Consider the following 54398-nt stretch of genomic DNA (forward strand, 5'->3'; position numbering starts at 1 on the left):
GTCGTGCTTAACGCCGATAAGGAAATCCTGCTTACCAGCGGCGGCGGTTACATCCGCTTGGTCGGTGGCAACATCGAGGTGCATTGCCCCGGGCAGGTAACTATCAAGGGTGCGAACCATGCGATGAGCGGGCCGGCGAGTATGTCGCCCAGCATGCCGCTGCTGCCGCAAAGCGAGTACCGCAATACGCACAGCTTGCGCTTTGCCTCTGCCCATTCGGATGAGCTGGCACAGGATATGGGGCTGGTCGGGAAACCCTACAAGATTGTCGATGAGACCGGCAAGGTCCATGCATCGGGTTTTGTGCCCAAAAATGGCCGTTTGCCGCGTGTAATGACGGAGGAGCCCCAGCATCTGTCGCTTGCTGTTGGCGAAGATAAGTGGAAGCAACAAGTGCTGCCGCATCCTGCGCAGGAGCCTACACCCACAGCCAGCGAGGCGGCGGAGGATGAGAGCGAGGAAGAGGATCTGAGCAATATGCCGTACGTGGCGGCTTTGCAAGAAGACGGCGCTCCCATCCTTTCGCATGAGATCTTGCAGAAGATCTTGCAGGGTTAACTTTCCGCAGAAGAGCAAAACATATGACGCAATGGACTCGCGCCGAGTACAACACCGATCTCAGAGCGGCAACGTATACCGACAATCAAGGTAATCTCATGGTCCGCTCCGGCGGTAGTTTGCCCTGGCGGGTTAATAACCCTGGCAATCTGCGGCCTCGGCTCAATACGCAAGGTCAGCCGGCGCCCAGAAAGGTAAAGACCCATATCGGCTTTGCCAAAGCAAGAAACGATAAGGGAGAGGAAAGCTATTTCCTGATTTTCCCGGACTACGACACCGGGGTGAATGAACTGCGCGCCAACCTGAAGCGCATCTACAGCAAGAAAACCATTAACGAAGCCATTCATGGTTACGCGCCAAGCAAGGAAAATGATACCTCTGGGTATGTTGATAAGGTGGAAGCGTTCTCCGGCCTTAGCCGAAACCGTATCGTGGGTGAGCTGAACGGTGACGAGTTTGAGCGGTTGGTGCAGGCCATCATTCGTGTCGAAGGCTATAACGATCAGTCGAAGGGCGCGCGCCAGGAAAAAATGCTCAAAGGCACGGATGTCACCTTATCGGATGGGGCATGGCCAGTTCCCAATAAAGAGGTGGTTCTGCGCCAGCAGGGTAAAGATCATGTGCTGAAAACCGATCAGTATGGCCGGTTGCCGACGTTGGTTCACCTGCCAGGGGTTGGCGCCGCCGAGCTGCTGGTGAAGAACTTGAAGGGAGCACTGGAAAGCGTCTGCAAGCTGGATATGTCCGGTGCGGGGAAGAATCTTCTCCTGGTCTGGGACTGTTTGCATGCGCACGCGCCGACCGCGCCGCATCAGCCGTCTAATGGTGCCAAGAAACAGGTTCGTGAAAGTTTTTCTTACGTGGTTCAGCCGGGCGACACCGTTGGCAAAATTGCCAAGAAATTCAAGTCCAGCGTCGATGCAATCAAGCAGGCGAACCAACTCAAGAACGTCAATCAGATTTTCCCGGGGCAGACGCTGGTTATTGTCCCCGAGGGCGCCAAAACACCCACCCACGCAAAGTCGAAACCGAGTCCGTCCTCGGCTCAGACTAGTGCGCCGGCGGCGTCTGCCCCAGCTGCGACGCCTGCACCACCCGGGCAGAAGAGCGCAGAGGCCGCGCGTAGTAAGGATGGAACTGGTTCGCCGCTTGCGTTGTTGAGCCCGGATAATAAGCGTGCGCCGTGGATGAAAATTGCGTTTGAAGAGGCCCATAAATGGGCGGGGAAAGATGAAAATGATATTACGAAAACAAGCAATTATCATGCACTTGATGGAATAAGGTCAGGGAGTTGGAAGGATCGCAAAGGTAATGCCCATGATTTTAAATCGCTGCGGAACGATACTGGCTCACCCTGGTGCGCTTCCTTTGTGAACTATTGCCTACGTCAAGCAAAATATGCCATGTCTGCGAACCCGGCAGGCTCAAATTCATTTGTACAAGATAAGAACTTTGTAAAGGTGGATGCACCTATTTATGGCGCATTGTCTGTTTGGAAAAAGGGCGGAGAAGGACATGTGGCGTTTTGCTATGGGATAGATACGGTTACTGGGGAGGTGATTTGTCTTGGTGGAAACCAAGATGATCGAATCACCTTTATGCTGGGTAAGTCAGGGACAACTAAGAAGCTTGTTGGGTATTTTGTGCCAAAAGCGTATGTGCCAATGGTGAAAAATTTCCAAAATTATTTAAGCAAATTTGATATTGTTGACCTGAATAAATCGATTAATTATAAAAAATACGCTAGGAAGAAAACTTCCCGTGATAGATAAAATATGCTTGTTTGTTATGTTTTCCTTGTTTTCTGCTTTGTCGCTGGCTGGTGAGCGTGGATACAATGCCGTGTATATAGATTATTCTGGAGATATATCTTATTTTAAGGTTTACCGTGAAAAATATTATGACACAGGCGTGAATAAGAATTGCTGGGCTACCTTGAGAGGGTCTGGTGTGGATTCATTCTATTATAAAAAAACACCCAATGGGCTTGATCGTAGTTTGATTGATGGGGTTTTGAAAGGGGATTCTGCTGCGATAAAGAAAGTTTCAATGTTTTTGAGGGGGTATAAGGACGATCAGTTGCTTTCTGGATTTGATGTGGCCTTTTTTGTTGACAAGAGTGGAGTGCAACTAATTTCGGTGGGCGCGTATGGATCCTACAACCGTGAGTCATACAATATCAACAGAAAATCCCCAAATTACATCAAGATAGATCGTGCAATCTGCCAGTCTTTAAAGAAAGTTGACGTTGAGTTTAACCCTTGAGGCGACTTTATTTTGCAGGTCAAAATTAGCATCTACAGCTGTAAAAATGTGTAACTATTTCAAAGTTGCACTTATGGGTGTGCTTTTAATGGTCGGGCGTGCTTGGGCAATGGCTGATGTGATAGAAACACGCTCTCCGGATCAATCCACTGTGATCGAACACGCCTGCAGCGAACAAGGCTGTTCTGCCTGGGTTGATGGCGCTAACGGCAAAACGCCTATCGTGGACAATGCCCACACCACGGATATCAGTGTGCAGTGGCTCAGCAACGATCTGGCCGACGTGCACTTCTCCTGTGGCAGCCCCTGCACGGCGCATTTCTTCTATGGCAAGCGCCAGGTAAGTGCCCGTAACCGACTCTGAGTGCAGGGTAGCGTGCGTTCGCGCAGCAACGCACGGCCTTCGGATTTGCACGCAACGCACATTGCCTACGGCGAATACCTGTTAACAGCGGCCCCAAGTGCCTTCGGTGTGAGGGAGAAGTTATACAACGACCCAAACAAAGCCCACATAGTCTGGGTTGCTGGCGTGAGTTTGTACCGTGTTGGCGACAGGGATATCGTCGCCATCTTCCACAAGTCCTTCCAGATGAAAGTCGATAGCTTCTTTGGCATTGTGCAGCGCTTCATCAAGGGTGTCGCCGGCAGAGAAGCAGCCGGGGATATCGGGAACAATTACCCCAAATGCGTGAGTATCGTCGCCAAGTTCAATTGCGATTGGAAATAGCATTTTTGTGCTCCTGCCTTGCCAAGCGGTAACCCACTATTTACTCCCTATGTAAAAACGCCAGTCAGCGTTAACTGACTGGCTTTGCCTTCCCCTTTTCCTTACCCCCGCAACGCCCCCTGTACATAGCCGAGCTTATAGCTGACGGCGGCGAGCAGGCTGCGCACGGCGTTGGGATCGAGTGCATGGCGATGCTGGGGTGCGAATTGGCGCACCAGATGGTCAACGGTGTGCTGAATGTCACGCAAATCGCGCTGGACGTTGGGCGGGGTGGATGAACGGTCGTGCTTCATGGGGTGCTCCTTGTCTTTTGAACATCAGTAGGAGCTGCCGTAAGGAGGCAGCAGGCAGAGCGAGCACAGCTTTTATGCCGTGCTCGGTGACTCAAGGCTGCCAAGCCTCGTGTTGCTTATTTTCATTCGCAACGGTGACGGAGGTTAGGGGTGAGGGCGGTGTGCGTCAAGGGAGCGCGGTTCGGCTGGCAGTACTGTGCCGCGGTGCTGACGGGTTGGAGTGAAAAAACGGCCAAGCCGGTCGACTGGCTTGGCCGTTTTTGTTTACGAGAGCGAGTACACGCACCGAGGCCGTGCGTTGCTGCGCGAACGCACGCTACTCATTTGGATTGCGAATACCCCCCCTTGCACTTACTCACCCGCCAGGCGAGATGACGCCGTCTCTCCGCTTGGGATCTATCCGTGAGGGTGATTGGTGCAGTGTTGCATTCTGGCTACGCACTCACACGCGGTTGCCCTTTGATGTGCGACAGGTTAACGCGGAAGGGTGTTTAGAATCTCAAACATCATATAGTGTTTTTAACTATATTGTTTGATTTTTTGTAGTGACAAACACTGGCTAAAATAAAAATCGCCACAATGAAATTGTGGCGATTTTCGCTTTACCTAGAGAATTTACAGCTTGATTAAAGTGCTCTTCAGTTCGGTGTATTTCTCCAGCGCGTGCAGCGACTTGTCGCGGCCGTTGCCGGATTGTTTGTAGCCGCCGAAGGGGAAGTTCATGTCGCCGCCTTCGTCGTAGCAGTTGACCCAGACCGTGCCGGCGCGCAAGCGGCGCGACACCTGGTGCGCGGTGGTCAGGTCGGCGGTCCAGACCGCGGCGGCCAGCCCGTATTCGGTGTCGTTGGCGATATGCACCGCTTGATCGATGGTGTCGACGGTGATCACCGACAGCACCGGGCCGAAGATTTCCTCGCGGCAGATGGTCAGATCCGGCCGTTCGCAGTCGAAGATGGTCGGCTCGATGAAGAGTCCCTGCGGGTGCGCGTTGGCGGCCTTGCCGCCGGTCAGCAGGCGCGCGCCTTCGCTTTGACCCTTGTCGATATAGGACAGCACCTTGTCGTATTGAAGGCGATCGACGATGGCGCCCATGTGTGTGGACGGGTCGAGCGGGTCGCCGGGCGCATAGCGTGCCGCGGCCTGTTTCAATTCGGCGAGGAAAACGTCGCGAATTTCGCGTTGTACCAAGACGCGCGAACCGGCGGTACACATTTCACCCATGTTGTAGAAAATGGCGCCGGCCGCAGCGCGCGCAGCGGCGCCGATGTCCTTGCAGTCGGCCAGCACGATGTTGGGGCTCTTGCCGCCGAGTTCGAGCCAGACACGCTTGAGGTTGCTTTGCGCGGCATAGCCGGCGATCAGCTTGCCCACGCCGGTCGAGCCGGTGAAGGCGACGCAGTCGACCTGTTGATGCAGCGCCAGCAATTTGCCGACGTCGCCGGCGCCGGGCAGCACCTGGAAGATGCCGTCGGGAATGCCGGCCTCTTTCGCCAGTTGCCCGAGGCGGATGGCGGTCAGCGGCGATTTCTCCGAGGGCTTGAGGATGACGGCGTTGCCGGCGGCGAGCGCGGGGCCGAATTTCCAGCTGGCCATCAGGATGGGGAAGTTCCACGGCACGATGGCGGCCACCACGCCGATCGGTTCGCGGCTGACCAGGCCGACCAGACTCGGGTCGACCGGGGCCAGCTCGCCGCCCGTCTTGTCGATGGCTTCGGCGAACCATTCGGTGCAGTAAGCCGCGCCTGGCACGTCGACGCTCAGGGTGTCGCCGATCGGCTTGCCGGCGTCCAGGGTTTCCAATAGCGCCAATTCGTCGAGGTGCTGGCGCATCAGCGCGGCGAAGCGCTTGAGAATGCGGCCGCGTTCCCGCGGCGCGAGCCCGGGCCAGTCGCCGTGATCGAATGCCGTGCGCGCGGCGGCTACGGCGCTGTCGACTTCTGCCGGGCCGCACCAGGCGATGTCGCCCAGGCTTTGGCCGGTGGCCGGGTTGATGCAGGGGAAGCGCTTGCCGTCGTGGGCGTCCTGATAGGCGCCATTAATGAAGGCGCGCCCCTCGACCCGGATAGACGCCGCGCGGGCTTGCCATTCGGCATGGGTGAGACTCATCGACATCTCCTTTGTGTGTGCTGCCTGTCGTGCGTTGTTATTCGATTGTGCCGGCTCAGAATGTCGGCGGCGAGCTGGCGCTGACCACCTCGCAGATTCCTTCGCCCATATTGCGGAAGCGGTGCGGCAGGCGGCTGTCGAAGTAGTAGGCGTCGCCCGGGCCGAGCACGCGGCTTTCGCCGTTGACCGTGACTTCGATTTGGCCGCTGATGACCACGCCGCCTTCCTGTCCCTCATGGATCAGCATGTCCGGGCCGGTATCGGCGCCTGGTTCGTAGTGCTCGCGCAAAATGGCGATGTCGCGATGATCGTGCGCGGTGCCCACGAGAAGGAAACGAATCTGATCGTTGCCCAGGTTGGGAAGTTCATCGGCCTGATAGAACACCTTGGGCGTCTGCGGTTCGGCGTCGAAGGTGAAGAAGTCGGCCAGCGTCATCGGCAAGCCTTCCAGCACCTTTTTCAGCGAGCTGATCGATGGGCTGACCCGGTTCTGTTCGATGAGTGAAATGGTGCCATTGGTGACGCCCGCGCGTTTTGCCAGCTCCCGCTGCGACAGTCCGTAGCGATCTCGTACCATTCTCAGGCGTGCGCCTACATCCATTGTCTTTCCTCGTGTTGTTCCGTCTTGCACCGGGGGCGTGCCGATGAAATTGAGATGTTAATAATTTTAGACGTTACCGCGATGTTTGGGCCGATGCAATCGACTTGAGTTGCTGCGATGCAAAATCGATAGTGCTTTGCAATACGCAGATTTTATAGTCAAAATCAGTATCAGACAGCAAGCGGTATGTAAATTTTATTAAACGGCTGTCTGAATCTCAATCCGGACCCAGACATCAATCACAGGAGAGAAGTATGTTAATCGGCGTTCCAAAGGAGATCAAAAATCACGAATACCGCGTGGGCCTGACGCCTTCCGGTGCGCGCGAAATGATCGCCCACGGTCACAAGGTCCTGGTGGAAACCCAGGCTGGCCTCGCCATCGGCTTTACCGATGAACAATACATTGCTTCCGGCGCCGCGATCGCGCCGAGCGCCAAGGCCGTGTTTGATCAGGCCGAAATGATTATCAAGGTCAAGGAGCCGCAACCGGTCGAGTGCCGCATGCTGCGCCCGGGCCAAATTCTGTTTACTTACCTGCACCTGGCTCCGGATCCTGAGCAAACCCGCCTGTTGATCGAGTCGGGCGCCATCGCCGTGGCATACGAAACCGTGACCGACGAACGCGGCGGCCTGCCGCTGTTGGCGCCGATGTCCGAAGTGGCTGGCCGCATGGCGATCCAAGCGGGTGCGCATGCGTTGGAAAAAGCGCAAGGCGGCCGCGGCGTGCTGTTGGGTGGCGTACCGGGCGTAGCGCCGGCCAAGGTGGTGGTCATCGGCGGCGGCGTGGTGGGCTTGAATGCCGCCCGCATGGCGATGGGGCTGGGCGCGGATGTGACCATCCTCGACAAGTCGCTCAACCGTCTGAAGGAAATCGACAACGTATTCGGCGGTCGCATCAAGACCCTGGTATCGAACACTTCGAATATCGAAGAGCAGTGCGAGGCGGCTGATCTGGTCGTCGGCGCCGTGCTGGTGCCGGGCGCATTGGCGCCGAAGCTGGTGACGCGGGCTATGCTGAAGAAGATGCAGGCCGGCGCGGTGCTGGTGGACGTGGCGATCGACCAAGGCGGCTGCTTCGAAACCAGCCATGCCACCACCCACCAAGAACCGACCTACGTCGTCGACGGCGTGGTGCACTACTGCGTGGCCAATATGCCGGGCGGTGTGGCGCGTACTTCGACGTTGGCGTTGTCCAATGCCACCTTGCCGTTCGCGCTGGAACTGGCGAACAAGGGCTGGGCGGGCGCGCTGCTCGACAATCCGCATCTGCGCAACGGCCTGAACGTGTGCCGTGGCAAGGTGACGTTTGAGGCGGTTGCCAAGGACCTCGGCTATCAGTACGTTGATCCGGTCGAGGCAATCAAAGCTTCTTCCTGAAAGAGGTAGGCATGCGGCAAGCGATTATCGGTATTCCATGTGATAACAAGATGATCGGCCTGCTGCCGTTCCACGCGGTCGGCGACAAATATGTCGCCGCCGCGGCGGGCGGCGCGGGGGGTGTTCCCATCCTGATCCCCTCCATGGGGGATGCTTCTCACCGGGAAGCCTTGCTGGATCTGGTCGATGGCGTGTTGCTTCCTGGGTCGCCATCCAATATCGAACCCCATCATTACCAAGGCGAACCGAGCCGTCCGGGCAATCCGGTCGATCCCGCGCGCGACGCCACCACGCTTCCCTTGATTCCCCAACTGATCGAACGCGGCATTCCTGTGCTCGGCATCTGCCGAGGCTTTCAGGAAATGAACGTCGCGCTCGGCGGCGAATTGTTCCAGTACGTGCATGAGGAGCCTGGCTATCGCGACCACCGCGAGCCGGAGGCCGAAGACATGGCGTTGAAGTATGCGCCGGCGCATCTGGTGCATTTCCCCGAAGGCGGGCAGTTCCGTCATTGGCTGGGTTTGGCTGAGTACAAAGTAAACTCGCTGCATGGCCAGGGCGTGCGCCGTTTGGGACCGTCCTTGCGTGCCGAGGCCTTGTCCGAGGATGGGCTGGTCGAGGCATTCAGCGTGCCCGGTTCGAAGTCGTTCGCTTTTGCCGTGCAGTGGCATCCGGAATGGCTTTTCGCCGAAAACCCGGTGTCGATGGCGCTTTTCAAAGCGTTTGGCGAGGCCTGTCTGGCCCGTCGCGCACAGCGCAGCCGCTAAAAATCGGCGCGTTTCTAGAGCCGTTTTAACGGCCGGAAATTGAAATAGAGAGGGATTTTTGCATGAACAACGAGATCATCGAGTGGATGCGAGAGCACCACATCACCGAAGTCGAGTGTATTTTGCCGGATATGACCGGCGTGGCGCGCGGCAAGATCGTTCCGCGCGACAAATTTCTCAGCGACCCTGAAATGCGTTTGCCCGAGGCGGTGCTGATTCAGACCGTCACCGGCGATTATCCGGACGACAGCTATCTGGATGTCACCGACCCGGACATGGTGCTGTTCCCCGATCCCGCAACGCTGCGCTTCGTGCCCTGGGCCGCGGACCCCACGGCACAGCTGATCTATGAGTGCACCCGTTCCGACGGCACGCCGGTGGACGTGTCGCCTCGCAATGTATTGAAACGCGTGCTGTCGTTGTTCGACCAGCACGACTGGGAGCCGGTGGTGGCGCCGGAGATGGAGTTCTATCTGCTTTCGCCCAACCCCGATCCCGATATCCCGCTGGCGCCGCCGATCGGTCGCACTGGTCGCGCCGAGTTCGGCCGCCGTTCGTACTCCATCGATGCGGTCAACGAATTCGACCCGCTGTTCGAGGACATCTACGATTACTGCCATGCGCAGAATTTGGAAGTCGACACGCTGATTCATGAAATCGGCACCGCGCAGATGGAGATCAACTTCCTGCACGGCAACGCGGTGGCGCTGGCCGATCAGGTGTTCTTGTTCAAGCGCACGGTGCGCGAGGCGGCGTTCCGCCACAATATGTACGCCACCTTCATGGCCAAGCCCATGGAGGGCGAGCCCGGCAGCGCGATGCATATCCATCAGAGCATCATTGACCGCGCGACCGGCAAGAACATCTTCACCAATGCGGATGGCACGCCGTCCGAGCATTTCTTCCATTTCATCGGCGGCTTGCAAACCTATCTGCCGCACGCGATGCCGCTGTTCGCGCCGTTCGTCAATTCCTTCCGTCGCCTGTCACGCTATACCGCCGCGCCGACCAATGTGCAGTGGGGCTACGACAACCGCACGGTGGCGTTCCGCGTGCCGCATTCGTCGCCGCAGGCGCGCCGGGTGGAAAACCGCGTGCCGGGCGTGGACGCCAACCCGTATCTCGCCATGGCCGCCACGCTGGCTTGCGGCTATCTCGGCATGATCAACAAAATTCCGGCTTCCGAGCCCTGCCAGAGCGATGCCTATGAACTGCCGTTCCAGTTCCCGCATGGGTCGGAAGAGGCGCTGGCCAAGTTGCGCGAATGCCCGGAGCTGGCCGAAGTGCTGGGTCCGCGCTTTGTGCGCATGTACGTGGCGCTGAAGGAAAAAGAATTTTCTGAGTATTTCCGCGTGATCAGCCCGTGGGAACGTAAGTTCCTGCTGTTGCACGTATAAGGCTGAAACGCGTCGACGCGAGCGCGGCCGGCCAGGAGAAGCTGGCCGCGGGGAATCAACAGGAGAAAACGCAATGAAGCAGCACAATACCGAAGTTCTTCGTCAGCAAGATGCCGCGCACCACCTGCATCCGTTTTCCGACATGCAGTCGCTCAACCGCCAGGGTTCACGCGTGATCACCCACGCAGACGGCATTTATCTGTGGGACTCGGAGGGGAATAAGATCATCGACGGCATGGCGGGCCTGTGGTGCGTCAATATCGGCTACGGCCGCAAGGATCTGCCGGAAGTGGCCAAGAAGCAGATGGAAGAATTGGCCTACTACAACACCTTCTTCAAGACCACCCATCCGGCGGTGGTCGAACTGTCGGCCTTGCTCAACGAAGTGTCGCCGGAAGGCTTCAGCCATGTGTTCTACACCAACTCAGGCTCAGAGTCGGTCGACACCATGATGCGCATGGTGCGCCGTTTTTGGGATGTTCAGGGCAAGCCGCAGAAAAAGACCTTGATCGGCCGTTGGAACGGCTATCACGGCTCGACCATCGGCGGCGCAAGCCTGGGCGGCATGACCTATATGCATGAGCAAGGCGATTTGCCGATTCCGGGTATCGCTCACGTCGAGCAGCCGTGGTGGTACAAGCATGGCAAGGATATGACCCCGGACGAGTTCGGTCTGCAGGCGGCGCGCTGGGTAGAAGAGAAGATTCTGGAAATCGGCGCCGACAAGGTGGCGGCATTCGTCGGCGAACCGATCCAGGGCGCCGGCGGCGTCATCATCCCGCCGGCCACCTACTGGCCGGAAGTCGAGCGCATCTGTCGCAAATACGACGTCCTGTTGGTGGCGGACGAGGTGATCTGTGGCTTCGGTCGCACCGGCGAATGGTTTGGCCATCAAACCTTGGGTTTTCGTCCGGATATCTTCACGACCGCCAAGGGGCTGTCGTCGGGCTATTTGCCGATCGGGGCGGTGTTCGTCGGCGATCGCGTGGCGGAAGGGCTGTTGGCCGGCGGCGACTTCAATCACGGCTTTACCTATTCCGGGCATCCGGTGGCGGCGGCGGTGGCGCAGGCCAATGTGCGCGCGCTGCGTGACGAGGGTATCGTCGAGCGCGTGAAGAACGAAACCGGGCCGTATATGCAAAGACGCTGGCACGAAACCTTTGGCCAGTTTGCTCATGTGGACGACATTCGCGGTGTGGGTCTGATCCAGGCGTTTACCTTGGTCAAGGACCGCGCCAAGCGCGAACTCTTCCCGAATTGGGGCGACATGGGCATGAAGTGCCGCGACATTTTCTTCCGCAACAATCTGATCATGCGCGCCTGCGGCGACCATATCGTTTCGGCGCCGCCGCTCATCATCAGCAAGGAAGAGATCGACAAAATGTTGGGTCTGGCGGCACGTTGCATTGAAACTTTTGAAAAAGAGGTCCTGTTTTAATCGTTTTATGTTCTCTGGTGTATAGTGGAACTATCCGATTTCTGCTTTGCGCTTCGAATAGCGGATTTGGTATAATCAAATCCGCTATTTTTGTTAAAAATAAAAATAGATAGTCATGAAAATGGCTTGTCCGTTTCCTAAAACTATGGGGCAGCGCGCATGTTTGTCGGTATAGGCTATGTGGTGATCCTTTTTTCCACGCTCGGCGGTTTCGTCATGGCCGGTGGCCATTTGGCGGCACTGCTTCAGCCCATCGAACTCATGATGATCGGCGGCGCCGCGGCCGGCGCCTTCGTCGTCGCCAACGGCGGCCCGGCGTTGAAAGCGACGCTCAAGGCCTTCCCGCAGATATTTAAAGGGTCGCCTTACACCAAGGCCTTCTATATGGAGCTCTTCGCGATGCTCTATGAGATCCTGGCCAAAGTCCGCAAAGAAGGGCTGATGTCGATCGAAAACGACGTCGATAACCCCGAATCCAGCCCAATCTTCAGTAAATATCCCGCTATCGGCAAAGATCACCATGTCGTTGAATTTATTTGTGATTATTTGCGCCTGATGGTGGGCGGCAATCTGAATGCCTTCGAAATCGAAAACTTGATGGATGTCGAAATCGAAACCCATCATCACGAGGGCGAGATTCCGGTTTTGGCGGTCAAGGCCATCGCCGATGCCATGCCGGCCTTCGGTATCGTGGCCGCCGTGATGGGCGTGGTGCATACCATGGAGTCGGTGGGCATCCCGCCAGCGGAATTGGGTCTGCTCATCGCGCACGCGCTGGTGGGGACCTTCCTCGGGATTTTGCTTTCCTATGGCTTCGTCGGCCCGCTGGGCACGATTTTGGAGCATCGCCTGAATGACGGCACCCGAGTCTTCCAGACGATCAAGGTCACCATTTTGGCCAGCCTCAACGGTTATGCGCCGCAGGTGGCGGTAGAGTTCGGCCGCAAGGCGCTGTCGTCGCATGATCGCCCGTCCTTCAAGGAATTGGAGGATCACGTCAAGCAGGCCAAAAACCGATAACCCACGAGGCCAGTCATGGCAGATGAATCGCAACGGCCCATTATCGTCAAGCGCATCAAGAAGGGTGGCCACGGCCACCATGGCGGCGCATGGAAGATTGCCTATGCCGACTTCGTGACGGCGATGATGGCGTTCTTTCTGCTGATGTGGCTGCTTGGCTCGGTATCGCAGGGAACGCTTGACGGCATCGCCGATTACTTCAAGACGCCGCTCAAAGTCGCGCTGTCCGGGGGCCAGGGCGCGGGCGACGCCACTTCCGTGGTCAAGGGCGGCGGCACCGATCTGACGCGCAAAGCGGGCCAGGTGAAGAAAAACCCTCAATCCGATCCCGCCAAGGAAAAGGCGCAGTTGACGCAACTGCAGCAGAAGATTCAGCAAACCATCGACACCAGCGTGCAATTGAAGGCGTACAAGAGCCAGCTGAAGTTGGAGATGACGCCCGAAGGTCTGCGCATTCAGATCGTCGACGAGCAGAACCGCTCAATGTTCGCTTCCGGCAGTTCGACACTACTGCCCGCGACCAGCGCGTTGCTGCAGGCGCTGGCCAAGGATCTCAACCAATTGCCCAATCGCTTGAGCATCTCCGGCCACACCGACGCGACGCCGTATAGCGGCGGACTCGGCGGCTATAGCAACTGGGAATTGTCGGCCGACCGGGCCAACGCCGCGCGCCGCGAATTGATCGCCGGCGGCCTGGGGTCCGATAAGGTACTGCGCGTGCAAGGGCTGGCCGATGCCGTGCCGTTGATTCATAGCGATGTGTTTGCCGCCGAGAATCGCCGCATCACCATCGTGGTGCTCAATCGCGATGCCGAGCAGACGATTCTCGATGATGGGATCAAGCCTCCGCTCAACAATGAGCCGATCGGGCCGATCGCTCCGGCGCCGCATACGGGGGCGAACAACTGATTGCTGCCGCGGCAGGGCGCGTCGCGCGCGCGTTGGTGATACAGCTGTCGGCGGCGGTGCTGGCCTGGTACTTTGTCGCGCCGGCGGCGCACCCAGTGGAATGGTCGGCGCTCGCAGGGGTGTTGGCGGTCGCGGCGTCGATGTTGTGGAAGAGTCGGGGTGTGACGGCCTGGATGCAGGGGCTGCCGATTCCTGTGGCCCTGTTGGCTTGGCGCGCGGGGATTCCGCCCTGGGTGTTTCTGGCGGCGTTTTTCGCCACGCTGGCATTTGGCCGCAATGCCTGGCAGGCGCGCGTGCCGCTGTACCGATCGAGCCGCGAGGCGGCGGAAGTGCTGGCCGGGGCATTGACACCCGGCGCGCGTTTGTTGGAAGCTGGCGCCGGAGATGGCCGGCTGGCATTGTGGCTTGCGCGCTTGCGACCCGACGTGCAAATTACCGCGTTGGAGAATGCCTGGGGAAGTTTTTGTCTGGCACGGTTACGCTGGTGGCTGATGGGGCGCCCCGGCAACGTGCGGCTGCGGCCGGCCAGTTTCTGGAGCGTTGATTGGGGTGAGTACGACGCGGTTTATGTGTTTCTTTCTCCAGCGCCAATGCAAAGGGTATGGGAAAAATTTCAATTACAAGCCAAGCCGGGAGCCCTGCTGATCAGCAACACCTTCTCCATTCCCGGGGCCGAACCGACGCGCCGCACGCCGTTGTCCGGCCGCTTGCAGCAATCGCTCCTGTTCTGGCGGATCGAACATGGAACTGAATAGCTGGCTCAATAGCATCGCGGCGCGGCGCTGGCCGATTCTCTCGGGCACCATGACCGAGCTACGGCAAGCCTGCGCGCGCCATAGCGATCTGATCAATTTCACCGACCTGGCAAACCTTACGCTGTCCGATCCGCTCCTGCTGTTCGATTTGATTCGCGTGGTGGGCGGGTCGCGCGCGCTGCAGCGCAACGAAAGCATGCCATCGATCGAGCAAGCGATGATGCTGATCGGCTTGGAGCCGGTGGTGACCCGCTTCAATACCTTGACCGTGCTCGAACCCGTGACCGGCCGCTTGCATCCCGGCGTGGTGGAAGATATTACGATGTGGCTCGCCCATGGCCGCGTGGCAGCGATCATCGCCAAAGATTGGCTGTCGCTGGCGGGCGAGCACAAGGTGGAAGACTGCTACATCGCCGCGCTGATTTACAATCTGCCCGCCTGCTTCTATTTGCTCTACAACAATCGCACCGCGGAACGCCCGCTGTTGCAGGAAGTGTCCGAGGTTTTCGGCGTCGATTATCCCAAGCTGCTTGAGCAGTTCGTCAAGACCGTGCCATTGCCGATGGGCTTGCTCAATATTCTGTCGACCGATCCCGGCGCGAGCCGCCGCAAGCAACTCTTGCGACTGGCGGTGGCCACGGCCAACGGGTTGATCCAGGGCGCTTGGCGTCCTCAGTGGTGGGTGGGCATCGAGGCGGCGGCGCGTTTGATCGGCGTTGGCCCCTCCGTCGCCTATAGCGCCGTGCCGCTCGCTTGCCTGCAAGTGGCACGTTCGCCGCGCGCCATGGCTTACGGCTACCCGGCGCGGGAATTGATCATGATGCCGGGCGAGTTTCACCAGGCGGAGATGCATCGCATCGCGCCGCGTGACGATGAAGGCGAATTGGATACGGCGTTGCGCGATACCGTTCGTCGTCTGGCGCAAGATCTGCATTTCAGTCGCGTCTTGTTCCTGCGTTACGACAATGAGGGCCACTGCCTGAAGCTGCGTTATCAAGTGGGATTGTCGCCGGAACATCCGCTGCGCAACCACGCGGTGGCGCTTGAGCCGGGCACGTTTTTTTCGCTGTTGTCGAGCAAGCCGCAAAGTTTTCATGCGCCGCAGACGGCGCGGGCGAAGATCGCCGAGAGTTATCCGGACGAGTTCTTCGGCCAGATGGCGGGTGGCGCGTTCGCCGCCATGACGGTCTTTACCGGTCATCAGCTTGTTGGTGTGTTCTACGTCGACTATGGCGATGAGCCGGTCACGCTGGATGCCGATATCTATCAACATTTCAAAGAAATCGTGGTGTCGATGACGGCGCCGCACACCTGACATGCCGCAGTCCATTAAGCAGATTTCATCTCCCCATAACGACACGCTCAAACAATTGATCCGCTTGATCGAGCAAGGGCGCGAGCGGCGCAAGCAAGGCTTGCTCGTCGTCGAGGGCATCCATTTGGCACAAAGCGCCATGGAGGCGGGGCTAGGGTGCACCCAGTTGTTCGTCAATCGCTTGGCGCGCGAAAAGACCGAGGTGGTCGCATTGATGGCGGCAACGTCGAAGACGGCCTCCGTGTACGAGCTGGATGAAAACCTGCTTGCCCGCGTCAGCGCGCTGGCAAGCGCGCCCGAGGTGCTTGCCGTTTGTCTGCGGCCGCGGCCGGCGCCCGCGCCGGCAACGGCGGCGCGTGTCTTGCTGGAGGATATCCAAGACCCCGGCAATATGGGGACGATTTTGCGTTCCGCCGCCGCGTCCGGCGTGACGGAGGTGTATTTGAGCGCCGGCTGCGTCGATGTCTATGCGCCCAAAGTGCTGCGCGCCGGCATGGGGGCGCATTTTCACTTGGCGCTGCATGAGCAGGCGGATCTGCCGAGCGTGCTGGCCGATTTTGCCGGTGTGCGATTGGTGACGAGTCTTGCCGGCGACCGCTCGCTCTATCAGCAGGATCTTACCGGCCCGGTGGCCTTTGTGTTTGGCAACGAAGGGGCCGGCGTTTCCGCCGCATTGCACGATGCCGCCGACGCGCGCGTGCGTATCCCCATGCCGGGGCATGCCGAATCGCTGAATGTGGCCATGGCGGCGACGCTGTGTTTGTTCGAGCGCGTTCGTCAGTTGGAGAGCGCGGGGAGCGAGCGCCAGACAGCGGCAGGCAACCGGTAGAGAACGTGCGGCGCCAGCGGGTGCGCCGCGGGTAGTTGAGGGTGCGAAAAATCGCCTTTTGCATCGCGCTGCATGCCGATGGCTTCCATTACCGCCACGGAACGCAGGTTGGCCGGCACGGTAAACGCCACGATTTCGTCGAGCCTCAGGCGAGTGAAGCCGAAGGCCAGCGCCGCGCGCGCCGCCTCGCGTGCATAGCCCATGCGCCAGAACGGCCGCGCCAAGCGCCAGCCGATCTCGACGCAAGGCGTGAAAGCCGCCTGCCACAACGGTTGGTTCAGACCGCAAAATCCGATGAATTCGCCGCTATGCTTCAGTTCCAGCGCCCAAAATCCCCAGCCGTTCTCACTGAGGTGTCGCGCCAATCGCTCGGCCAGGGCGTCGCTTTGGCTGGCGGCAAGCCGTGCGGGGAAATGCGCCATGACCAACGGGTCGGCATTCAGTGCGCGAAACGGCGCCAGGTCGCTGCGTTGCCAGGCGCGTAGGATCAGGCGCCGCGTCTCGGCAAAATGGGGCGCGGGAGTATGAAACAAGCGATTTTCTCCTTGGTATAAGCCGGTTGAGCATATCACCCTTCGCGTAAAACGATCGAGAGCGCACGCTGACTGGCCCCCTGCGTGTGTTCTTAATCCTCGCGCAGAATAATCGACAGCGCGCGTGGGCTAAGCGTGGACCGACGGTCGGGATGGTTGATCGTGTGGCTGCTGCCGGAGGCTAGCCAGGCGGCCACCTCACTGCTGTAAGCGGTTTGGTTCAGCAGCGTGCCCAGTTTAATGAGCTCGACCGAGTTCAATTCCCGGCAATGAAAAATGGTGCCGACGATCTGCTGGCCAGCATTGCGCAACGGAGCCTTGGTGGTAATGAAATACCGCAAGGTCGCGTCGGGGTAGCCATGGATGTCGAGGATCCGCAGCGCCTGCCCTTTGCGTATGACTTCTCCATCCTGCGCGCGAAACAAGCGCGCGCTTTCCTCGGTGTTGCAGGGCAGGTCGCTGTCCGCCAAGCCCGCGATTTCTCCGTTATGCTGGAGGCCGGCGATAACGGAAAAGGCCCGGTTGACATAGATGTAGTTTGATTGGGCATCTTTGCAGCCCCACAAGCCAGGCCGCGTGTCGAGCAGATGCTGAAGATACGGGGAAATGGAAACGGTCATGGTGCCTCCTTGGTACACACTGCGTTGGAGGTATAAAGGCTTATGATGTTTTCTGGCTTACCTGGGATAAATGCTGGTAAATGTGTAGGAAATGATCTCTTTTGGGCAAGTGGCGGGGCACTTGCCCTGGCGCTGGATGAAGTTGCTTTTGTCAACCATCTCGCAGAATGATGGAAAGTGCGCGTTTGCTGAGCCCTGGCGGCAAATTGTGCAGATGACCGAGTTCAATGGCTTTCTCCACCAGTTCGCTCTTGCTGCGAGCACCGAATTTTTCTTTCAATATCTGTTGGTGCCATTCGACAGTACGCGCCGCAATGCCCAAAGCCAGTGCAATCTGCCGAGCCGAACGGCCTCGCAGAAGCAGGAACAGAATTTCTTCTTGGCGCGGACTGAGTCTGGGGCCCTTGGCGGGGTGGCCGATGGTGTAGCTGGTCGAACTGGTAAGCAGAGCGCTGTCCTTGGCACTATGGGTGATCTTGTTCAGCAGAATGCCAAGTTCCAGCAGTTCGCGCGAGTTGAGTTCTTGGCAGCAAAAAATAGTACCGACGATGTTTTTTTCCTTGTCGCGCAGTGGGGTCTTGGTGGTCAGAAACGAACGCCATTTCTTGTCGGCGCAGCAGTGGATGTCCAGGATACGCAGCCGCTCGCCGCTTTGGAGCACCTCGCGATCCTGCGCTCTGAATAACGGCGCGCAGGCGACGGCTGGGCAGCGCAGATCCAGATCGGTCAGGCCGATCAGCTCCTCTTTGTGAAGGAAGCCGGTGAAATGGGCGCACAACTGATTGGCGTAGAGAAAACGGGATGCCAGGTCGCGGCAGCCCCAGCTGCCGGGCTGGGTGTCGAAGAGGTGTTGCAGTTGCGGCGAGATCACAAAACTCATGGTATGCCTCCTTGCCATCCTTCGTGTTGGATGTGGGTCAGATTCGCGTCGTTGGGACAGGCGCTAAGGCAAGGCGGGGGCAAGGATGGCATGGCGTATTCCTGACGAGCGCGGGGATGCGCCATGCTTGGAGGGGCGGCCGCGCATGAGGTTTGCTCGCCCGCAGGTGGGAATGGACTGAACTGCGAGTGGGTAAAATCAGTCCGGAAAATTCGCCTTGCGCCAGTCGGCAATCAAGTCGATGCGTGCCCGGTCAATGATGTCCGGCAGGTGCTGTTTGTCCTGGGTGCGGGCTGCCAGGGCTCCCGCGTCTAGACTGCGAGCGGCCGTCAACATGGCGCTGAGCCACTGTGCTTGCGGGTAGGGCTCGGTGTCGAAGCCGAGGCGGCCGCCATTGTCGGCGGCGCAGGCGTCGAGCAACTGATGAAAACGCTCGGGTCGGCGCAGCGCGTCGCATTGTTTGAACAGCTTCAATACGGTGGCTGGCCGCAGTTCGGCGGTGCAATGGATCTTGGTGTGCTGCAGCGTGGCCAGTCGTGCCAAATCGCGGCACTCGGCAGGCACTCGTAGCCGATCGCATAGCGCGAGAAGGGGTTTCTCGCCGCGGAGTTCATGCCCGATATGTCGCGGCAGAACATCGGCCGGCGTCAAAGCTTTGCCCAGATCGTGCGCCAGCACGGCAAACCGCGCGGGCAGCGCGTAGCCGCGCGTGGCGGCGAAATCGAGCGCCATCATGACATGCACGCCGGTGTCGATCTCCGGGTGAAAGTCGGCGCGCTGCGGCACGCCAAACAGGGCATCCACCTCGGGCATGATTTGCGCCAGCGCGCCGCACTGCCGTAAACAATCAAAGAAGGCCGAGGGGCGGGGCGTCATGAGCGCTCTCGCCATTTCTTGCCAGACGCGTTCCGCGACCAAGGCATCCACTTCGCCGCTCGCCGTCATGGCGCGCATGAGCGTCAATGTGTCCGGCGCCACGGCAAAACCAAACCGGGCGGCAAAACGCGCGACCCGCAGAATGCGTACAGGGTCTTCGCTGAAGGCGGGGCTGACATGACGCAGCAGGCCAACGGCCAAGTCGGCTTGCCCGTTGAAGGGGTCGATGATCTGACCATCGTCATCCATCGCCATCGCGTTGATGGTCAGGTCGCGGCGGGACAGATCCTGTTCCAGCGTGACGTCGGGCGCGGCGTGGAAGGCAAAGCCACGATAGCCGGGCGCGGTTTTGCGTTCGGTGCGCGCCAAGGCGTATTCCTCGTGGCTCTCTGGGTGCAGGAACACGGGGAAATCCTTGCCAACCGGACGAAAGCCTAAATCCAGCATGATCTGCGGCGTGGCGCCTACCACGACCCAGTCGCGATCCCCCGGCGTATGGCCGAGCAGCGCGTCACGCACGGCGCCGCCAACGATATAGGCCTGGACCGGGGTGGGAAATTTCATGGCGTAACCTCGGGAGCCGGAGAGGCCTCCGGTGTGGCGGTGGCGCCGCCGCGCGCGGGGATGGTGCCCATGCGCGCCTTCAGCGTCAGCCGCGCGTTGCCCATGGCCGTGCCATAGTAGGCGGCGTTGGCCATGACCTTCTGCACGTAATCGCGGGTTTCGCTGAACGGGATGGTTTCGGCATAGATGGTGCCTTCCATGGGGGTGGTGCCCTGCCAGGCGCGCGCGCGGTTCGGCCCGGCGTTGTAGCCTGCGGTTGCCAGTACGGCATTGCTGGATAGCGAGGTCAGAATGTACTTCAGATACCAGGTGCCCAGCTGAATGTTGGTATCGATATCGCTGACGGCAAGGGTGTTGCTCAACCCCATTTTCTTGGCGACCCAGCGCGCGGTGCTGGGCATGAGCTGCATCAGGCCGGAGGCGCCGGCGCTGGAGCGGGCAACGGTGATGAAGCGACTTTCCTGGCGGATCAACCCATAGACCCAAGCATCGTCGACGCCGATCTGCTGCGCATAGCGCTGCGTGATGTCACGGTAAGGCGTCAGGTAGCGTAAAGAGAAGTCATGTTGAGTCTTGGTGCGCTCTGCGCTGTAGATGGCCATGTCGTAGAAACCGGCCTGCCGAGCAATCTCGGAGGCTGCCAAGAGCTGCATATCGGAGCGGCCGCGCATGGACCAGCGCCACTCGGCCTGGGCGTCGACGCGCAAATCGGGTTTCTTCGCGTTTTCGGCGATATCGTACAGTTCGAGCGAACGGATGACGGCGGGATCGGCCTTTATCGCGGCGTTATCTTGATCGCTAGGCGCGGTTCTGTCGGGCATGGCGGCGAGCGCAGTGCCCATTTCATCCAAAGACAGCAAGCCATAGTAACCACGGTCAAGGCTTGCCTTGGCGAACAACTGGTTGGCTTCGGTGGCGTGATTTTGCGCGCGAAGCGAGCGTCCGAGCCAATACTGCCAGGCGGGCTTGGCGGCCAGTGGCGCCGGCATTGCTTGGATCACGGTTTGTAGCGTATCCCATTGGCCAAGCCGCAGCGCCGATCGTGCCCACCATTCCCATTGGTCGTTGTTCATCTGTTGCCGGTCGGCGCGGGCGAACCAATGCAGGGCGTCGTCCATTTGCTGTTTGCGGGCGGCCAATAGCGCCAGTTGTCCCCAGCCAAAACCCGAAGCGGACTTGCTCAGCGCGCCCTCGACCATTTGCAGGTTTTGCGCGGCCAGCGGCAGGTTGGTTCGTGCTTTCATTTCAATGGCGAATAGCGTGGCCTCTTGCCCTTGTCGCGTGGCCAAATCGGCGCGGGCGGGGCTATTGAGCAATGTCGCGTCGAACGCCAGGTTGTTGGCGGCGGCAAGCTGTCGTGCTTGCGTGGTGAAGTTGCCCGCTAACAGTAGGCGTAGGCGGCGCCACAGCCATTCCTGATTGAGGATGCCGCGCTGTGCCGCGGCGTTGATCAAGGCGTTGCAGCCGTCCGCTAGCGGGCGGCTTTCGAGAAAACGGTCCAGATTATCGGGGGCGCGTCCTTGCCGAAGGGTCAATAGATCGCCATAGCACTGGGTTTCTTCGTCGCGCGCATCGACGGGCAGCTTGTTCCATTCGCTTTCGAATTGACTCCAACTTTGCCGCTTGCCGAGTTTTTTCAACCACTCACGGCGAACGCGCTCGTTAAGCAAGCTGGGGTCGCCTTGCGCGAGAAAGCGCGCAACTTGCGCATCGTCGTCATGGTCGAGCGCTTTGAGGGTCAGCCAATAGCTGGGGTAACGCTGTAATGGGTCGGCCGGCATGGCCGCGGCAATCTGGGTCAGTCTGGGGATGTCGTTGGCGCGGTAGGCATCCAGCGCGGCAAGCAGAGAGTCTTGCGCGGCGGCCAAGGCCAGGGTGGGCGCGGCAAGGGCCATCATCAGTACGGCCGGGCGGAAAAAACGATGTGAAGCAGTCATTCGTCTATGCAGTCCTTGGGGAAGGCGATCGATCGCACACCATGAGGGCCGCGTGGCATGCGGTCCAGCGTTCGGTCATAGGAAGGCTTTGATTTTACCGGTTGTGCGGCCGCATGACAGCAAAAGCATCGCCTTCATAGTGAATTTCTATTTATTTTAAGTTATGGCTGAATTTTGGCAAAACCGGCCGTTCGCACTAGGGCCTGTCTGCAAACGACAACGCGATGCGCCGGTAGACGCCGGCCCCGAAGGGCTGGCCGGCCTGTGATGCGTGGAGAAGGAAAGAGGGTGTCTCAGGGAGGGAAATGTGCTTAGACAAACTCGACCGGCACGAAAAAGTTGCGGCCGGTGCGGGATACCAGTACTTGAGGCTGGCCGGCCACCACGCTGCGAAACGCGCGTGGCAGGCGCCGCCAGTCCATGAACTTGATCTTGATCGGTTGTTCGTTCGTTTGCATGTCGTTCTCCTGATGCCGCCCGCGAGTCGGCGGGGCGTTGGCGCGCGTTGCCTAACGGGTTATTCCACTTTATGGATGACGCGCGTGACCACGCCCCAAATGAAGAAATTGGCGTCTTCCGGTACTTCGATCGGGGAATAGTCTGGGTTCTCGGGTAAAAGGCGTATGCCTGCCGAGGTTTTTTCAAGCCGTTTGACGGTGAGTTCGCCATTGAGCACCGCCACGACGATTTTGCCGTTCTTCGGTTCGATGGACCGATCCACGAGCAGCATGTCGCCATCCAGGATGGCGGCGTCGCGCATCGACTCGCCCTTGACGGTGACCATGAAGGTTGCCTCCGGCCGTCGTACCAGCAAGGTATTGAGATCGATATCCGCCTCGCGCAGATCATCGGCCGGGACGGGGGCGCCTGCCGGCACGCGGCTAGCAAAGAGTGGTAGAGAGAGCGCGGACAGGCTTTGGCCCAGCGTGCGGAAATCTTCGGCCTGGCTGCTCTGAATCGTACGCAGCGACCGGTAGTCGGCCAGCCACTGATCGAGCAGGGGCTTGAGCGGTTCCGGCACGCGCATGGCCACGGTTTTGTCCGCGCCGAAGCGTGGCTTGCGGCCCGCGCCTTCTCGTTTTCCGCCTTGAGTCATAAGTCTGGCTCCTCACTGTTTTTTTGATTATGTACATAATCATTGAAAAGAACAAGCCTGACCGCGAGAGAGGTGTTGCATGGACACGTCAGCGATTGGGTAAAGCGCAATGATTTCATTGGCTTGGCGATAAATCCAAGGATGGGAAAAGGGGAAAGTGGTTGACAGAAAAAGCCATCAGCCTACAATAAAATCCGATTACCGAATTCTGGAAGCCCACCATGTCCGACGCCGCTCCGCTCTTGATTTGTCCCAAATGCTGTTCGATGGACATCGAGGGGCCGTCGCTTCCGCTTGACCATCAAGTACTGCGTTGCCGCAGTTGCGATCACACGTTGACATACGCCGAAATGCGTACGGCGGTGAAGGCCGCCATGGACGATGCCGTGCGTCTGATCCACTTGCGCGTTGCGCGCAAGCTGATGCCGCAGCAGCAGATCCAGCCCGCGACCTAGGGTTTGCAGGCAGACCCTAAGCGTTCAATACCCATTTTCGTCATTCTAGGCGCGTGAACGCGCCCGCTTCTAATGGGCGTTGTAGAAGCATTTGGCGCAAACCGAGCGGTAGCGCGTCTCGCTGCCGATCTCGATCTGGGGGCCGTCCGCCACGCGCTGGCCCTGGCTGTCGACCCGCAGATGCATGGTGGCCTTGCGGCCGCATAGGCAGATGGTACGGATCTCTTCCAGGTCCTCGGCCAAGGTCAGTAAATGCGCGGAGCCCGGGAAGGGCTGTCCTTGAAAATCGGAACGCAAGCCGAAGCAAATTACCGGCACGTTGCGCAGATGAGCCAGACGGTGCAGCTGCGTCACTTGTTCCGGCGTCAGGAACTGGGCTTCGTCGATCAGTAGGCAAGTGATGTCGTGCAGAGGCAGGGCGAAGAAATCGAGTCCCGCGTCGAAGGTCAGCGCATCGCGTTGAATGTCGAGGCGCGACGTGATCTTGCCGCTCCCGTAGCGGTCGTCGATGGCGGCGGTATAGAGCGCCACCTGCATGCCCAGGCTTTCATAGTTGTTGGCGATTTGCAGCAGCAGGGTGCTTTTGCCGCTGTTCATCGCAGCGTAACGGAAAAAGAGCTTGGCCATGAAGGGAGTCCGGTATTCAGCTGGGGGCGAATCTTAGCAAATGCCCGCGGTTAAGAACAGCCGCCTATCCGGTGTGCTTGTTTTTCGACAAAGGGTTATTTTGTGAGAGGCGATCCCGTTGTTGTTGAATTTGCCGTTTGACCCAAACGCGTCCCGGCCAACACATCCAGATCCATCCCGGTATCGTGGCCAAGCAGGCGACGGAAAGCTCGCGCGAGGCGGCGCCATAACCGGAAATACCCGCACAGCCGAAGAAGCCGAGCAGCACCACCAGGCTTAAAATCAATAGCTTGGCTCTGGCCCGGGTTGACGTTAGCGGAAGCAGGACGTACATCCTCGGCAAAATGACGTGAAAGCTGTAATACCCGGCCCAAGCAACCCAACCACCCCCCAGCAGCAAAATCCACCAAGGCGACAGACCCAAGGCAAACGCCACATTGCCCATGTCGCCATGGGTCGAAAAGACACGACTGGGGATGTAGTCGATCAGATTGCCCAGGTTCATCAACAAGTACAAATAGAGAAAATAGGCGCGCCAGCGCTTGCTCGGCGAGCAGCGATTGATGAGCGCCACGCAGCCGAGAAACAAGCCGCCATTGGCGAGGGCCGGTCCGGCCAGGGCGATCGGGGCGATCAGTGACTGATGCCCAAGCAGGTAGATGGCGTAGTAATCGACATTTTCATCCATTTGCCCCAGGGTCAGCAGGCTGTGCCAGCTCGCGTCACCGTAGTGCAAAGCCAGCGGCGCCGTCTTGAAGCCGAGTAGCCACGCCATGAGGGAGTGGGCATATTCGTGCGGCAGCATGGCGAGATGGTGCGCCAAAATGAGAAGTGGCAGCGTCAATATGCCGGGCGAACACGCGCGCAGCGGATTATTCATGAGCTTCGCCTTGGCAGACTATGCCGGTTTGTCTGCTGAAATCGTGTAGGATTTTTTGGCTGAGGTGTTGTCCGCGCGCGATGGCGTCGTCCTCGGCGGTTTTGCCTTGCCGGTCGCGAAGGCAAGGGTTGGCGCCCAGCGAAAGCAGCAAAGCGACACTATCGCTTTGCCCATTCCAGGCGGCGCTCATCAGCGCGCTCACGCCATCGCTGTTGCGTATGTCGATGGCGGGGCGCGACGTCGGCAATAACGGAATGATGTCGCTTGCGCCGGCCGCGGCGGCCAGCATCAGCGCCGTCGCGCCGTTGCGATTGACGGCATGGGGATTGGCCCCGCGGGCCAAGAGCAGCGCAATCGCCGGTTTTTGGTCCGAGGCGGCGGCGAACATGAGCGCGGTATTGCCCAGCGGATCGGTTTGCCGTAATTGGGCGTGGTCAAGGCGCGCCAATTGAGCCGTGTCCCCGTTGGCGGCCAGCTGGCAGGCAAGCGGCCTGCGCCAAAGGTTGTTGTATGCAAAAACGATGACCAACAGCAGCACCAGCGCGCCGGCTCCGGCAATCCGCCACATGATGTGATGCTTTCTGGTTTATTAGTGTTTTTGAATTATGCCATGCGGTATGTGCGGCGGCGGCGAAATTCGGCGAATGTCGGGTTTCATCGCGTGAATGGTGACTTTTGTGGGGTAGACGCCCTAAAATTCCAGCTAATACCGAGTATCAACCATCAAGAGAGCATCATGCCGTCATTCGATATCGTTTCCGAAGTCAATCAAGTGGAAGTCAAAAACGCCGTGGATCAGACCAACAAGGAGGTCTCGACGCGCTACGACTTCAAGGGCAGCGATGCCCGTGTCGAGTCTGGCGACAAGGTACTGACGCTGTTCGCCGACGCGGAGTTTCAGTTGGAGCAAGTGAAGGATATTCTGCTGGGCAAACTGGCCAAGCGTGGGGTGGACGTGCGCTGCCTAGACTACGCCAAGCTGGAGAAAGTGAGCGGCAACAAGGTGAAGCAAGCGATCACCGTGCGCGTGGGGATCGAAACGGAGTTGTCGAAGCGGATCGTGCGTTTGATCAAGGACTCGAAACTCAAAGTGCAGGCGAGCATCCAAGGCGAGGCCGTGCGGGTCAGCGGCGCCAAGCGTGACATCCTGCAAGATTGCATTGCGATGGTGCGCAAGGAAATCACCGATTTTCCGGTGCAGTTCAATAATTTTCGCGATTAATCTTGCGGCGGCCAGGCGGTTTCGAACCAGCGTGAACCGTCTTGGCCGCGCAGCTTCGGCAGCATTTTGTCCAGCATGGCCTCCAGCTCTTCCAGATGACGCGCCAGCGTGCTCAGCAGCCAGACTTGTTGCGGGCTGGGTGGCATGGACAGCGAGGGGATGCCCTCGGCAATGGGCAGCGCGAAGCGTTGTGCAATCCGGGTAAGCGAGGCGACCACCCGCTTTTCGTCCGCCGGCCCGGCGGCGGCTTGCCGCACCGGCTCGGCGGCTTCGCTGGCGAGAAACTCGATGGCGACTTGTGCGCGATGCAGCAGGCCGAGCGTGCTTTTCAAGTCCTTGCCGTTTAGTCCGGACTCCCTGGCCACGGCGGCAATCAGCTCGCGCATCTTGCCGTGCCGTTGGCGCAGCCCTTCTGCCAGCGTCATGTCATACTCGCCACGCGTCGCCAGCTCCCGATACAACCAATTCAGTCCTTCCAGGCTTTCTTCGAGCATGAAATACCAGTGGTCGCGTGCGCGCTCGGGAAATAGCATGCCAAAAGCGATGGCCAGCACCACGCCGGCATAGACGTCGAGCATGCGCCATAGACCAACGTCAAAGGCGCTATTGGTGGAGACGATGGCGAGTGTGATGCAGGTGAGTTGTGCGATATAGCCGCCGCCTCGCACCGCCCAGAAACCGCTGTAACCGACGATGGCGACGATGGCCAACGCTGCGAGCAGCGGGTTCAGGTGCATCAGGTAAATCACCAGGAAGCCGCCAAGCGCCCCTAGCGTCGTGCCGAGAAAGCGCTGCTTGCCCTTTTCCACGATGCTGCCGGTGTGGGGCAGGCTGCCCATGACGACCGCCACGGTGACAATCATCCAGACCGAATACGGCTCGGCGGTGATATTGCCGATCAGCCAGGCGGTCAAATAGGCGAACGCTAGGCGCAGACCATGGATCACCGCGAGTTGATTGTAACGAAACCGTGGGTGCAGCCAGTGGCTGACGAGCCGGCGTAGCGACATGTGGTTTTAATCCGGGTGGTGGGCGTGTGCTTGGCCGATTTGCGTTACGACGTGTTGAATCAGCGCCCAGGCGATGCTGGCGCGCAGCGGCAGCGTGGGCAGGTGGTCGATGTCGAACCAGCGGGCGTCCTCGATCTCCTCTTCTTGCCGCACGATCTCGCCGTCGACGTAATCGGCCACGAAGGCCAGCATCAACGAGTGGGGAAATGGCCAGGACTGAGAGGCGACATAGCGCAGATTGCCGATGCGTACGCCGACTTCTTCCAGGGTCTCCCGATGCACGCACTGTTCCAGCGTTTCTCCAGGCTCGACGAAGCCGGCCAGCGCGCTATAGACCCCCGGCGAGAAGTGCGGCGCGCGCGCCAGTAGAATTTCCCGGCCGCGCACAATGGCTACCATCATGGCCGGCGCGAGCCGGGGGTAATAATGGGCATTGCAGGAGGGGCAGTGTTTGCCGCTGTCGTGCCCGTTGTACTCGAGCGCCGAGGCGCATGTGCCGCAATAGCGGTGCTCCCGCTCGAAGGTGAGCAGCTGGCGCGCGCGCGATAAAGCTTGTTGGTGGGCTGTGTCTTGTTCGGCCAACAGCGGGCGGAGCGGACGCCACTCGGTATCGGCCGGTGCCGGACCGACCAATTCGGCGGTGAGGTAGGCGTGATCTTCAATGACGCCGACGTGGCGCTGATGCGTCAAGGCAAGGCCGTCCACCGTTTCGGGAAGCTGGCCTGCCAGTGTGAGCACTTGTCCCTCATGCCAGATAATCCACCGCTTGGGGCCGTCGGGAGACTGTTGTGTTTTGATTGTCAGGCTCACGTCGTTCTCCATGCATGGGATAAGCGACGATTTTACCAAGCCTGCGTGGCATGATCAAAACAGTCGTCTAAGCGTCGTACATCCAGCGTTCGCTCTGGCGCCGCACCGTATCGGATAGCGAGCCGCTGGCGGCGTAGTGCGCGCGTAGCCACTCGCTGTCGCTATGACGTTTGACCACGCGTTCGCGCAGTTGCCGCTGGCAGTCTTCCAATCCCAGTGCGCGCGCGTCGTCCGTCAGTCGGTCGAGCGTGGTCAGCATGTCTTCCAGCAGGCTGATGCGCCCCTGGTCGCCGCTCAGGATGATGTCGCCGTCGAGGCCGAAGCGGCAGGCCTGGAAGCGGTTGTATGTGTAAGGGAGATAGAGCGCTGGCTCGATGCGGTCCCAGCCGGTGGCTAGACAATGGTGCGCCAGCATGCGTGCGTACCCTGCCAAGAGCGGTGCCAGCCCGAGTGAGACCGGCGTGTCGCAGATGCGGATTTCCACTGTGCCGAATTCCGGCTTGGGGCGGATGTCCCAATAAAAATCCTTCATGCTGGCGACAATACCCAGCGCATGCATTTGCCCGAAATATTGGTTGAACGCCGCCCAGTTTTGTACGAGCGGCATGCAGCCGGAGAGCGGAAAAGCATTGACGCTGGAGAGCCGCGACGTTTGAAACAGCGTATCCGCTCCTTGATAGAACGGGGACGACGCCGATAGCGCGATGAAATGCGGGATGTAGCGCGACAGGAAGTGTGTCAGCCGCACCGCGCTGTCGCCGTCCGGGCAGCCGATGTGGATGTGCTGGCCAAAAACGGTGAATTGCTTGGCGAGATAGCCGTAGAGCTCGGAAACCAGCCGGTAGCGCTCCTTGGGGTAAATGCGCTGCTCGCCCCAGCGTTGAAACGGATGTGCGCCGCCGCCGGCGAGGCCCAGGTTGAGTTTTTCCGCGCATTGATTGAGCAGGCCGCGGATGGCGCATAGCTCTTTATACATCTCACCCAGGTTGTCGTGGATGCCTGTGGCGGTTTCGATCATGCCTTGGGTGATTTCCGGCTTGATGTCGAACCCGTGGTTGCGGCGGTCGAGTAGCGACAGCAGGTCGTCCGATCCCCGCGTGAGGTTGTAATCGTGCCGGTTGACGATCATCAGCTCCAGTTCGATGCCGAGCGTCAGGGGAGGGCTGTTTGTGAATTCAAGCATCATGGCTCCCTTGGTTCAGGATTGCGGGCGAGTCTCGCCGGCGAGTTTCAGCGCAAGCTGGGTCAGGGGCGGGCCGAGCAATTCCGTGAGGCAAAGCGTGGCAATCGCCAGGGGCAGCACGGTCGCCGTCGAGACGGGCAGCAGCGCCGGGGAGGTGAGTAGCGCCAAATTGGCCGTGCCGGACATCGGCATCAGCGCGAGTCCCATGAGCGCGCCTCGGCGGCGGGAGAGACCGTTGGCGCGCGCCATCAGCGTGCCCGACAGGACTTGTGTCAGGCTGCGCAGCACGACCAGCAGTATGGCTAGCGGCAGATAGTCGCCCAACTGGCGCAGGTCGAGCAATGCGCCGGCGATGACGAATAGCGCGGCAAAAAACACCACGCTATAGCGCATGACCCAGGGGCTGCCCACGGCGTAGCCGCGCGGCAGGTTGCGCGTGGAGAGGCCAAATGCCAGCAATGCCAGCGCGGGCAGGAGATGCAGCGCGCTGGACAGACCGACGGTCAGTGCGATCAAGGCGAACAGCAGCACCTCCTGGGCCTCCCGGTGCTGTGCGCCGATCCAGCGGTTGCCGTGGATGGCGATGAGTCCGGCCGCCAGGCCGACACCGGCGGAGGCAAGAAAAATCCAACCCGGCGCCAGCAGCCAGCTCTCCACCGGCAGGCCGCTGTCCTGGCGGCTGATGCCGAGCACCAGGCAATAACCTGCCAGCGCCAGCAGATTGCCGATACCGGCGTAGGCAACCAGGCGTTCGCTGACCTGGCCCTCTGCGCGGTTTTCGCGCAGGACCTCCAGTAGGGCGGCCGGCGAACATGACAGCGCCAGCACCGCCAGGATGGCGGCCGTTTCGAGCGGCACGTCGAACAACGGCAGAATCAGATAAAGCGCGGTGAAGCAAACGGCGCTGCCGCCCGCGGCGGTGATCAAGAGGGCGCGCTCCTTGCGCAGCCAGCGCAAGTCGATGCGCCGGCCGAGTTCAAAGAGCGCCATGCCAAGCGCCAATTGCACAAACTCGTCCGTGGCGTTGATGAGGGGCTGGCTGATAAGACCTAGCCCATGCGGGCCGATGATCAGTCCCGTCACGATATAGCCGGTCAACGTGGGGACGGCGCTGCTGGTGCGGGCAATTTGGCCGCCGAGGATGCCGAGCGCCAAAATGATGCCAAGCGCGGTCAGCGGGTTGAGTAGGGACATCGCTCCGAAGGGGAGGTGCATGCGCTCTCCTTTTCCGTTGGCGTAAACTACAGAGACAAATATGCTTGCTGTTAAGTTCATGTAGCTGTTTTATTGGCCACGTTCGGGCGGGGCGGGAGTCGCGATGATTGTTGTTTTGCTGGGCTGGTTGTATGTCGTGGGTGTTTTTGCCGTGGCGCAGACGAGCTGGACGTCCCGCGTGTCCGTTTTATTGTTTTTAGGGGTGTTGCCGCTCTGGCTTCTGGGGCGGGTGTTGCAGCGGCGGCGGCGGTTGCGCCTGGCGAAAGCGCAAAACCGGCTTAAAACTTGAGTTTGACCTATGCGGGATGATAGAATCCCGCGTCCCCCATTTTCGGGGGTAATAACGCACATCCGCGCCAAAGGGTGCCCCAAGCAAGATTCGGGGGTTGTCTGCGCGGATGGAGGCCTAACCCTTTAAGGAGTTTTGTATGTCCACCAACGTTACCATGCGTCAAATGCTGGAAGCCGGCGTTCACTTCGGCCACCAGACCCGTTTCTGGAACCCGAAGATGGCTCAGTTCATCTTCGGTAGCCGCAACAAGATTCACATCATCAACCTGGAAAAAACGCTGCCGCTGTTCGTGGACGCGCAGGAGTATGTGCGTCGTCTGGCTGGCAACAAGGGCACCGTACTGTTCGTCGGCACCAAGCGTCAAGCGCGTGAGATCGTGCGTGAAGAAGCAACCCGTTGCAGCATGCCGTTCGTTGATCATCGTTGGCTCGGCGGTATGCTGACCAACTACAAGACCGTCAAGCAATCCATCAAGCGCCTGGAAGACAAGCGCGCCGTGCTCGAGAACGCCGGCGAAACCGGTTACAACAAGAAGGAACTGTTGGAGCTGGAACGCGAAGTCGCCAAGCTGGAACGCTCGCTCGGCGGCATCAAGGATATGAAGGGCCTGCCGGACGCCATTTTCGTCATCGACACCGGTTATCAAAAGGGTGCGATCGTCGAAGCCAAGAAGCTGGGCATCCCGGTCATCGGCGTGGTTGATACCAACAACTCGCCGGAAGGCATCGACTACGTCGTCCCGGGTAACGACGACTCCAGTCGCGCCATCCGCCTGTATGCTCGCGGTATTGCCGATGCGGTTCTGGAAGGCCGAGCTCAGTCGATCCAGGAAATCGTCGCCGCCGAACCGGCAGCGGCCGAGTAAGGTCGAGGCACGGAAAGGGGCGCCAGCCCCTTTTTTTGACCTAAGCATCACGCTACGGATTAATTTAAGGAGTTTCTAGCATGGCGGAAATTACCGCAAAAATGGTCGCCGACCTGCGCGCCTCGACCGGCATGGGCATGATGGAGTGCAAGAAGGCACTGGTTGAAGCCGAAGGCGACCTGAAGCGCGCTGAAGAAGTCCTGCGCATCAAGTCCGGCGGCAAGGCTGCCAAACTCGCCGGCCGCACGGCCGCCGAAGGTATTATCGCCACCTCGACCGCCGGCGGCATCGGCGCCATGGTCGAAGTGAACTGCGAAACCGACTTCGTCGCCAAGGACGCTACGTTCCTGGCCTTTGCCAAAGCGGCTGCCGAAGCCGCCGTTCAGGCCAATCCGGCGGATGTCGACGCGCTGCTGGCGGTTACCGTTGGCGGTCAGACGGTGGAAGAGATCCGCAAGGCGGCCATCGCCAAGCTGGGCGAGAACATGTCGGTTCGCCGCTTCGTGCGCTTTGACACGGCCGGCAAGATCGCTACCTACCTGCACGGCAGCAAGATCGGCGTGATCGTCGACTTCGCCGGCGACGACCAAGTCGGCCGTGACGTGGCAATGCACATTGCCGCCTCCAAGCCGCTTTGCGTTTCCAAGGATCAGGTTCCGGCTGAAAACCTGGAAACCGAACGCCGCATCTACAGCGAGCAGGCAGCCCAAAGCGGCAAACCTGCCGAGATCGTGGCCAAGATGGTTGAAGGCCGCATCACCAAGTACCTGGCTGAAGTGACCCTGATGGGCCAGCCGTTCGTCAAGGATCCGGACTTGACCGTCGAGAAGCTGCTTGCCCAGAAGGGCGCCAGCGTCAAGGCGTTCGCCATGTTCGTGGTTGGCGAAGGCATCGAAAAGAAGGTTGTGGACTACGCCGCCGAAGTGGCCGCCGCCGCCAAGATCTGATTTTCGTTCCCGTTTTTGTGGCACCGACGACGGCACCCTGCATCAGGGTGCCGTTTTGTCAGGTAACGCCTGACAATATGAAATTCGACTAAAAACCATTACCGAGGTCATCCGCGATGAGCCAAGTACCCGCCTTCAAACGCATTCTGTTGAAACTTTCCGGTGAGGCCCTGATGGGGGATGACAGTTATGGCATCAACCGCGCCACGATCGAGCAGATCGTGCAGCAAATCAAGGAAGTCTCCGAGCTGGGCGTTCAGATTGGCGTGGTCATCGGCGGTGGCAATATCTTCCGCGGCGTGGCGCCGGCCGCGGCCGGCATGGACCGCGCGACCGCCGACTACATGGGGATGATGGCGACGGTAATGAACGCGCTGGCGCTGAAAGACGCCATGACGCGCGTTGGCATGGTGGCGCGCGTGCAGTCGGCGCTGACCATGCAGCAGATCGCCGAGCCCTACGTGCGCGGCAAAGCCATGCAGTACCTGGAAGAGGGCAAGGTGGTGATTTTCGCCGCCGGCACCGGCAACCCGTTCTTTACCACCGATACCGCCGCCGCGCTGCGCGGTATGGAAATGAACGTCGATATTATGCTCAAGGCCACCAAGGTCGATGGCGTGTACACCGACGACCCGAAAAAGAACCCCAGCGCCACCCGCTATACCACGCTGACCTTCGATGAGGCCATTTCCCGCAACCTCAAGGTCATGGACGCCACCGCCTTTGCGCTATGCCGCGACCAGCACCTGAATATCAAGGTATTCAGCATCTTCAAAGAAGGCGCGCTCAAGCGAGTGGTGCTTGGCGAAGATGAAGGCACGCTGGTACACTGCCAAGCTTGAATATGATGATCGGGCGGAACCGGCGCTCTGCCGCTTCCGCCCTGTTGTTTTTCCCAGTTTCACAGTTGGAGTCAGCATGATTAACGAAGTCAAGAAAACGGCCGAGCAGAAGATGCAGAAGTCTCTGGAAGCCTTCAAACACGATCTGGCCAAGGTGCGTACCGGCCGCGCCCACACCGGCCTTCTTGATCACATCATGGTGGATTATTACGGCAACGACACGCCGGTCAATCAAGTGGCTAGCGTGACGCTGATCGATGCTCGAACGATTGGCGTGCAGCCGTGGGAAAAAAACATGGTCGCCAAGGTCGAAAAAGCGATCCGCGATTCCGATCTGGGCTTGAATCCGGCCACGATGGGCGAGGTGATTCGCGTGCCGATGCCCATGTTGACCGAAGAGCGTCGCCGGGATCTGATCAAGGTCGTGCGCGCCGAGGCGGAAAATGCCCGCGTGGCGGTGCGCAACGTGCGCCGCGATGCCAACAACGAATTCAAGACCTTGCTTAAGGATAAAGACATTACCGAGGATGACGAACGACGCGGTCAGGACGACATCCAAAAGCTCACCGACAAATTCGTCGCCGAGATCGATAAGGCCCTGGCCGTTAAAGAATCCGAGTTGATGGCGGTATAAGCGTGGCGCTATTCGGAAGCTCGACCCAGGCTGTGCCGGAAATTGCCGCGGTACCGCGTCATATCGCCATCATCATGGATGGCAACGGCCGCTGGGCAAAGAAGCGCTTGCTGCCGCGCGTGGCGGGGCACAAGCGCGGCTTGGACGCGGCGCGCAACATCGTCACCGCCTGCCGCCAGATGGGCGTTGAATATTTGACGCTGTTTGCGTTTTCCACCGAGAACTGGCGCCGCCCGCAGGATGAAGTCTCCTTTCTGATGGAGCTGTTCCTGCGCGCGCTGGAAAGCGAGGTGGAGCGTCTGCTGGAAAACAACATCCGATTGCACGTCGTGGGCAATCGGGCGCGGTTTGCGCCGCAGCTGAATGAACGCATTGCCGTGGCCGAGGCCAAGACCGCCGCGAACGACGGCCTGGTGCTGACGATTGCCGCCGACTATGGCGGCCGTTGGGATGTGCTGCAGGCGGCCAATGCATTGCTGGCCGAGGGGGCGACCCGCATCGAGGAGGCGGATTTGGCCACGCGCTTGTCGATGGCCTATGCGCCCGAGCCCGATCTGTTCATCCGCACCGGTGGCGAGCAGCGCATCAGCAACTTCCTTATTTGGCAGTTGGCCTATTCGGAGCTCTACTTTACCGACGCGCTGTGGCCGGATTTCGACGCCAAGGCGTTGGATGAGGCCATTGCTTCCTATCGCGACCGCGAACGCCGCTTTGGCCGCACGAGCGAGCAACTTCCCGAGGCGCAGCGCCGGGGTTGATCATGTTGAGAACCCGCATTTTAACCGCCTTGGTGTTGCTGCCGTTGATGTTGGCGGCGCTATTCTTGTTTCCGGCGTCCGCCTGGGCCGTATTTGCCGCGTTGGTGTGCGGGCTGGCTTTGTGGGAATTTGCCCGCATGTCCGGTTTTACGCCATGGCGCAATGGTATTTATCTTTCGGTGACGGCGCTTGCCGCCTGGGGCTTGGGGCGCGCAGCCGTGGTGCCGCCGCCCTGGCTGCACGGGGCGGTGCTGGCGTTTTGGCTCCTGGCGGTGCCGCTTTGGCTTTATCGGCGCTGGCGCGCGCCGTCCGGACTGACGGCGGCGCTCTTGGGGTGGCTGCTGTTGTTTCCCGCATGGTTTGCCATGTTGGAATGGCGTCCCGAGGCGGACGCGGCGCATGCGCGGCAGTTGCTGGCCATCATGGGGCTCGTCTGGATTGCCGATGTTGCCGCTTACTTCGCCGGCAAGGCCTTTGGCAAGCGCAAGCTCGCCCCGGCCATCAGTCCCGGCAAAAGCTGGGAAGGCGTGGCGGGCGCATTGCTCGCAGTGGCGCTGTACGTGCAGTGGGTGAATCATATGGGCTGGATGCTCCTGCCGCTTTCCCGGTGGCAATGGCTGGCGCTGGCGCTGCCGTTGACCATGGTGAGCGTCGGCGGCGATCTGCTCGAGTCCTGGTTCAAGCGCTGCGCGGGCATGAAGGACAGCAGCGCGCTCTTGCCGGGACATGGCGGTGTTTATGACCGCATAGACAGCCTGATTGCAGTGTTGGCCGTCAGCAATGCCCTGCGGGCGTTGGCCGGTTGGTGACATTCCGGCGCTGTTCTTTTTCGCCGCGCTAAGCGCGGCGCAATGTCAACTCCCGAGTATTGCTCATGAAACCTCAAGGTATTGCCGTACTGGGCGCAACCGGCAGCATCGGCGTTAATACGCTCGATGTGTTGGCGCGCCATACCGATCGTTATCGCGTGGAAGTGCTGACGGGCAACCGCCAGGTGGACCGCATGTTGGCTCAGTGTCTGCAGTTCTCGCCGCGCGTCGTTGTCATGGCCGACGAGACCGTCGCCGGCGCGCTGCGCCAGCGCCTGGCCGAGCGCTCATTGTCCGGTATCCAGGTTTGGCACGGTGCCGAGGCGCTGGTCGAGGCGGTTCGGCTTCCCGAGGTCGACGTGGTGATGGCTGCCATTGTCGGCGTTGCCGGCTTGCCTTCCGCCATGGCGGCGGCGCAGGCCGGCAAGCGTGTGCTACTGGCCAACAAAGAGTCGCTGGTGGTGGCGGGGCGCTTGTTCATGCAGGCGGTCGAGCGCGGTGGCGCCACGCTCTTGCCGGTCGATAGCGAGCACAACGCGATTTTCCAATCGCTGCCCGACAACTGGTCCGGCGATCTCGATGCCGCCGGTGTCGACAAAATCATTCTGACGGCGTCCGGCGGGCCGTTCCGTACCCGTCCCGCAGACACCTTTGCCGCCATCACCCCGCAGGACGCCTGCAAGCACCCCAATTGGGAGATGGGGCGTAAAATCTCGGTGGATTCCGCCACCCTGATGAATAAAGGTTTGGAAGTGATCGAGGCGCACTGGTTGTTTAACGCGCCGGTCGATCGCATCGACGTCGTGGTTCATCCTCAGAGCGTCATTCATTCCATGGTGCAGTACCGTGACGGTTCGGTGATTGCGCAATTGGGGTCGCCCGATATGCGTACACCGATCGCCTGCGCCTTGGCTTGGCCGCAGCGTGTCGATGCCGGCGTGCCGCCCTTGGATTTGTGCGCGCTGTCCGCGCTGACGTTCGAGGCGCCCGATTTGCAGCGCTTTCCCTGCCTGGGCTTGGCGTTCGCCGCCATACGCGCGGGCGGCGACGCGCCGGCTGTGCTGAACGCCGCCAACGAGGTGGCTGTAGCGGCGTTTTTGGACGGCAGGATACGGTTTGTCGATATCCCCGGGCTCGTCGAGTCCGCGTTGTCGCATGGCCATCTCGGCGCCAGCAATTCGCTCGGCGACCTGCTCGCCAAAGATCAAGACACCCGCGCCTATCTTTTGACTCGGATTGGAGCGTCATGCTGACTCTCGTAGCCTTTTTGGTGGCAATCGGCGCCCTGGTCACCTTTCACGAACTGGGGCATTACACGATTGCCAAGCTCTGTGGCGTCAAGGTCCTGCGTTTTTCCATTGGGTTTGGCCGCCCGCTGTTGTCATGGCGGATGTTTGATACCGAATGGACCTTGTGCCCCATTCCGCTGGGCGGCTATGTGCGCATGCTCGATGAGCGTGAGGCGCCGGTTGCCGATCACGAATTGCCGCATAGTTTCAACACCCAGCCGGTGCTTAAGCGGATGGCTATCGTAGCCGCAGGGCCCTTGGCCAATCTGCTGCTGGCCTTTTTGCTCTACTGGGTATTGATGGCGCATGGCGTGGTTCAGGCGCGGCCGTGGGTCGGCACCGTGGTTGACGATAGCCCGGCGGCCAGTGCCGGTTTCCAGTCCGGCGATAAGGTGACGGCCGTCGATGGCCGTGCGGTTGCCAATTGGCAAGAAATGCGTCTGGCGCTGTTGGATGCGCTGGCGGGCAGGAGCACGCCGCTGGATGTGCGCGTCGAGACCGGTAGCGGTGCGGCCACGCGGCGCATTGACGTGCCGCGTTTCGCTCGGCAGTACGCTCAGGCGTTCGAGTCGGGAGAGATCGGCGTCTTGCCGGTGCGCTATCAGACGGTTGTCGGTGCGCTGGAGGATGATGGGGCGGCAATGCGCGCCGGATTGCGTGTCGGCGACCGGATGTTGTCCGCCGATGGGCGCGTTTTACCCGACTGGCAAGCCTGGGTGGCATTGATTCGCGATAACCCGGGCCGTGCGATAACGGTTGGCGTGCTGCGTGACGGCAAGCCGGTGTCCGTTGTGCTGCGCCCGGCCTCGGTCGACAGCGGCGAGGGTTTTGTCGGTCACGTCGGTATCGGTCCGCAGCAGGACGCGGCTTGGATGGCGGCGCTGCAGTTCACGCAACGCTACGATCTCCCGGGAGCGGCAGGGGCCGCCTGGCGGAAAACCGGCGAGACCAGTTGGATGAGCTTGAAATTCCTGGGTCGCATGCTGACGGGCTCGGCCTCGGCCAACAATCTCAGCGGCCCGTTGGTCATCGCCAGCGTGGCGGGACAGAGCGCGCGTGAAGGGTTGATCGCTTACTTGGAGTTTCTTGCGCTGATCAGCGTCAGCATCGGAATACTCAATTTGCTTCCGATACCGGTTCTGGATGGCGGGCACTTAATGTATTATACGGCGGAGCTTGTCAGGGGGAGGCCATTGAGCGAGAGCGTGCAGCTCATGGGGCAGCGTATCGGATTCGCGCTGCTGTTCGCGTTAATGGCCTTTGCAATGCTAAACGATATCAGCCGCCTTTTTGGGGGTTAATGAAGATCCTATGAAATTGAAACTCGTCGCGGCGGCCGTGCTGGGGCTGTCCTCTGCTGCTTGGGCTGCCGATCCGTTTGTCGTCAAGGATATCAAGGTCGAAGGTCTGCAACGTACCGAAGCCGGTACCGTATTCAACTATCTGCCGATCAAGGTCGGCGACACCTTTACCGACCAGAAGGCGAGCGACGCGATCAAGGCGCTCTTCGCCACCGGATTCTTCAATGACGTGCGCGTCGAGTCGTCCGACGGCATCGTGTATGTGGAAGTGGCCGAGCGGCCGGTGATCGCTCAGCTCACCATCTCCGGCGCCAAGGAATTCGATAAGGATCAGCTGAAAAAAGCGCTCAAGGACAATGGCTTGGCCGAGTCCCGGGTGTATGACCAGGCATTGCTGGATGGCGCCGTGCAGGAACTCAAGCGCCAGTATTACAGCCGTGGCAAGTATTCGGTCGAAATCAGCCCGCACATCACCAAGCTCGACCGTAACCGCGTATCGGTTTCGCTCGACATCACGGAAGGCATTACCGCCAAGATCAAGGATATTCGCATCGTCGGCAATCAGACGTTCGATACGTCCACGTTGCTGGATCAGTTCGCGTTGACGACCGGCGACTGGGCTTCCTGGATCAGCCATAACGATCAGTACTCCAAGCAAAAACTGACGGGTGACTTGGAAAAGCTGCGCGCTTTCTATCAAAATCAGGGTTATCTCGAATTCAATATCGACTCCACTCAGGTGTCGATTGCGGCCGACAAAGAGTCGGTCTATCTCACCATCAACGTGACCGAGGGTAAGCGCTTTACCATCGGCGACGTGAAGATCGGCGGCGACACCAAGGTGCCGGAAGCCGAGTTGCGCAAGCTGCTATTGATCAAGACCGGCGACGTTTTCGATCGCGAGAAGGTCAACGAGTCGGTGACGGCGTTGACCGACCGTCTGGGCAACGATGGTTATGCCTTCACCAACGTCAACGTGGTGCCGGATTTGGACCGCGATCACAACATCGCCAATCTGACCTTCTTCGTCGATCCGGGCCGTCGCACCTACGTGCGTCACGTGAACATCAGCGGCAACACCAAAACCCGCGATGAGGTGGTTCGACGCGAGATGCGCCAATTGGAAGGCGGTTATTACAACAGCGCCGCCATCAAACGAAGCAAGGAGCGTATCGACCTGCTGGGGTATTTCGACGATATCAATGTCGAAACCCCGGCCGTGGGCGATGCGCCGGACCAGGTCGACGTCAACGTCGGCCTCAAGGAGCGCTCCACCGGCAGCATTAGCGCGGGTGTCGGCTTCGTCCAGGGCGAAGGCTTGCAGCTGTCGGCCGGGATTTCGCAGACCAACGTGCTCGGGTCGGGCAAGACCGCCGCGTTGAGCGTGTCCACCGGCTCGGTCAACAAGGTGATTTCGCTGTCGTTCACCGATCCGTATTACACCACCGACGGCATCAGCCTCGGTTACAACGTTTATCATCGCAGCTACAACCCGGACACCATCAACTTGTCCGCGTACAAGACGACCAGCACGGGCGCCAGCGTCACTGCCGGGGTGCCGATCACCGAGCGCGACCGGGTGAACTTCACCCTGGGCTACGACGTAACCGACATCACGACCTTCGATAACAGCGCGCAGCAATATATCGATTACGTCAACACCCACGGCAATCGGAGCACGACGCTCAGCGCCGGCGCAAGCTGGGGACGCGACACGCGCGACAGCGCGCTATGGCCGACCCGCGGCTATACCACCAATGTGTCGTACGACATGGGCCTGCCGGGCGGTAACGTCAACTACTACCGCCTGGGGCACAACGAGTCGTGGTTCTTCCCGGTCTCCAAGACCTACACGCTGATGATCTACGGTGAAGTCGGGGCCATCAACGGCTATGGCCAGACCTCGACCGTACCGTTCTTCGACAACTATTACGTGGGCGGTATCGGTTCGGTGCGCGGCTTCGACAACGGCAGCCTGGGTCCGCAGGACAACAACGGCTATGCATTGGGCGGCACCCGTAAAGCGGTGGCGAGCACGGAGCTTTTGTTCCCGTTCCCGGGGATGCGCGATAACAAATCGGTGCGGATGAGCGTCTTTGCCGATGCGGGGACGGTATGGGGCGACGACTCCGTGCCGACGTCGGCGAGCCAGGCGTTCCGCTACTCGACGGGTCTCGCGCTGACGTGGCTGTCGCCGGTCGGGCCGATGAAGTTTAGCTATGCGATGCCGATGCATAAGAAGGAAGGCGATAAGATTCAACGACTGCAATTCCAGCTTGGCACCGTGTTCTAACGGAGGAATGTCTGTGAAGGCAAATAAATGGTTGGGATTGGCTGCCGGGCTGCTGTTGGCCTGGCAATGCCACGCCGATGATTTCAAACTAGGCTATATCAATATCGAGCGTGTCTATCGCGAGGCCAAGCCGGCGCTCGCCATTCAGAAACGCCTCGATGACGAATTCGGCGCGCGCCGCGAGGAGCTCAAAGGCTTGCAAGCCAAGGGCAAGCAACTCGAGGCGCTGCTGGTGAAGCCCGATTTGCCCGACGCGGAACGTAAGGGCGATCAGCGGGAACTGGATGCGTTGATTCGTGACTACAATGCTAAGTCGGCCTCGCTAAGCGAAGACTTCAACCAGCGTCGGGCGGAAGAGTTCGCTGCGTTCCTGCAGCGCGCCAATCAAGTGGTGCGCGATATCGCTGAAAAGGGGCACTACGACCTGATCTTGCAGGATTCGGTGTATGTCAGCCCGAAGTATGACCTGACCGACTCGCTGCTCAAGGCGCTAGACCAATAAACCCATTACCGTCGGGAGAAGCCGGCCCCGGGTCGGCTTTGTTTTTGATGTCTTATACCTTATCGGAAATTGTTGCCCGCCTCGGGGGGGAACGGCACGGCGCCGATGTCGCGGTAGCGCGCGTCGCGCCGCTGGATATGGCGCGGCCGGGTGAGCTGAGTTTCATCACGCACACCAAGTACCGCCATCAGCTAGAGGCCTGCGAGGCCAGTGCCGTCATTGTTTCGCCGCGGATTTTGGCGGCAGCGCCGGTGGACCGGCCGGTCATCGTGACGCCGGACCCCTATCTGTATTTCGCCAAGGTGGCAACCCTGTTTAACCCGCCGCAAGCCGCCGTTGCCGGGGTGCACGGTTTGGCCTCGCTGGGGGCGGGCAGCAAGGTGGCGGCGAGCGCGGAGGTGCGCGAGCACGTCAGCATCGGCGCGCGTGCGGTAATCGGCGAGCGTTGCCGCCTGATGCCGGGCGTGGTGGTCGGCGACGACTGCGTGCTGGGCGACGATGTGGTTCTTTACCCGAACGTGACCGTTTACCACAATTGCGTGATAGGTCACCGTGTGACCGTCCATTCCGGCGCGGTGATCGGCGCCGATGGCTTCGGTTTGGCAAAGGACGGCGATGCCTGGTTCAAGATCCCGCAAACCGGCCGGGTGCTGATCGGCGACGACGTTGAAGTCGGCGCCAATACCACCATCGACCGCGGCGCGTTGGCCGATACCGTGATTGGCCGGGGCGCCAAGATCGACAACCTGGTGCAGATCGCCCACAACGTCCATATCGGCGAACATACCGCGATCGCCGGTTGCGTCGGCATCGCCGGCAGCACGCGCATCGGCGCTTATTGCACGATTGGCGGCGCCGCCATGTTCGTCGGCCACATCGAGATCGCCGACCGCACGCATATCGGCGGCGGCACGCTGGTTTCCAAATCCATCCGCCAGGCGGACAGCTACGCTTCGTCGTACCCCTTGTCCACCATGAAAGACTGGCTGTCCAATGCGGTCCATTTGCGTCATCTCGACGACCTGGTCGGCCGCGTCAAGCAGTTGGAAAAAGAGCTTAGAACCATCCAAAACAAGGAAGTCCCGAATGAGTGAACATGCCGTGTCGATTGACGTGCGCGAGATCATGCGTTATTTGCCGCACCGTTATCCGTTTTTGTTGGTCGATCGCATCGTCGAGTTCGAAGCGGGCAAGCGCATTGTCGGCCTCAAAAATGTGACCATCAACGAGCCGTTCTTCCAAGGGCACTTCGAACACTATCCGGTGATGCCGGGCGTGCTGATCATCGAGGCGCTGGCCCAGGCCGCCGGGGTGCTGGCCATTCGCAGCGCCGGCCATGAGCGTAAGGAAAACGAATTGTATTTCTTTGTCGGCATCGACAACGCCCGTTTCCGCCGTCAAGTCGTGCCGGGCGACACGCTGCTGCTGGAGGCGGTGCAACTGCAGAGCAAACGCGGCATCGCCAAGTACCGTGCCATTGCCCGTGTCGGCGACGAAGTCGCTTGCGAGGCGGAGATCATGTGCGCGCAACGGGAGGTGTGACGTGACCCAGCAACGGATTCATCCGACCGCGCTGATCGACCCGTCGGCCGAGCTCGCCGAAGACGTTGAAGTCGGGGCCTACAGCATTATCGGCCCCCATGTCGAAATCGGCGCCGGCACGCGCATCGGGCCGCATGTGGTGCTCGACGGCCATACCCGGCTCGGCGCCAACAATCGCGTGTTCCAGTTCGCCTCGGTGGGTGCCGAGCCGCAGGACAAGAAATACGCCGGCGAACCGACGCGGCTGGAAATTGGCGACAACAACACCATTCGCGAGTTCTGTACGATCAATACCGGCACGGCGCAAGACGCAGGTGTCACCCGGATCGGCGACGACAATTGGATCATGGCCTATGTGCACATCGCCCATGATTGTCAAATCGGCAGCCGCACCATCATGGCCAACAACACCACGCTGGCCGGGCACGTGCATGTGGGCGATTGGGTCTTCCTGGGCGGCTTTACCGCCGTGCACCAGTTCGTGATCATCGGCGAGCACGCGATGACCGCATTTTGCAGCGCGGTGGCCCAGGACGTGCCGCCATTCGTGACGGCGCATGGCAACCGCGCCGTGCCGAGCGGCATCAACAGCGAAGGGCTGAAGCGGCGAGGGTACTCGCCGGAGGCCATCCGCACGGTGAAGAATGCCTACAAAACGCTCTACCGCCAGGGCTTGCCTCTCGAGGCGGCGCGCGAGCAAATATTAGCCGAAGCGGAGACCAGCGCAGAACTGGCCCCGTTTACCCGATTCTTCGCGCTCTCCGAGCGCGGCATTATTCGTTGAGCCATGCCAGAGATCACTCATAACTTCGACAAGACCCTGCGTGTCGCCATGGTTGCCGGCGAGGCATCGGGCGACATGCTGGGCGCGCAGTTGATGGAGGCCATGATCCGCCGTTATCCGCGGATCGAGTTTTTCGGGATTGGCGGCCCGCACATGGAGGCAAGGGGGCTGCGTTCCATGGTGCCGCAGGAAAAGCTGGCGGTACGCGGTTATGCCGAGGTGCTCAAGCACTTGCCCGAATTGTTGCGTATCCGCAAAGAGCTGCGTGCCAATTTGATCAAGTCGCGACCGGACGTTTTCGTCGGTATCGATGCGCCGGATTTCAACCTGCCGCTGGAAGCGAAGCTCAAGCAGGCCGGCATTCCCACCGTGCACTACGTCAGCCCTTCGGTCTGGGCATGGCGGCCGGAGCGCATCCAGCGCATTGCCCGCGCCGTGAGCAAGGTGCTGTGTCTGTTCCCGATGGAGCCGCCGCTGTATGTCAAGGCAGGGGTGCCGGTCTCGTATGTGGGGCACCCCCTGGCGAGCGAGATTCCGCTTGCAACGGATAAAGAGGCGATGCGCGAGCAGTTGGCTTTGCCTAAAAGCGCGCCGATCTTCGCCTTGCTGCCGGGCAGCCGGATCAGCGAGCTCGATTACATGGCGCCGATCTATATCGAGACCGCCAAGCTGTTGCTGAAAAAGTTTCCCGAAGCACAGTTCATCGTGCCGCTGGCCACCCGCGCCACGCGCGACCGCTTCGATGCCATCCTGACCCGGCTCAAAGCCTGGGAGTTGCCGATTCGCAAGCTGTTCGGCCATGCGCAAATGGCCATCATCGCCAGTGACGTGGTCTTGGTCACCAGCGGCACTGCCACGCTGGAAGTGGCTTTGTGCAAACGGCCGATGGTGATCAGCTATAAGCTGTCGACGTTGACGTACTGGCTGGTCAAGCACAAGTTGCGTCTACCCTACGTGGGTTTGCCCAATATTCTCTGCGAACGGGCGGTGGTGCCGGAGTTGCTGCAGAAGAATGCCCGGCCGGAGAAGTTGGCTGCGGAGATCGAGCGTATTTATCACGACAAGGACTATCAGGATGAACTGACGGTTCTGTTCGATGAGCTGCAGTTGCGTTTGCGCATGGACACTTCCACCCAGGCGGCGGAAGACGTGCTGCAGGTAGCGCAATGACGCTGCTGTGCGGCGTCGACGAGGCGGGGCGGGGGCCGTTGGCGGGCGCCGTCTTCGCCGCGGCGGTGATCCTCGACCCGGCGCGGCCCATTGAGGGGTTGGCCGATTCCAAGGTGTTGAGCGAGGCCAAGCGCGAGTCGCTGGCGTTGGAAATCAAAGAACGCGCGCGTGCCTGGTGCATTGCCAGCGCCTCCGTCGAGGAAATCGACCGGCTCAATATCCTGCACGCGACCATGCTAGCCATGTATCGCGCCGTTGACGGCCTGTCGATCCAGCCTGATTTGGTGCAAATCGACGGTAACCGCGTGCCGCGGCAATTGACCCTGCCTGCCGAGGCGATCGTTAAGGGGGATGCGCGCGTGGCGGCGATTTCGGCCGCCTCCATCTTGGCCAAAACCGCGCGCGACGCCGAACTGATCGCGCTGGATGCGCGTTGGCCTGGTTATGGCTTTGCCCGCCACAAAGGCTACCCGACCGCGGAGCACCTGGCTGCGCTCGCCACGCTTGGCGTGCTGCCGGTGCATCGCAAAACCTTTGCCCCGGTGCGCCAAGCGCTTGGCCTGCAGCAAGGCCGTTTGTTCTGACCTCCCCATGGCGCGCGACACGTGTTTCCCGCCGCTAACCGCATCGCACACCCGTGTTTTGCTGCTTGGCTCCCTGCCGGGGCAAGCCTCCCTGGCCGCCAATCGCTACTATGCACATCCGCGCAATCAATTTTGGCGCTTGCTTGGTGATGTTCTCAATATACCGTTGACCACGATGACTTACGATGAGCGCGTTGAGCATCTGTTGGCGGCGGGTGTGGGGCTATGGGACGTTGTGGGTGAGGCGGAGCGCAAGGGTAGTCTGGACGCGGATCTGCGCCGGGTGCGGTATAACGATTTGCATCAGCTTGTGGCCGATCTGCCCCATTTGCGCGCCGTCGGCTTCAATGGCCAAACGGCGGCGCGAGCCGGTGCGGTCCTGGCGGAACAGACGGTCGCCTTGTTGTCGTTGCCGTCCTCCAGTCCGGCCTATACCTTGCCCTATGACAATAAACTTGCCCAATGGCGTGAAATTGCGCGATATTTGTAATCAGAATCAATCCATGAGGTCGAGCCATGAATCGTTACTGCATCTGGTTTGTTACGCCCGACGATAGCGTCATGCGTCGCGCCGAGGTCGCGCTCAATGGCACGATTCATTGCCATCAGGCCCTGGAGGAAATCGAGGCCCAATTGGCGGTCGATTGCGGCCTGAGCCAGGTCATGATCGTCGACTGGAAGCGTTTTGAGCCGGAGGAGGCTCCTACGAACGTGCGTCACGTGCGCGTCGCCTGACCTGGCGACTGATGCCGCGCATTGTCTTCCTGTCCGTCTCGGGACAGGTGTTGGCGACTATTGCCGCTGAGCCAGGCGCGACGTTGATCGATCTCGCGCGCGCCCACGACATTCCCCTGCATTGGCGTTGCGGCCAAGGCACCTGCGGCACCTGCCGCGTCAAGATCCGTCATGTCCATCAACCACGCGTAGCGGACATCAGCCGCAAAGAACGTAATGTCCTCATCCGTCACGGCCTGCTGTCCGACGCCGCCGTGGTCGAAACGGCCATCGATGATGTGCCTGATCAATGGCGCTTGGCTTGCCACCTTGTTCTGGACGAGCGCGATTGGGAAGTGATGGTGCCGCCGCCGGCGGACTAGGACCTGTCTGCAAACTATTTGTGAACTGCGCTGGCCTGGCTAAAAATAGTTTGCAGACAGGCCCTATGCCATGGCGGAGAACCCTGAGCTCGCGCCGAGTTGGCCGATCGAGCCGACCAGCAAGGCTTGCACGGCGAAAGGCTCGCCCAGCGACAAGACCGACGCATATTGTGCCAGTGCCGAGATCTGGGAGCCGCTCAGATTCGCCGATTGGTCTGCGGTGCCGTTGCTCATCATGGCCAAGAGGTTGTTTAAGTTGAATGGGTCTTGATTGCTGCTGTATTGCACCAGCGTGTTCTCGCTTTGCACCAATTTCTGCAGTTGGCTGATGCTCTGCGGCAAAATGCCGTAGCCCGCGTTGGCGTACGCCCCCGACAGCGTGTTAAAGCCTTGTGCCGACTGCGACAGCAAACTGGCCGCGCCGCTTTGATCCAGATTGTAGGCGTATTGCAGCGTATTGCTGTTGAGCGTGAGCGTGCCAACCATGCCGACGGTTTGCGGCTGTTGGAATTGCACGCCCAGTTGACTCAGCGTTCTTAACGTGGAGCTGCCGTTGTTGAGCGTGGCCAGCGCTTGCGAATTCATGTTCATGGCCAGCTGTGAGGTGACGATATTGTTCTGCAGCGCGCCGCCTGACGCCAACAAGCCGTTGATGCTCGACTGAAACGTATTAAACGCCGAGGCCAGGCTTTGCGCGTTGCTGGAGAGCTGATTGAAGTCGACGCCGACCGAAACCACTGTCGAGCCGGTTTGCAGCAGGTTGGCGCTGACGTTGCTCGCTAGCGTCACCCCATAGTTGCTGCTGCTGGTCGAGCTGACGCCATTGACCGAATAGGCGGCATTGCCGCCGGATTGAACCAAGGTAAGATTTTTCCCCGCACCGCTCGCAGCGGTCGGATCGTAGGCCAACTGCGATAAACCGCCCATGTCGGTGTTGGTGCCGTCGCTATCGGCCACCGTAATGCTGAAATTCTTTTGCGCGCCGGTACTGCTGCTGGCAATGGACAGTGTATAGCCGCTGCCGTTTTGTAAAACGTTGGCGGTGACGCCGGCGCCGGAGGTGTTGATGGCGCTGGCAATGCTGTTCAGCGTGCCGTTGGTCACGGAAACGGTGACGGGCGACGTGCCGTCGCTGGTAAAGGTGTTGCCGCTCGAATTGTAGCTACCGGTCTGGATCGTCAGTGAGCCGCTGCCGATCACGGTGTTGGCCGGGTCGGCGACCGTGCCGCTTTGCACGGTTTGCGCTTGAGCCAGCTGCGAGACGGACAGGTTGTAGGTGCCGGCAATCGCGCCGCTTACGGCCGTAGGACTCGCGACGGAGGCATTGCTGCTGCTGGCGGTCAGCGGGTTGTTGGTATAGGCGATCTGCAGCAATGCGTACTGAAAATTGGACAGGCTCGACAATAGCTGTCCGTAGGCGGAAATCTCGGTCTGATAAGCACTGCTTTGCGACGCGCTGCTGGACCCGACCAATGCGCTGCTGGCGCCATTGAGTGTGCTGCCGAGCACGGTATATAGGCTGAATGGCGAAAAGAGCGGGGAGAAACCGTACAGCGAGTTCATGACCATGACCACTGTTGACAGTACTATCCCCAGCATAGGCCATGGTTTTGATTTTGCTTAATTAATGCCGCGATGACGGGTTAACTCACCAGGCTGGCGGCGACGTTGATCGACATGGCCAGCACGCTGGTATTGAACACAAAAGCCAGAATGGATTGCGCCAGCACGGCACGGCGCGCCGCACGGTTGCCTGGGGCGATATCGGCGGTCTGGGATGCCACGGCGATCGTGAAGGAAAAGTAGGCAAAATCCCAATAATCCGGCGTAGCGGGTCGGTCGGGAAACAGCAAGGGCCTCGCTTCTTCGCGCGCGCCATAGAACATATGCGCGTAGTGCATGGCAAACATGGTGGGCAAGAGCAGCCATGCCGCCAGCAGCGTGGCGCCCGCCAGCGCGAGGTGCGCGTCACGTGCCGTGCCGGTGAGCCCTTTGGCGCTGGCCAGCTCCAGGATGATGGCCAACAGGCTCATGACCATGCCGATGCTTACCGCGGTAAGCACCGCGACCGCGCCTTCATCCTCGAGCCGCGCGATATGGCGGATGCGCTCCGGTGTGGCGCGCAGCATCAGCTCCCATAAGGCCAGCAAATAAAACCAGCAGCCGCCATTCCACGCCAGCAGGGTTCGGTCCAGTGGCGCGGCGGCCGTTGGCGCGAATGTGCCAACGGCCAAAGCCAAGAACCCCGCCATGAGCAAGCGGGGGCGGGCGCGCAGTAGGGCGGTGAGCTTCATCGTCACAGGCCGCCGCGCCGCGCCGCCAGCAACGCGTGAATCCGGTGCATATGGCTGCGCTGGTTGTCGGGGTGCGCGATATCCACCCGCGACAGCAAGCGGTCGGCTTGTTGGCGGTAATCGTCGATGCGGCTGTCGTGCTGCCGCACCGCCGTCAGTAGCGCGCGGGCGCCGGCCTCGGCGTCGAAGTCGGGGTAGTAATAACCGACGTCGCGCAGATACGGGGAGTTGTGCACCAGCGGATAGCCGCCGTAAAGCACATCGTAATACAGATAGTTGAGGCCATTTTCCCACTGGTGCGAGACCACGATATCGGTGAAGCGCGCCAGGAACATCGGGATGCGATAGCGCGCCTCGAAAGTGACCTTCTTGTCTCGGTACAGGTCGGTGGCGGCGGCGAAGCCTTGAAAGCTCGGATGGGAGGTCAGGCCGCTGGTATTGGTGATGAATACGGCCTGCAACGCTTGGGGCGCCTGACGGTATGCGGCTTCGCAGATCAATAGCGGCGTGAGAAACGTTTTGACCACGTTGAGGTTGGGTTCGAACACCGCGACGCGTTTGCCGCCGGTCGCGTTCGGGCTATAGCCGAACGACAGATCCGGCTCGTTGCGGGCCAGGTTGGCAAGCTCCTGGCGGATAAAGCGCGAGCTCCAGATATGCGGCATGATGCGAACCGGTGCCCGCAGCGCCAGCTCCCAAAAGCTACGGCACATCTTTTCGTGTTGCGGCTGCGTCCAGATCTCGTCAAATACCGTGCCGTTGAAGGCGGAGCCGGACGGCAGATTGAAACAGATGCGCTCGGCATCCATGATGTAGTCGTTGCCGCAGCGGTAGGCCAACACGATGCCATGGCGACGGTGCACGGCCTCGGCTTGCTCCGGCTGCACTTGCGCCCCGCCTTCGATCAAGACGTCGAGTTGATCCGCCACCTCGGCGAAGCGCACCAGTGGCAGATCCGGCTCAGCCAGTCGCAGGGCGGGCGGTAGCGTGCCGGCATCGCCGCCGTTGATCAGCCAGATATTGCCGGCACCGGCCGATTTCAGCAGATAAAAAAGCAGCAGAACATTTTGCAGCGTGCCATTGGACCAGATCGAGCAACCGGGTTGATGGGTGGCGTACCAGGTGATACCGATGTTCGGCGCGTGGGCGGAAGCGCTCATCCGTCAGTTGCGCCTCAACCAGCCGAGCACCCCCCGCCACAGTCCCAGCGCGCCCAGAACGAGGCGGGCCAGCCGCCACAGTCCGCGCGGCGCACTGTTGCCCGAGCCCCATAGTCCCACGGCTTGCGGCATCAAGCGGCTTAGCGCGCCGACCAGCGACCAGTGCCGCTGCAGCAGCTGAATCTCCAGGCCCAATTGCAGGCGCAGCGCATCGCCTTTGATCAAGAGCAGCGTCTTGCGTTGTTCGCGTTCCTTGGCTGTCATCGTCAGTCCCGCAGGTTGAATAGCGTTTGGCAATCCTTGCGGATTTCCGTCAGCGTGACGTCAAAAGCCGGCGGTTGGTTTCTGAGCCGCATGACGAGCCGCCATAGCAGCGCCAGACAGATCAGCAGGGCGCCAAGCGCAATCCCGCCCAGCACCAGCGGCCTGGCGCCCACCGGCGTGATCACGACCACGAATAGGAGCCCAGCCATCAAGGCGACCAGGAGCGCGAAAAAAGCCAAAAATCCGAGCGCAAGCTGGCCTAGCAGCATTTCTTTCTGCTCGCGCGCCTCGATGGAAAACAGCTCGGCACGGACGAGCGCGAGCGAAATGAAACGGCCCAGTAACGCGCGTAGCGTTCCGGGCCGGGTGGAAGGCGCCGATGATTCAGTCATGAGATCAACGACGCGAGATGAGCATGCCGAGCAACAGACCGATGCCTGCGGCGATGCCGATCGACTTCCAGGGATTGTCGTGCACGTATTGGTCGGTGGCTTTTGCGGCTGCTTTGGCCTTGCCGGACAACGCGTGCTCGGCCTCGATGAGGCGGGTCTTGGCATGCGACAGATTGGCGCCGATGCGATTTTTCAGTTCGCGCAACTTTTCGCCACCCTCGTCGCCGGCGGTGCGCAACAGATCTTCCGTATTGGCGAGAACCTGCCGCACATCCTGCAACAATTGTTCATTTTCCGGTGCCACGCTTTGTTGGGACATTGCTTTTCTCCTTAGCGAACGAAAAAGGGCGCGAATTCACGCTGCCCACCATATCAGGCGGGCCGGCAGAGCGTCAAACGCTGTCCGCGCCATGCAGAACGTATGGGGGATAAAATCAATATAGTACGTTGGTCTGATGGTACGGCTGACCGGGATCAAACCGGCCGGTTTTGTTTTGTCTTATGCCTGTCCGGCGGAATAATATTATTTTTTATTCTTTTGTAGAATAAGTGTAAGCGTCTAGAGTAGAGTCCCTGATGCTTCTATCCACAGGAGAAACCGAGATGGTCAAGTGGTTCGCAGACAACTCCCAGTCGATTGGCAATACCCCGCTGGTTCGGCTCAACCGTATCGCCGACGGCGCTCAGGCAATCATCCTGGCAAAAATCGAAGGCCGTAACCCGGCATATTCGGTCAAGTGCCGCATCGGCGCGGCAATGATCTGGGATGCGGAGAAACGCGGGCTGCTGGGCCCGGGCAAGGAATTGATCGAACCGACCAGCGGCAATACCGGCATCGCGCTGGCTTTTGTGGCCGCCGCGCGCGGTATTCCGCTGACGCTAACCATGCCGGAAACCATGAGCATTGAACGCCGCAAGCTACTGCTGTCGTTCGGCGCCAAATTGATCCTGACCGAAGGCGCGCGCGGCATGCCCGGCGCCATCGCCCGCGCGGAAGAGATCGCCGCCTCCGAGCCTGGCCGCTATGTGCTGCTGCAACAGTTCAAAAACCCCGCCAACCCCGCTATCCATGAGGAGACGACCGGGCCGGAAATCTGGGATGCCACCGGCGGCGAGGTCGATATCTTCGTTTCCGGCGTCGGTACCGGCGGCACAATCACCGGCGTGTCACGTTATTTGAAGCGTACTCGCGGCAAAGCCGTGCGTTCGGTGGCGGTCGAGCCGGCGGCAAGCCCTGTGCTGAGTCAAGCGCGCGCGGGCGAGCCACTCAAGCCTGGTCCGCACAAGATCCAAGGGATTGGCGCGGGCTTTGTGCCGGACGTGCTGGACCTGTCGCTGGTCGACGAGATCGAGCAAGTCAGCAATGAAGAAGCGGTTGCCTATGCGCGCCGGCTGGCGAAAGAAGAGGGGGTGTTGTCCGGTATTTCCAGCGGCGCGGCGGTTGCCGTGGCAGCACGCTTGGCCAAGCTGCCGGAAAATGCCGGCAAGACGATCGTGGTCGTCCTGCCCGACTCGGGCGAGCGTTATTTGAGTTCGGTGCTGTTCGAGGGGGTGTTCGACGCCGCCGGTTTGCCAGTCGAGTCCATTTAAGCAAAAAACGGGGGCACTTTGGTGCCCCCGTTTTCATTCCACCCGCAAGGCATCAGGTTTCATCGTCGGAAGCGGAGCGAATCATCAGCGCCGGAATCGTGGTGGCGCGCAGCAACCCTTCGGCAACACTGCCTAACAGCAGCCGCTTGAGCCCCGTCCATCCATGGGTGTTCATGACAATCAGGTCAGCCTGCCACGCCTTTGCGTCTTCCGCTAAGACGTTGGGAATCTTATCGACCCAATTCTTGATGACCTTGCACTCCGATTCGACGCCGTAGGACTGCGCCAACTCCTTGGCCTGCAACAGGATCTCGCTCTGTTCGTCGGCGATCTGTTGCATGTCGGTGTTGGGAACGAAGTCGGTATTGCCCCATCCTGGCTGATTCATGTTGGCGACGTGCGCGATGCGCACTTTACCGCCATTCAGTTTGGCCAGCTTGCAGGCTTCGGTCAGGGCGAGGAACGACGCCTCGCTATTGTCCACTGGAACAAAAATACGCTGATACATAGTATCTCTCCCGAGAGTGCGCATCTCAATCCATCGCCGGTCATGGCGTAATGCCATGTGACTACCATACACCGGTGCAGCGAATGGGACAAATCGGCCGTCTTGCGCGCCCTTAACGGGCGCCCGCCTGCCGAATCAAATCGGCAAACTGCGTTTGTTGTTCGATTTGGCGCAAGATATTCCCGCAGACCAGGTCGCATAGCGCATAAACGCTCGGGTCATTGATGCGGTAATAGACGCTGGTGCCTCGGCTTTCGCGCATGACAAGCCCATGCTTGGCCAACACCGACAAATGCTTGGAGACATTGGCCAGCGTGCAGGCGCAAATCTGCGCCAACTCGCCGACATTGCGCTCGCCCGAGCGCAGTTCGTTGAGAATTTTCAATCGGGTGGGTTCGGCCAGCGTCTGAAAATACTGGGCAACTTGCTCCAGCGCTTGGTCGGGTAATTGGGCCATCGAACGGTTCCTTCCTGTCGGGCTGCGGACAGTCCCTTTGTTAAATGGTTAGTTAAATAATAAATCACGCGGTAGCGGTGCACAATCGACAAAGACCCCATCGTCCGAATGCTTTTTCATCGAATCTGACATACAAAGAGGTATCCGTCGCCGCCGCCGCCATCGAGGTGCGCAATGCGTTTTCCCTTACGATTTGCCGTGATCTACGGCGCCATGTCCGGGCTATTGTTGCTGAGCCTTGATCTTGGCTGGGGCGGTTCGCTTTTTTCGCATGGCGCGGCGATGTTCGGCAGCGGCTATATCGCCGTTTCGACCGGGCTATGGTGGTGGCTGTTGCGAGGCGAACAGCGCCGAGGCGAACAGCGGCAGGCACAATTGATCAACGATGCCATCCACGATGCGCTGACCCAACTGACCAATCGGCGGGCCTTTCTGCAAAATTTTGAAGCCGCCATCCATCGTTCTCAGCGCAATCAAACGCGGCTGGGCCTCGCCTTCATTGATCTGGACGGCTTCAAAATGGTCAACGACATCTATGGCCATGGCGCGGGAGACCTGTTGTTGGTTGCGGTGGCGCAGCGCTTGTCGGAAACCGTGCGCAAGGGGGATTTGGTTGCCCGGGTCGGCGGCGACGAGTTCGTGGTGCTGGTCGAGCCGGATCAAGGCGAAAGCTGCGCGGCACTGGCGCAGCGGCTATTGCGCGCGTTCCAGGTTCCGTTCGAGGTGGAAGGACGCCAGATCGGCGTCTCGTTGAGCATCGGCCTGGCGTTCTGCCCCGATCATGGTCAAGAGGCGTCGTCGCTCTTGAGCGCCGCGGATCTCGCCATGTACCAGGTGAAAAAAAATGGGCGTAACGGCTATATGGTGGCGAGTGGGGCGGCCCAGCCGCACCTGGAGGCCACCTCATCCTAGGGGGTGTTTGCAGACCGGCCCTAGGGCCTGTCTGCAAACTATTTGTGAACTGCGCTGGCCTGGCAAACGGCCAGATGCTAGGCGGGGGGCGCAGGCCTTAGTCATTCTAAGGCCAAGCCGCCCAACGACGCAGATGGCCGTTTGACAGGTCAGCCCTTCGGGGCCGGCATCTGCCGGCGCATCGCGTTGTCGCTTGCCCCTGGCAGTGAATGACACTGCGGCGGGGCGCTCTCCTCGCGCTGCATCCGGCGGACACCGGCCGCAGCCGCAAATAGTTTGCAGACAGGCCCTAGCCCCCCGTTTTGGCCATGATGCGCATGATCTTGCCGGGAGCCTCGACGAATTCGTGCCTTTCCGGCTTCAGCTCGATTGCCGCGCGAATTGCCTGCTCCAAATCGTCGTCGCTGACGCCGGCGCGCAGCAGCGGACGTAACGCATAGCTGGCCTCCTGTCCCAGGCAGAGATACAGCGTGCCGTCCACCGATAGCCGTACACGGTTGCAGGTGGCGCAAAAATGCTGGGACAACGGTGTGATCAGCCCCAGGGTAAAACCGCCGTCGTGCGATCGCCAATAGCGGGCAGGCCCGGCACCCAAGGGCGCCGCCGACGGCGTCAGCGCATGACGTCGCGCCAGATGGTCCACGATGGGCGCAAGATCGGGCGAGTGGCTCGCCTGGCCTGTGGGCCCCATCGGCATCGCCTCGATCAGCCGCAAGATAAACCCATGTTCGATGCAAAACGCCACCATGGCTTCGATATCGCCATCGTTGACGCCGGCAATCGGCACCATATTGATTTTGATGGCGTCGAACCCCGCCGCCTTGGCCGCCGCGAGGCCTTCCAAC

General features: G+C 60.1%; 63 protein-coding genes (1 of these 63 running past the window's edge). 36 read left to right on the forward strand and 27 right to left on the reverse strand.

Annotation, left to right across the window (positions count from 1 at the left end; translation table 11 throughout):
* The 4 genes from JOZ06_RS04810 to JOZ06_RS04825 all read left to right on the forward strand — a co-directional run.
* Positions 1-558: DUF2345 domain-containing protein (locus JOZ06_RS04810; RefSeq protein WP_293229352.1), on the forward strand; the 558-nt coding region annotated here is incomplete at its 5' end.
* Between the two features lie 23 nt (positions 559-581).
* On the forward strand, positions 582-2330 hold the full coding sequence (locus JOZ06_RS04815; RefSeq protein WP_293229355.1) for a TIGR02594 family protein: 1749 nt from the start codon (positions 582-584) through the stop codon (positions 2328-2330).
* Positions 2320-2823 (forward strand): hypothetical protein, encoded by a 504-nt coding sequence (locus JOZ06_RS04820; RefSeq protein WP_293229357.1) that lies wholly within the window; start codon positions 2320-2322, stop codon positions 2821-2823. Before JOZ06_RS04815 ends, JOZ06_RS04820 begins: the two co-directional genes overlap by 11 nt.
* Positions 2807-3187, forward strand: a complete 381-nt coding sequence (locus JOZ06_RS04825) for a hypothetical protein (RefSeq protein ID WP_293229360.1) — start codon at positions 2807-2809, stop codon at positions 3185-3187. Before JOZ06_RS04820 ends, JOZ06_RS04825 begins: the two co-directional genes overlap by 17 nt.
* Before the next feature lie 120 nt (positions 3188-3307).
* Here the strand turns inward: JOZ06_RS04825 and JOZ06_RS04830 are convergent, their stop codons facing one another.
* The 4 genes from JOZ06_RS04830 to JOZ06_RS04845 form a co-directional block, all read right to left on the reverse strand.
* Entirely contained in the window at positions 3308-3553 is a 246-nt protein-coding gene (locus JOZ06_RS04830; RefSeq protein WP_293229362.1) for a type II toxin-antitoxin system HicB family antitoxin, read from the reverse strand.
* Positions 3554-3651: 98 nt separating this feature from the next.
* Positions 3652-3843 (reverse strand): hypothetical protein, encoded by a 192-nt coding sequence (locus JOZ06_RS04835; RefSeq protein WP_293229365.1) that lies wholly within the window; start codon positions 3841-3843, stop codon positions 3652-3654.
* Between the two features lie 615 nt (positions 3844-4458).
* Positions 4459-5949 (reverse strand): aldehyde dehydrogenase, encoded by a 1491-nt coding sequence (locus tag JOZ06_RS04840; protein ID WP_293229368.1) that lies wholly within the window; start codon positions 5947-5949, stop codon positions 4459-4461.
* A gap of 55 nt (positions 5950-6004) precedes the next feature.
* Positions 6005-6550 (reverse strand): cupin domain-containing protein, encoded by a 546-nt coding sequence (locus tag JOZ06_RS04845; RefSeq protein WP_293229371.1) that lies wholly within the window; start codon positions 6548-6550, stop codon positions 6005-6007.
* 254 nt (positions 6551-6804) lie between these two features.
* On the opposite strand from JOZ06_RS04845, the gene ald reads away from it, so the two are divergent.
* From ald to JOZ06_RS04890, 9 genes are all read left to right on the forward strand, one after another.
* Positions 6805-7929, forward strand: a complete 1125-nt coding sequence (gene ald, locus JOZ06_RS04850; RefSeq protein WP_293229373.1) for an alanine dehydrogenase — start codon at positions 6805-6807, stop codon at positions 7927-7929.
* Positions 7930-7940: 11 nt separating this feature from the next.
* Positions 7941-8696 carry a gamma-glutamyl-gamma-aminobutyrate hydrolase family protein gene (locus JOZ06_RS04855; protein WP_293229375.1) on the forward strand — a complete coding sequence of 252 codons (756 nt, stop codon included), beginning with the start codon at positions 7941-7943 and terminating at the stop codon, positions 8694-8696.
* Positions 8697-8758: 62 nt separating this feature from the next.
* Positions 8759-10093, forward strand: a complete 1335-nt coding sequence (locus JOZ06_RS04860; RefSeq protein WP_293229378.1) for a glutamine synthetase family protein — start codon at positions 8759-8761, stop codon at positions 10091-10093.
* A gap of 73 nt (positions 10094-10166) precedes the next feature.
* On the forward strand, positions 10167-11531 hold the full coding sequence (locus JOZ06_RS04865) for an aspartate aminotransferase family protein (RefSeq protein ID WP_293229381.1): 1365 nt from the start codon (positions 10167-10169) through the stop codon (positions 11529-11531).
* A gap of 159 nt (positions 11532-11690) precedes the next feature.
* Positions 11691-12551, forward strand: coding sequence for a flagellar motor stator protein MotA (motA, locus tag JOZ06_RS04870; RefSeq protein WP_293229384.1), 861 nt, complete (start codon positions 11691-11693; stop codon positions 12549-12551).
* 15 nt (positions 12552-12566) lie between these two features.
* Positions 12567-13460: a flagellar motor protein MotB gene (gene motB / locus JOZ06_RS04875; RefSeq protein ID WP_293229387.1), complete on the forward strand. Its 894-nt coding sequence runs from the start codon at positions 12567-12569 to the stop codon at positions 13458-13460.
* 35 nt (positions 13461-13495) lie between these two features.
* Positions 13496-14215 carry a class I SAM-dependent methyltransferase gene (locus JOZ06_RS04880; protein WP_293229390.1) on the forward strand — a complete coding sequence of 240 codons (720 nt, stop codon included), beginning with the start codon at positions 13496-13498 and terminating at the stop codon, positions 14213-14215.
* The gene (locus JOZ06_RS04885) at positions 14202-15530 is read left to right on the forward strand and encodes an HDOD domain-containing protein (protein WP_293229392.1); all 1329 of its coding nucleotides are present in this window, start codon (positions 14202-14204) and stop codon (positions 15528-15530) included. Before JOZ06_RS04880 ends, JOZ06_RS04885 begins: the two co-directional genes overlap by 14 nt.
* A gap of 1 nt (position 15531) precedes the next feature.
* Positions 15532-16359, forward strand: a complete 828-nt coding sequence (locus JOZ06_RS04890; protein ID WP_293229394.1) for an RNA methyltransferase — start codon at positions 15532-15534, stop codon at positions 16357-16359.
* Here JOZ06_RS04890 and JOZ06_RS04895 read toward each other — a convergent pair.
* The 7 genes from JOZ06_RS04895 to umuD all read right to left on the reverse strand — a co-directional run bounded on the left by JOZ06_RS04895 (position 16308) and on the right by umuD (position 22865).
* A complete protein-coding gene (locus JOZ06_RS04895; protein WP_293229395.1) occupies positions 16308-16892 on the reverse strand; it encodes a GNAT family N-acetyltransferase in 585 nt (194 codons plus the stop codon). The two genes, JOZ06_RS04890 and JOZ06_RS04895, sit on opposite strands and share 52 nt — an antisense overlap.
* Positions 16893-16984: 92 nt before the next feature.
* Entirely contained in the window at positions 16985-17512 is a 528-nt protein-coding gene (locus tag JOZ06_RS04900; protein WP_293229398.1) for a PAS domain-containing protein, read from the reverse strand.
* A gap of 151 nt (positions 17513-17663) precedes the next feature.
* Positions 17664-18392: a helix-turn-helix transcriptional regulator gene (locus JOZ06_RS04905; protein WP_293229401.1), complete on the reverse strand. Its 729-nt coding sequence runs from the start codon at positions 18390-18392 to the stop codon at positions 17664-17666.
* Positions 18393-18590: 198 nt separating this feature from the next.
* Complete coding sequence (locus JOZ06_RS04910) at positions 18591-19832, reverse strand: multifunctional CCA addition/repair protein (protein ID WP_293229404.1); 1242 nt, start codon at positions 19830-19832, stop codon at positions 18591-18593.
* Complete coding sequence (locus JOZ06_RS04915; protein WP_293229407.1) at positions 19829-21769, reverse strand: lytic transglycosylase domain-containing protein; 1941 nt, start codon at positions 21767-21769, stop codon at positions 19829-19831. Before JOZ06_RS04915 ends, JOZ06_RS04910 begins: the two co-directional genes overlap by 4 nt.
* A 311-nt stretch (positions 21770-22080) precedes the next feature.
* Positions 22081-22227, reverse strand: coding sequence for a hypothetical protein (locus JOZ06_RS04920; protein WP_293229410.1), 147 nt, complete (start codon positions 22225-22227; stop codon positions 22081-22083).
* Positions 22228-22286: 59 nt separating this feature from the next.
* A complete protein-coding gene (gene umuD, locus JOZ06_RS04925) occupies positions 22287-22865 on the reverse strand; it encodes a translesion error-prone DNA polymerase V autoproteolytic subunit (RefSeq protein ID WP_293229413.1) in 579 nt (192 codons plus the stop codon).
* A 221-nt stretch (positions 22866-23086) separates the two neighbouring features.
* On the opposite strand from umuD, the gene JOZ06_RS04930 reads away from it, so the two are divergent.
* Positions 23087-23320, forward strand: coding sequence for a hypothetical protein (locus JOZ06_RS04930; RefSeq protein WP_293229416.1), 234 nt, complete (start codon positions 23087-23089; stop codon positions 23318-23320).
* 69 nt (positions 23321-23389) lie between these two features.
* Here the strand turns inward: JOZ06_RS04930 and JOZ06_RS04935 are convergent, their stop codons facing one another.
* From JOZ06_RS04935 to JOZ06_RS04945, 3 genes are all read right to left on the reverse strand, one after another.
* Complete coding sequence (locus tag JOZ06_RS04935; protein ID WP_293229419.1) at positions 23390-23947, reverse strand: thymidine kinase; 558 nt, start codon at positions 23945-23947, stop codon at positions 23390-23392.
* A gap of 64 nt (positions 23948-24011) precedes the next feature.
* Complete coding sequence (locus JOZ06_RS04940; RefSeq protein WP_293229422.1) at positions 24012-24827, reverse strand: hypothetical protein; 816 nt, start codon at positions 24825-24827, stop codon at positions 24012-24014.
* A complete protein-coding gene (locus JOZ06_RS04945) occupies positions 24820-25395 on the reverse strand; it encodes an ankyrin repeat domain-containing protein (RefSeq protein WP_293229425.1) in 576 nt (191 codons plus the stop codon). Before JOZ06_RS04945 ends, JOZ06_RS04940 begins: the two co-directional genes overlap by 8 nt.
* A 168-nt stretch (positions 25396-25563) precedes the next feature.
* On the opposite strand from JOZ06_RS04945, the gene JOZ06_RS04950 reads away from it, so the two are divergent.
* The gene (locus JOZ06_RS04950; protein WP_293229427.1) at positions 25564-26049 is read left to right on the forward strand and encodes a YajQ family cyclic di-GMP-binding protein; all 486 of its coding nucleotides are present in this window, start codon (positions 25564-25566) and stop codon (positions 26047-26049) included.
* On the opposite strand, the gene JOZ06_RS04955 is transcribed toward JOZ06_RS04950, so the two are convergent.
* The 4 genes from JOZ06_RS04955 to JOZ06_RS04970 form a co-directional block, all read right to left on the reverse strand.
* On the reverse strand, positions 26046-27059 hold the full coding sequence (locus tag JOZ06_RS04955) for an FUSC family protein (protein ID WP_293229429.1): 1014 nt from the start codon (positions 27057-27059) through the stop codon (positions 26046-26048). The two genes, JOZ06_RS04950 and JOZ06_RS04955, sit on opposite strands and share 4 nt — an antisense overlap.
* A 6-nt stretch (positions 27060-27065) precedes the next feature.
* Positions 27066-27869, reverse strand: a complete 804-nt coding sequence (gene nudC / locus JOZ06_RS04960; RefSeq protein ID WP_293229432.1) for an NAD(+) diphosphatase — start codon at positions 27867-27869, stop codon at positions 27066-27068.
* Between the two features lie 67 nt (positions 27870-27936).
* Positions 27937-29052, reverse strand: coding sequence for a YbdK family carboxylate-amine ligase (locus tag JOZ06_RS04965; protein ID WP_293229433.1), 1116 nt, complete (start codon positions 29050-29052; stop codon positions 27937-27939).
* A gap of 15 nt (positions 29053-29067) precedes the next feature.
* Positions 29068-30267, reverse strand: coding sequence for a cation:proton antiporter (locus tag JOZ06_RS04970; RefSeq protein ID WP_293229436.1), 1200 nt, complete (start codon positions 30265-30267; stop codon positions 29068-29070).
* 103 nt (positions 30268-30370) lie between these two features.
* Between JOZ06_RS04970 and JOZ06_RS04975 the strand changes: the two genes are divergently transcribed.
* The 19 genes from JOZ06_RS04975 (at position 30371) to JOZ06_RS05065 (ending at position 45976) form a co-directional block, all read left to right on the forward strand.
* Positions 30371-30556 (forward strand): hypothetical protein, encoded by a 186-nt coding sequence (locus JOZ06_RS04975; protein ID WP_293229438.1) that lies wholly within the window; start codon positions 30371-30373, stop codon positions 30554-30556.
* A gap of 139 nt (positions 30557-30695) precedes the next feature.
* The gene (rpsB, locus tag JOZ06_RS04980) at positions 30696-31424 is read left to right on the forward strand and encodes a 30S ribosomal protein S2 (RefSeq protein ID WP_293229441.1); all 729 of its coding nucleotides are present in this window, start codon (positions 30696-30698) and stop codon (positions 31422-31424) included.
* An 80-nt stretch (positions 31425-31504) separates the two neighbouring features.
* On the forward strand, positions 31505-32371 hold the full coding sequence (gene tsf, locus JOZ06_RS04985) for a translation elongation factor Ts (RefSeq protein ID WP_293229444.1): 867 nt from the start codon (positions 31505-31507) through the stop codon (positions 32369-32371).
* A 116-nt stretch (positions 32372-32487) separates the two neighbouring features.
* Positions 32488-33213 (forward strand): UMP kinase, encoded by a 726-nt coding sequence (gene pyrH / locus JOZ06_RS04990; RefSeq protein WP_293229447.1) that lies wholly within the window; start codon positions 32488-32490, stop codon positions 33211-33213.
* Between the two features lie 76 nt (positions 33214-33289).
* Positions 33290-33847 carry a ribosome recycling factor gene (gene frr / locus JOZ06_RS04995; RefSeq protein WP_293229626.1) on the forward strand — a complete coding sequence of 186 codons (558 nt, stop codon included), beginning with the start codon at positions 33290-33292 and terminating at the stop codon, positions 33845-33847.
* Between the two features lie 2 nt (positions 33848-33849).
* Positions 33850-34605: a polyprenyl diphosphate synthase gene (uppS, locus tag JOZ06_RS05000; RefSeq protein ID WP_293229449.1), complete on the forward strand. Its 756-nt coding sequence runs from the start codon at positions 33850-33852 to the stop codon at positions 34603-34605.
* Between the two features lie 2 nt (positions 34606-34607).
* Positions 34608-35414, forward strand: a complete 807-nt coding sequence (locus JOZ06_RS05005; RefSeq protein WP_293229452.1) for a phosphatidate cytidylyltransferase — start codon at positions 34608-34610, stop codon at positions 35412-35414.
* Positions 35415-35479: 65 nt separating this feature from the next.
* Positions 35480-36667 (forward strand): 1-deoxy-D-xylulose-5-phosphate reductoisomerase, encoded by a 1188-nt coding sequence (ispC, locus tag JOZ06_RS05010; protein WP_293229454.1) that lies wholly within the window; start codon positions 35480-35482, stop codon positions 36665-36667.
* Positions 36661-38004, forward strand: a complete 1344-nt coding sequence (gene rseP / locus JOZ06_RS05015; RefSeq protein ID WP_293229457.1) for an RIP metalloprotease RseP — start codon at positions 36661-36663, stop codon at positions 38002-38004. The genes ispC and rseP overlap by 7 nt, the downstream gene beginning before the upstream one ends.
* Before the next feature lie 10 nt (positions 38005-38014).
* Positions 38015-40297 carry an outer membrane protein assembly factor BamA gene (gene bamA / locus JOZ06_RS05020; protein ID WP_293229460.1) on the forward strand — a complete coding sequence of 761 codons (2283 nt, stop codon included), beginning with the start codon at positions 38015-38017 and terminating at the stop codon, positions 40295-40297.
* A gap of 13 nt (positions 40298-40310) precedes the next feature.
* Positions 40311-40799 (forward strand): OmpH family outer membrane protein, encoded by a 489-nt coding sequence (locus JOZ06_RS05025; protein ID WP_293229462.1) that lies wholly within the window; start codon positions 40311-40313, stop codon positions 40797-40799.
* Between the two features lie 47 nt (positions 40800-40846).
* The gene (lpxD, locus tag JOZ06_RS05030; RefSeq protein WP_293229464.1) at positions 40847-41893 is read left to right on the forward strand and encodes a UDP-3-O-(3-hydroxymyristoyl)glucosamine N-acyltransferase; all 1047 of its coding nucleotides are present in this window, start codon (positions 40847-40849) and stop codon (positions 41891-41893) included.
* The gene (gene fabZ, locus JOZ06_RS05035; protein ID WP_293229467.1) at positions 41886-42341 is read left to right on the forward strand and encodes a 3-hydroxyacyl-ACP dehydratase FabZ; all 456 of its coding nucleotides are present in this window, start codon (positions 41886-41888) and stop codon (positions 42339-42341) included. Before lpxD ends, fabZ begins: the two co-directional genes overlap by 8 nt.
* 1 nt (position 42342) lies before the next feature.
* Positions 42343-43125, forward strand: a complete 783-nt coding sequence (gene lpxA / locus JOZ06_RS05040) for an acyl-ACP--UDP-N-acetylglucosamine O-acyltransferase (protein ID WP_293229469.1) — start codon at positions 42343-42345, stop codon at positions 43123-43125.
* 3 nt (positions 43126-43128) lie between these two features.
* On the forward strand, positions 43129-44295 hold the full coding sequence (gene lpxB, locus JOZ06_RS05045) for a lipid-A-disaccharide synthase (protein WP_293229472.1): 1167 nt from the start codon (positions 43129-43131) through the stop codon (positions 44293-44295).
* Positions 44292-44879 carry a ribonuclease HII gene (gene rnhB, locus JOZ06_RS05050; protein WP_293229474.1) on the forward strand — a complete coding sequence of 196 codons (588 nt, stop codon included), beginning with the start codon at positions 44292-44294 and terminating at the stop codon, positions 44877-44879. Before lpxB ends, rnhB begins: the two co-directional genes overlap by 4 nt.
* 7 nt (positions 44880-44886) lie before the next feature.
* Entirely contained in the window at positions 44887-45369 is a 483-nt protein-coding gene (locus JOZ06_RS05055; RefSeq protein ID WP_293229477.1) for a DNA-deoxyinosine glycosylase, read from the forward strand.
* Positions 45370-45395: 26 nt separating this feature from the next.
* The gene (locus JOZ06_RS05060) at positions 45396-45614 is read left to right on the forward strand and encodes a hypothetical protein (protein ID WP_293229480.1); all 219 of its coding nucleotides are present in this window, start codon (positions 45396-45398) and stop codon (positions 45612-45614) included.
* An 11-nt stretch (positions 45615-45625) separates the two neighbouring features.
* A complete protein-coding gene (locus tag JOZ06_RS05065) occupies positions 45626-45976 on the forward strand; it encodes a 2Fe-2S iron-sulfur cluster-binding protein (RefSeq protein WP_293229483.1) in 351 nt (116 codons plus the stop codon).
* A 63-nt stretch (positions 45977-46039) separates the two neighbouring features.
* On the opposite strand, the gene fliD is transcribed toward JOZ06_RS05065, so the two are convergent.
* The 6 genes from fliD to JOZ06_RS05095 form a co-directional block, all read right to left on the reverse strand.
* Positions 46040-47539, reverse strand: coding sequence for a flagellar filament capping protein FliD (gene fliD / locus JOZ06_RS05070; RefSeq protein WP_293229486.1), 1500 nt, complete (start codon positions 47537-47539; stop codon positions 46040-46042).
* Between the two features lie 80 nt (positions 47540-47619).
* Positions 47620-48270 (reverse strand): DUF1345 domain-containing protein, encoded by a 651-nt coding sequence (locus JOZ06_RS05075; protein ID WP_293229489.1) that lies wholly within the window; start codon positions 48268-48270, stop codon positions 47620-47622.
* A 2-nt stretch (positions 48271-48272) separates the two neighbouring features.
* Positions 48273-49430, reverse strand: coding sequence for a DUF2827 family protein (locus JOZ06_RS05080; RefSeq protein ID WP_293229491.1), 1158 nt, complete (start codon positions 49428-49430; stop codon positions 48273-48275).
* 3 nt (positions 49431-49433) lie between these two features.
* On the reverse strand, positions 49434-49694 hold the full coding sequence (locus tag JOZ06_RS05085) for a hypothetical protein (RefSeq protein WP_293229493.1): 261 nt from the start codon (positions 49692-49694) through the stop codon (positions 49434-49436).
* 2 nt (positions 49695-49696) lie between these two features.
* Positions 49697-50086, reverse strand: a complete 390-nt coding sequence (locus tag JOZ06_RS05090) for a phage holin family protein (RefSeq protein WP_293229496.1) — start codon at positions 50084-50086, stop codon at positions 49697-49699.
* A 4-nt stretch (positions 50087-50090) separates the two neighbouring features.
* Positions 50091-50405 (reverse strand): DUF883 family protein, encoded by a 315-nt coding sequence (locus JOZ06_RS05095; protein ID WP_293229498.1) that lies wholly within the window; start codon positions 50403-50405, stop codon positions 50091-50093.
* Between the two features lie 257 nt (positions 50406-50662).
* Here JOZ06_RS05095 and cysK point away from each other — a divergent pair, with 257 nt between their 5' ends.
* Positions 50663-51676, forward strand: a complete 1014-nt coding sequence (gene cysK / locus JOZ06_RS05100; protein WP_293229501.1) for a cysteine synthase A — start codon at positions 50663-50665, stop codon at positions 51674-51676.
* Positions 51677-51728: 52 nt separating this feature from the next.
* On the opposite strand, the gene JOZ06_RS05105 is transcribed toward cysK, so the two are convergent.
* Positions 51729-52184 (reverse strand): universal stress protein, encoded by a 456-nt coding sequence (locus tag JOZ06_RS05105; protein WP_293229504.1) that lies wholly within the window; start codon positions 52182-52184, stop codon positions 51729-51731.
* 112 nt (positions 52185-52296) lie between these two features.
* Positions 52297-52641 (reverse strand): metalloregulator ArsR/SmtB family transcription factor, encoded by a 345-nt coding sequence (locus tag JOZ06_RS05110; protein WP_293229507.1) that lies wholly within the window; start codon positions 52639-52641, stop codon positions 52297-52299.
* 174 nt (positions 52642-52815) lie between these two features.
* On the opposite strand from JOZ06_RS05110, the gene JOZ06_RS05115 reads away from it, so the two are divergent.
* A complete protein-coding gene (locus JOZ06_RS05115; RefSeq protein ID WP_293229510.1) occupies positions 52816-53553 on the forward strand; it encodes a GGDEF domain-containing protein in 738 nt (245 codons plus the stop codon).
* A 289-nt stretch (positions 53554-53842) separates the two neighbouring features.
* On the opposite strand, the gene moaA is transcribed toward JOZ06_RS05115, so the two are convergent.
* Positions 53843-54398, reverse strand: the 3' portion of a protein-coding gene (moaA, locus tag JOZ06_RS05120; protein WP_293229512.1) for a GTP 3',8-cyclase MoaA. 419 nt of this gene lie beyond the right edge of the window; the window shows 556 of its 975 coding nt (coding positions 420-975); the start codon falls outside the window, past its right edge; it ends in the stop codon at positions 53843-53845.

Source organism: Paludibacterium sp. (assembly GCF_019232825.1).
In the GTDB taxonomy this organism is placed as follows: Bacteria; Pseudomonadota; Gammaproteobacteria; order Burkholderiales; family Chromobacteriaceae; genus Paludibacterium.

Coding starts and splice junctions, on each gene's coding strand:
- JOZ06_RS05085 (WP_293229493.1), bottom strand. CDS start 49,694: ATGACAGCCAAGGAACGCGAACAACGCAAGACGCTGCTCTTGATCAAA.
- frr (WP_293229626.1), top strand. CDS start 33,290: ATGATTAACGAAGTCAAGAAAACGGCCGAGCAGAAGATGCAGAAGTCT.
- JOZ06_RS04945 (WP_293229425.1), bottom strand. CDS start 25,395: ATGTGGCGGATTGCCGGAGCCGGCGCGCTGGTGCTGCTGTTGGTCATC.
- motB (WP_293229387.1), top strand. CDS start 12,567: ATGGCAGATGAATCGCAACGGCCCATTATCGTCAAGCGCATCAAGAAG.
- fabZ (WP_293229467.1), top strand. CDS start 41,886: ATGAGTGAACATGCCGTGTCGATTGACGTGCGCGAGATCATGCGTTAT.
- JOZ06_RS04965 (WP_293229433.1), bottom strand. CDS start 29,052: ATGCTTGAATTCACAAACAGCCCTCCCCTGACGCTCGGCATCGAACTG.
- JOZ06_RS05090 (WP_293229496.1), bottom strand. CDS start 50,086: ATGACTGAATCATCGGCGCCTTCCACCCGGCCCGGAACGCTACGCGCG.
- JOZ06_RS04845 (WP_293229371.1), bottom strand. CDS start 6,550: ATGGATGTAGGCGCACGCCTGAGAATGGTACGAGATCGCTACGGACTG.
- JOZ06_RS04930 (WP_293229416.1), top strand. CDS start 23,087: ATGTCCGACGCCGCTCCGCTCTTGATTTGTCCCAAATGCTGTTCGATG.
- JOZ06_RS04900 (WP_293229398.1), bottom strand. CDS start 17,512: ATGACCGTTTCCATTTCCCCGTATCTTCAGCATCTGCTCGACACGCGG.
- bamA (WP_293229460.1), top strand. CDS start 38,015: ATGAAATTGAAACTCGTCGCGGCGGCCGTGCTGGGGCTGTCCTCTGCT.
- JOZ06_RS05105 (WP_293229504.1), bottom strand. CDS start 52,184: ATGTATCAGCGTATTTTTGTTCCAGTGGACAATAGCGAGGCGTCGTTC.
- JOZ06_RS04975 (WP_293229438.1), top strand. CDS start 30,371: ATGATTGTTGTTTTGCTGGGCTGGTTGTATGTCGTGGGTGTTTTTGCC.
- JOZ06_RS04815 (WP_293229355.1), top strand. CDS start 582: ATGACGCAATGGACTCGCGCCGAGTACAACACCGATCTCAGAGCGGCA.
- JOZ06_RS05115 (WP_293229510.1), top strand. CDS start 52,816: ATGCGTTTTCCCTTACGATTTGCCGTGATCTACGGCGCCATGTCCGGG.
- JOZ06_RS04865 (WP_293229381.1), top strand. CDS start 10,167: ATGAAGCAGCACAATACCGAAGTTCTTCGTCAGCAAGATGCCGCGCAC.
- rpsB (WP_293229441.1), top strand. CDS start 30,696: ATGTCCACCAACGTTACCATGCGTCAAATGCTGGAAGCCGGCGTTCAC.
- JOZ06_RS05065 (WP_293229483.1), top strand. CDS start 45,626: ATGCCGCGCATTGTCTTCCTGTCCGTCTCGGGACAGGTGTTGGCGACT.
- ald (WP_293229373.1), top strand. CDS start 6,805: ATGTTAATCGGCGTTCCAAAGGAGATCAAAAATCACGAATACCGCGTG.
- JOZ06_RS04890 (WP_293229394.1), top strand. CDS start 15,532: ATGCCGCAGTCCATTAAGCAGATTTCATCTCCCCATAACGACACGCTC.
- JOZ06_RS05080 (WP_293229491.1), bottom strand. CDS start 49,430: ATGAGCGCTTCCGCCCACGCGCCGAACATCGGTATCACCTGGTACGCC.
- JOZ06_RS04955 (WP_293229429.1), bottom strand. CDS start 27,059: ATGTCGCTACGCCGGCTCGTCAGCCACTGGCTGCACCCACGGTTTCGT.
- cysK (WP_293229501.1), top strand. CDS start 50,663: ATGCTTCTATCCACAGGAGAAACCGAGATGGTCAAGTGGTTCGCAGAC.
- JOZ06_RS04940 (WP_293229422.1), bottom strand. CDS start 24,827: ATGAATAATCCGCTGCGCGCGTGTTCGCCCGGCATATTGACGCTGCCA.
- JOZ06_RS04860 (WP_293229378.1), top strand. CDS start 8,759: ATGAACAACGAGATCATCGAGTGGATGCGAGAGCACCACATCACCGAA.
- tsf (WP_293229444.1), top strand. CDS start 31,505: ATGGCGGAAATTACCGCAAAAATGGTCGCCGACCTGCGCGCCTCGACC.
- rseP (WP_293229457.1), top strand. CDS start 36,661: ATGCTGACTCTCGTAGCCTTTTTGGTGGCAATCGGCGCCCTGGTCACC.
- JOZ06_RS05095 (WP_293229498.1), bottom strand. CDS start 50,405: ATGTCCCAACAAAGCGTGGCACCGGAAAATGAACAATTGTTGCAGGAT.
- JOZ06_RS04950 (WP_293229427.1), top strand. CDS start 25,564: ATGCCGTCATTCGATATCGTTTCCGAAGTCAATCAAGTGGAAGTCAAA.
- JOZ06_RS05060 (WP_293229480.1), top strand. CDS start 45,396: ATGAATCGTTACTGCATCTGGTTTGTTACGCCCGACGATAGCGTCATG.
- lpxB (WP_293229472.1), top strand. CDS start 43,129: ATGCCAGAGATCACTCATAACTTCGACAAGACCCTGCGTGTCGCCATG.
- JOZ06_RS05005 (WP_293229452.1), top strand. CDS start 34,608: ATGTTGAGAACCCGCATTTTAACCGCCTTGGTGTTGCTGCCGTTGATG.
- JOZ06_RS04935 (WP_293229419.1), bottom strand. CDS start 23,947: ATGGCCAAGCTCTTTTTCCGTTACGCTGCGATGAACAGCGGCAAAAGC.
- JOZ06_RS04910 (WP_293229404.1), bottom strand. CDS start 19,832: ATGAAATTTCCCACCCCGGTCCAGGCCTATATCGTTGGCGGCGCCGTG.
- pyrH (WP_293229447.1), top strand. CDS start 32,488: ATGAGCCAAGTACCCGCCTTCAAACGCATTCTGTTGAAACTTTCCGGT.
- JOZ06_RS04885 (WP_293229392.1), top strand. CDS start 14,202: ATGGAACTGAATAGCTGGCTCAATAGCATCGCGGCGCGGCGCTGGCCG.
- rnhB (WP_293229474.1), top strand. CDS start 44,292: ATGACGCTGCTGTGCGGCGTCGACGAGGCGGGGCGGGGGCCGTTGGCG.
- motA (WP_293229384.1), top strand. CDS start 11,691: ATGTTTGTCGGTATAGGCTATGTGGTGATCCTTTTTTCCACGCTCGGC.
- lpxD (WP_293229464.1), top strand. CDS start 40,847: ATGTCTTATACCTTATCGGAAATTGTTGCCCGCCTCGGGGGGGAACGG.
- JOZ06_RS04905 (WP_293229401.1), bottom strand. CDS start 18,392: ATGAGTTTTGTGATCTCGCCGCAACTGCAACACCTCTTCGACACCCAG.
- JOZ06_RS04915 (WP_293229407.1), bottom strand. CDS start 21,769: ATGACTGCTTCACATCGTTTTTTCCGCCCGGCCGTACTGATGATGGCC.
- JOZ06_RS04835 (WP_293229365.1), bottom strand. CDS start 3,843: ATGAAGCACGACCGTTCATCCACCCCGCCCAACGTCCAGCGCGATTTG.
- JOZ06_RS05110 (WP_293229507.1), bottom strand. CDS start 52,641: ATGGCCCAATTACCCGACCAAGCGCTGGAGCAAGTTGCCCAGTATTTT.
- JOZ06_RS05055 (WP_293229477.1), top strand. CDS start 44,887: ATGGCGCGCGACACGTGTTTCCCGCCGCTAACCGCATCGCACACCCGT.
- JOZ06_RS05075 (WP_293229489.1), bottom strand. CDS start 48,270: ATGAAGCTCACCGCCCTACTGCGCGCCCGCCCCCGCTTGCTCATGGCG.
- JOZ06_RS04830 (WP_293229362.1), bottom strand. CDS start 3,553: ATGCTATTTCCAATCGCAATTGAACTTGGCGACGATACTCACGCATTT.
- JOZ06_RS04840 (WP_293229368.1), bottom strand. CDS start 5,949: ATGAGTCTCACCCATGCCGAATGGCAAGCCCGCGCGGCGTCTATCCGG.
- JOZ06_RS04920 (WP_293229410.1), bottom strand. CDS start 22,227: ATGCAAACGAACGAACAACCGATCAAGATCAAGTTCATGGACTGGCGG.
- fliD (WP_293229486.1), bottom strand. CDS start 47,539: ATGAACTCGCTGTACGGTTTCTCCCCGCTCTTTTCGCCATTCAGCCTA.
- JOZ06_RS04855 (WP_293229375.1), top strand. CDS start 7,941: ATGCGGCAAGCGATTATCGGTATTCCATGTGATAACAAGATGATCGGC.
- ispC (WP_293229454.1), top strand. CDS start 35,480: ATGAAACCTCAAGGTATTGCCGTACTGGGCGCAACCGGCAGCATCGGC.
- JOZ06_RS04970 (WP_293229436.1), bottom strand. CDS start 30,267: ATGCACCTCCCCTTCGGAGCGATGTCCCTACTCAACCCGCTGACCGCG.
- umuD (WP_293229413.1), bottom strand. CDS start 22,865: ATGACTCAAGGCGGAAAACGAGAAGGCGCGGGCCGCAAGCCACGCTTC.